59 protein-coding genes (1 of these 59 running past the window's edge) are annotated in these 55991 nt (G+C 70.6%); 45 read left to right on the forward strand and 14 right to left on the reverse strand.

The window, feature by feature from the left end:
- Positions 1–27: 27 nt before the first annotated feature.
- Positions 28–903 carry an iron-sulfur binding domain-containing protein gene (locus tag HKK74_RS26305; RefSeq protein WP_187246040.1) on the reverse strand — a complete coding sequence of 292 codons (876 nt, stop codon included), beginning with the start codon at positions 901–903 and terminating at the stop codon, positions 28–30.
- A 66-nt stretch (positions 904–969) separates the two neighbouring features.
- Here HKK74_RS26305 and HKK74_RS26310 point away from each other — a divergent pair, with 66 nt between their 5' ends.
- The gene (locus tag HKK74_RS26310) at positions 970–1641 is read left to right on the forward strand and encodes a hypothetical protein (RefSeq protein WP_246492004.1); all 672 of its coding nucleotides are present in this window, start codon (positions 970–972) and stop codon (positions 1639–1641) included.
- Positions 1642–1681: 40 nt separating this feature from the next.
- Here the strand turns inward: HKK74_RS26310 and disA are convergent, their stop codons facing one another.
- From disA to HKK74_RS26345, 7 genes are all read right to left on the reverse strand, one after another.
- Positions 1682–2764 carry a DNA integrity scanning diadenylate cyclase DisA gene (gene disA, locus HKK74_RS26315; protein ID WP_312881776.1) on the reverse strand — a complete coding sequence of 361 codons (1083 nt, stop codon included), beginning with the start codon at positions 2762–2764 and terminating at the stop codon, positions 1682–1684.
- Positions 2765–2878: 114 nt separating this feature from the next.
- Positions 2879–4354: a DNA repair protein RadA gene (radA, locus tag HKK74_RS26320; protein WP_187246041.1), complete on the reverse strand. Its 1476-nt coding sequence runs from the start codon at positions 4352–4354 to the stop codon at positions 2879–2881.
- A gap of 44 nt (positions 4355–4398) precedes the next feature.
- Complete coding sequence (locus HKK74_RS26325; RefSeq protein WP_187246042.1) at positions 4399–5295, reverse strand: LLM class flavin-dependent oxidoreductase; 897 nt, start codon at positions 5293–5295, stop codon at positions 4399–4401.
- A complete protein-coding gene (locus HKK74_RS26330; RefSeq protein WP_187246043.1) occupies positions 5295–6275 on the reverse strand; it encodes a zinc-binding dehydrogenase in 981 nt (326 codons plus the stop codon). Before HKK74_RS26330 ends, HKK74_RS26325 begins: the two co-directional genes overlap by 1 nt.
- 105 nt (positions 6276–6380) lie before the next feature.
- On the reverse strand, positions 6381–7547 hold the full coding sequence (locus HKK74_RS26335) for a L,D-transpeptidase (RefSeq protein WP_187246044.1): 1167 nt from the start codon (positions 7545–7547) through the stop codon (positions 6381–6383).
- A gap of 91 nt (positions 7548–7638) precedes the next feature.
- The gene (locus tag HKK74_RS26340; RefSeq protein WP_187246045.1) at positions 7639–8697 is read right to left on the reverse strand and encodes an alpha/beta fold hydrolase; all 1059 of its coding nucleotides are present in this window, start codon (positions 8695–8697) and stop codon (positions 7639–7641) included.
- 87 nt (positions 8698–8784) lie between these two features.
- On the reverse strand, positions 8785–9483 hold the full coding sequence (locus HKK74_RS26345; protein WP_187246046.1) for a class I SAM-dependent methyltransferase: 699 nt from the start codon (positions 9481–9483) through the stop codon (positions 8785–8787).
- A gap of 93 nt (positions 9484–9576) precedes the next feature.
- Here HKK74_RS26345 and HKK74_RS26350 point away from each other — a divergent pair, with 93 nt between their 5' ends.
- The 10 genes from HKK74_RS26350 (at position 9577) to HKK74_RS26395 (ending at position 18794) form a co-directional block, all read left to right on the forward strand.
- Entirely contained in the window at positions 9577–10536 is a 960-nt protein-coding gene (locus HKK74_RS26350) for a sugar phosphate isomerase/epimerase family protein (RefSeq protein ID WP_312881777.1), read from the forward strand.
- A complete protein-coding gene (locus HKK74_RS26355; protein ID WP_222722758.1) occupies positions 10536–11120 on the forward strand; it encodes a TetR/AcrR family transcriptional regulator in 585 nt (194 codons plus the stop codon). Before HKK74_RS26350 ends, HKK74_RS26355 begins: the two co-directional genes overlap by 1 nt.
- Before the next feature lie 109 nt (positions 11121–11229).
- Positions 11230–11955, forward strand: a complete 726-nt coding sequence (locus tag HKK74_RS26360) for an ABC transporter ATP-binding protein (protein ID WP_187246047.1) — start codon at positions 11230–11232, stop codon at positions 11953–11955.
- Entirely contained in the window at positions 11952–12686 is a 735-nt protein-coding gene (locus HKK74_RS26365) for an ABC transporter permease (RefSeq protein WP_187246048.1), read from the forward strand. The genes HKK74_RS26360 and HKK74_RS26365 overlap by 4 nt, the downstream gene beginning before the upstream one ends.
- Before the next feature lie 221 nt (positions 12687–12907).
- On the forward strand, positions 12908–13834 hold the full coding sequence (locus tag HKK74_RS26370; RefSeq protein WP_187246049.1) for a proline dehydrogenase family protein: 927 nt from the start codon (positions 12908–12910) through the stop codon (positions 13832–13834).
- Between the two features lie 77 nt (positions 13835–13911).
- Complete coding sequence (gene proC / locus HKK74_RS26375) at positions 13912–14706, forward strand: pyrroline-5-carboxylate reductase (protein WP_187246050.1); 795 nt, start codon at positions 13912–13914, stop codon at positions 14704–14706.
- A 72-nt stretch (positions 14707–14778) separates the two neighbouring features.
- Positions 14779–15204, forward strand: coding sequence for a hypothetical protein (locus tag HKK74_RS26380; protein WP_187246051.1), 426 nt, complete (start codon positions 14779–14781; stop codon positions 15202–15204).
- Between the two features lie 92 nt (positions 15205–15296).
- Complete coding sequence (locus tag HKK74_RS26385; protein ID WP_246492011.1) at positions 15297–16643, forward strand: efflux RND transporter periplasmic adaptor subunit; 1347 nt, start codon at positions 15297–15299, stop codon at positions 16641–16643.
- On the forward strand, positions 16643–17575 hold the full coding sequence (locus tag HKK74_RS26390; protein WP_246492005.1) for an ABC transporter ATP-binding protein: 933 nt from the start codon (positions 16643–16645) through the stop codon (positions 17573–17575). The genes HKK74_RS26385 and HKK74_RS26390 overlap by 1 nt, the downstream gene beginning before the upstream one ends.
- Before the next feature lie 28 nt (positions 17576–17603).
- Positions 17604–18794 (forward strand): ABC transporter permease, encoded by a 1191-nt coding sequence (locus HKK74_RS26395; RefSeq protein ID WP_187246053.1) that lies wholly within the window; start codon positions 17604–17606, stop codon positions 18792–18794.
- 53 nt (positions 18795–18847) lie between these two features.
- Here HKK74_RS26395 and HKK74_RS26400 read toward each other — a convergent pair whose 3' ends face one another.
- Positions 18848–19747, reverse strand: a complete 900-nt coding sequence (locus HKK74_RS26400) for an alpha/beta hydrolase (protein WP_312881779.1) — start codon at positions 19745–19747, stop codon at positions 18848–18850.
- Between the two features lie 263 nt (positions 19748–20010).
- Between HKK74_RS26400 and HKK74_RS26405 the strand changes: the two genes are divergently transcribed.
- The 6 genes from HKK74_RS26405 to HKK74_RS26430 all read left to right on the forward strand — a co-directional run bounded on the left by HKK74_RS26405 (position 20011) and on the right by HKK74_RS26430 (position 24798).
- Positions 20011–21204 (forward strand): acetoin utilization protein AcuC, encoded by a 1194-nt coding sequence (locus HKK74_RS26405; protein ID WP_222722759.1) that lies wholly within the window; start codon positions 20011–20013, stop codon positions 21202–21204.
- Between the two features lie 76 nt (positions 21205–21280).
- Positions 21281–22072 (forward strand): phosphatase, encoded by a 792-nt coding sequence (locus HKK74_RS26410; RefSeq protein WP_187246159.1) that lies wholly within the window; start codon positions 21281–21283, stop codon positions 22070–22072.
- Positions 22073–22180: 108 nt separating this feature from the next.
- On the forward strand, positions 22181–22384 hold the full coding sequence (locus HKK74_RS26415; protein WP_187233448.1) for a helix-turn-helix domain-containing protein: 204 nt from the start codon (positions 22181–22183) through the stop codon (positions 22382–22384).
- Positions 22385–22598: 214 nt separating this feature from the next.
- Positions 22599–22697: a 30S ribosomal protein bS22 gene (locus HKK74_RS26420; RefSeq protein ID WP_012854759.1), complete on the forward strand. Its 99-nt coding sequence runs from the start codon at positions 22599–22601 to the stop codon at positions 22695–22697.
- A gap of 110 nt (positions 22698–22807) precedes the next feature.
- Positions 22808–23797 (forward strand): NAD-dependent epimerase/dehydratase family protein, encoded by a 990-nt coding sequence (locus HKK74_RS26425; protein ID WP_312881782.1) that lies wholly within the window; start codon positions 22808–22810, stop codon positions 23795–23797.
- Between the two features lie 65 nt (positions 23798–23862).
- Entirely contained in the window at positions 23863–24798 is a 936-nt protein-coding gene (locus tag HKK74_RS26430; RefSeq protein ID WP_187246055.1) for a lysophospholipid acyltransferase family protein, read from the forward strand.
- A gap of 38 nt (positions 24799–24836) precedes the next feature.
- On the opposite strand, the gene HKK74_RS26435 is transcribed toward HKK74_RS26430, so the two are convergent.
- Positions 24837–25712 carry an HAD family hydrolase gene (locus HKK74_RS26435; RefSeq protein ID WP_187246161.1) on the reverse strand — a complete coding sequence of 292 codons (876 nt, stop codon included), beginning with the start codon at positions 25710–25712 and terminating at the stop codon, positions 24837–24839.
- 126 nt (positions 25713–25838) lie between these two features.
- A complete protein-coding gene (locus HKK74_RS26440) occupies positions 25839–26498 on the reverse strand; it encodes a sigma-70 family RNA polymerase sigma factor (protein WP_187246056.1) in 660 nt (219 codons plus the stop codon).
- 210 nt (positions 26499–26708) lie between these two features.
- Between HKK74_RS26440 and HKK74_RS26445 the strand changes: the two genes are divergently transcribed.
- The 9 genes from HKK74_RS26445 to HKK74_RS26485 all read left to right on the forward strand — a co-directional run bounded on the left by HKK74_RS26445 (position 26709) and on the right by HKK74_RS26485 (position 36141).
- Entirely contained in the window at positions 26709–27947 is a 1239-nt protein-coding gene (locus HKK74_RS26445) for a hypothetical protein (protein WP_187246057.1), read from the forward strand.
- A 13-nt stretch (positions 27948–27960) separates the two neighbouring features.
- Positions 27961–28200, forward strand: a complete 240-nt coding sequence (locus HKK74_RS26450) for a glutaredoxin family protein (protein ID WP_187246058.1) — start codon at positions 27961–27963, stop codon at positions 28198–28200.
- A gap of 257 nt (positions 28201–28457) precedes the next feature.
- Complete coding sequence (locus HKK74_RS26455; protein WP_312881784.1) at positions 28458–29213, forward strand: redox-sensing transcriptional repressor Rex; 756 nt, start codon at positions 28458–28460, stop codon at positions 29211–29213.
- Positions 29210–30586: a glutamyl-tRNA reductase gene (locus tag HKK74_RS26460; protein WP_187246060.1), complete on the forward strand. Its 1377-nt coding sequence runs from the start codon at positions 29210–29212 to the stop codon at positions 30584–30586. Before HKK74_RS26455 ends, HKK74_RS26460 begins: the two co-directional genes overlap by 4 nt.
- A complete protein-coding gene (gene hemC / locus HKK74_RS26465; RefSeq protein WP_187246061.1) occupies positions 30583–31521 on the forward strand; it encodes a hydroxymethylbilane synthase in 939 nt (312 codons plus the stop codon). The genes HKK74_RS26460 and hemC overlap by 4 nt, the downstream gene beginning before the upstream one ends.
- Positions 31518–33086, forward strand: a complete 1569-nt coding sequence (locus HKK74_RS26470) for a bifunctional uroporphyrinogen-III C-methyltransferase/uroporphyrinogen-III synthase (RefSeq protein ID WP_187246062.1) — start codon at positions 31518–31520, stop codon at positions 33084–33086. Before hemC ends, HKK74_RS26470 begins: the two co-directional genes overlap by 4 nt.
- Before the next feature lie 41 nt (positions 33087–33127).
- A complete protein-coding gene (gene hemB / locus HKK74_RS26475; protein ID WP_187246063.1) occupies positions 33128–34111 on the forward strand; it encodes a porphobilinogen synthase in 984 nt (327 codons plus the stop codon).
- A gap of 139 nt (positions 34112–34250) precedes the next feature.
- Positions 34251–35210, forward strand: coding sequence for a hypothetical protein (locus tag HKK74_RS26480; RefSeq protein WP_187246064.1), 960 nt, complete (start codon positions 34251–34253; stop codon positions 35208–35210).
- A gap of 289 nt (positions 35211–35499) precedes the next feature.
- Positions 35500–36141, forward strand: a complete 642-nt coding sequence (locus HKK74_RS26485) for a bifunctional DNA primase/polymerase (protein ID WP_187246162.1) — start codon at positions 35500–35502, stop codon at positions 36139–36141.
- A 7-nt stretch (positions 36142–36148) separates the two neighbouring features.
- Here the strand turns inward: HKK74_RS26485 and HKK74_RS26490 are convergent, their stop codons facing one another.
- Positions 36149–37861: a serine/threonine-protein kinase gene (locus HKK74_RS26490; protein WP_187246065.1), complete on the reverse strand. Its 1713-nt coding sequence runs from the start codon at positions 37859–37861 to the stop codon at positions 36149–36151.
- A 106-nt stretch (positions 37862–37967) separates the two neighbouring features.
- Here HKK74_RS26490 and hemL point away from each other — a divergent pair, with 106 nt between their 5' ends.
- The 7 genes from hemL (at position 37968) to ccsB (ending at position 45131) form a co-directional block, all read left to right on the forward strand.
- Complete coding sequence (hemL, locus tag HKK74_RS26495; protein ID WP_187246066.1) at positions 37968–39257, forward strand: glutamate-1-semialdehyde 2,1-aminomutase; 1290 nt, start codon at positions 37968–37970, stop codon at positions 39255–39257.
- 147 nt (positions 39258–39404) lie between these two features.
- Positions 39405–40328, forward strand: a complete 924-nt coding sequence (locus HKK74_RS26500) for a LysR family transcriptional regulator (protein WP_187246067.1) — start codon at positions 39405–39407, stop codon at positions 40326–40328.
- A gap of 93 nt (positions 40329–40421) precedes the next feature.
- A complete protein-coding gene (locus tag HKK74_RS26505; protein WP_187246068.1) occupies positions 40422–41060 on the forward strand; it encodes a histidine phosphatase family protein in 639 nt (212 codons plus the stop codon).
- Positions 41061–41110: 50 nt separating this feature from the next.
- Positions 41111–41698: a TlpA family protein disulfide reductase gene (locus HKK74_RS26510; RefSeq protein ID WP_187246069.1), complete on the forward strand. Its 588-nt coding sequence runs from the start codon at positions 41111–41113 to the stop codon at positions 41696–41698.
- 153 nt (positions 41699–41851) lie between these two features.
- Positions 41852–42604: a cytochrome c biogenesis CcdA family protein gene (locus HKK74_RS26515; RefSeq protein ID WP_187246070.1), complete on the forward strand. Its 753-nt coding sequence runs from the start codon at positions 41852–41854 to the stop codon at positions 42602–42604.
- Positions 42604–44166, forward strand: coding sequence for a cytochrome c biogenesis protein ResB (resB, locus tag HKK74_RS26520; RefSeq protein ID WP_187246071.1), 1563 nt, complete (start codon positions 42604–42606; stop codon positions 44164–44166). Before HKK74_RS26515 ends, resB begins: the two co-directional genes overlap by 1 nt.
- Before the next feature lie 5 nt (positions 44167–44171).
- Positions 44172–45131, forward strand: a complete 960-nt coding sequence (gene ccsB / locus HKK74_RS26525; RefSeq protein WP_187246072.1) for a c-type cytochrome biogenesis protein CcsB — start codon at positions 44172–44174, stop codon at positions 45129–45131.
- 219 nt (positions 45132–45350) lie between these two features.
- On the opposite strand, the gene HKK74_RS26530 is transcribed toward ccsB, so the two are convergent.
- Entirely contained in the window at positions 45351–45656 is a 306-nt protein-coding gene (locus tag HKK74_RS26530; RefSeq protein ID WP_187246073.1) for a PLD nuclease N-terminal domain-containing protein, read from the reverse strand.
- A gap of 91 nt (positions 45657–45747) precedes the next feature.
- Between HKK74_RS26530 and HKK74_RS26535 the strand changes: the two genes are divergently transcribed.
- Together HKK74_RS26535 and HKK74_RS26540 are read left to right on the forward strand one after the other, a co-directional pair.
- Positions 45748–46623, forward strand: coding sequence for a hypothetical protein (locus tag HKK74_RS26535; RefSeq protein ID WP_187246074.1), 876 nt, complete (start codon positions 45748–45750; stop codon positions 46621–46623).
- An 11-nt stretch (positions 46624–46634) separates the two neighbouring features.
- Positions 46635–46895 (forward strand): hypothetical protein, encoded by a 261-nt coding sequence (locus HKK74_RS26540; protein WP_187246075.1) that lies wholly within the window; start codon positions 46635–46637, stop codon positions 46893–46895.
- Positions 46896–46955: 60 nt separating this feature from the next.
- Here the strand turns inward: HKK74_RS26540 and HKK74_RS26545 are convergent, their stop codons facing one another.
- The gene (locus HKK74_RS26545; protein WP_187246076.1) at positions 46956–47159 is read right to left on the reverse strand and encodes a BldC family transcriptional regulator; all 204 of its coding nucleotides are present in this window, start codon (positions 47157–47159) and stop codon (positions 46956–46958) included.
- Positions 47160–47566: 407 nt separating this feature from the next.
- Between HKK74_RS26545 and HKK74_RS26550 the strand changes: the two genes are divergently transcribed.
- The 10 genes from HKK74_RS26550 to HKK74_RS26595 form a co-directional block, all read left to right on the forward strand.
- The gene (locus HKK74_RS26550; protein ID WP_187246077.1) at positions 47567–47812 is read left to right on the forward strand and encodes a DUF4229 domain-containing protein; all 246 of its coding nucleotides are present in this window, start codon (positions 47567–47569) and stop codon (positions 47810–47812) included.
- Positions 47813–47846: 34 nt separating this feature from the next.
- Entirely contained in the window at positions 47847–48560 is a 714-nt protein-coding gene (locus tag HKK74_RS26555) for a demethylmenaquinone methyltransferase (RefSeq protein WP_187246078.1), read from the forward strand.
- 139 nt (positions 48561–48699) lie between these two features.
- A complete protein-coding gene (locus HKK74_RS26560) occupies positions 48700–49971 on the forward strand; it encodes a geranylgeranyl reductase family protein (protein ID WP_187246079.1) in 1272 nt (423 codons plus the stop codon).
- Between the two features lie 151 nt (positions 49972–50122).
- Positions 50123–50482: an NADH-quinone oxidoreductase subunit A gene (locus HKK74_RS26565; RefSeq protein WP_187246080.1), complete on the forward strand. Its 360-nt coding sequence runs from the start codon at positions 50123–50125 to the stop codon at positions 50480–50482.
- 30 nt (positions 50483–50512) lie between these two features.
- On the forward strand, positions 50513–51070 hold the full coding sequence (locus HKK74_RS26570; RefSeq protein WP_187246081.1) for a NuoB/complex I 20 kDa subunit family protein: 558 nt from the start codon (positions 50513–50515) through the stop codon (positions 51068–51070).
- Complete coding sequence (locus HKK74_RS26575; RefSeq protein WP_187246082.1) at positions 51067–51804, forward strand: NADH-quinone oxidoreductase subunit C; 738 nt, start codon at positions 51067–51069, stop codon at positions 51802–51804. Before HKK74_RS26570 ends, HKK74_RS26575 begins: the two co-directional genes overlap by 4 nt.
- Positions 51801–53120, forward strand: coding sequence for an NADH-quinone oxidoreductase subunit D (locus HKK74_RS26580; RefSeq protein ID WP_187246083.1), 1320 nt, complete (start codon positions 51801–51803; stop codon positions 53118–53120). Before HKK74_RS26575 ends, HKK74_RS26580 begins: the two co-directional genes overlap by 4 nt.
- A complete protein-coding gene (nuoE, locus tag HKK74_RS26585) occupies positions 53117–53797 on the forward strand; it encodes an NADH-quinone oxidoreductase subunit NuoE (RefSeq protein WP_187246084.1) in 681 nt (226 codons plus the stop codon). The genes HKK74_RS26580 and nuoE overlap by 4 nt, the downstream gene beginning before the upstream one ends.
- A complete protein-coding gene (gene nuoF, locus HKK74_RS26590) occupies positions 53794–55095 on the forward strand; it encodes an NADH-quinone oxidoreductase subunit NuoF (RefSeq protein ID WP_187246085.1) in 1302 nt (433 codons plus the stop codon). The genes nuoE and nuoF overlap by 4 nt, the downstream gene beginning before the upstream one ends.
- A protein-coding gene (locus HKK74_RS26595) for an NADH-quinone oxidoreductase subunit G (RefSeq protein WP_187246086.1) crosses the window boundary here: on the forward strand, positions 55092–55991 show its 5' portion. It continues 1563 nt past the right edge of the window; 900 of the gene's 2463 nt are visible here — the first part of the coding sequence; it begins with the start codon at positions 55092–55094; its stop codon lies off the right edge, out of view. The genes nuoF and HKK74_RS26595 overlap by 4 nt, the downstream gene beginning before the upstream one ends.

The raw sequence follows: 55991 nt of genomic DNA on the forward strand, positions 1-55991 counted from the left end.
CATCCGGCGGCTCGGACGCGCCCGACGTCAGCTCGGTAGCGCGTAGCGCCCGTCGTCGAGCGGGTCGACGAGCCCGTCCGCGACCAGCCCGTCGAGAGCCCGTTCGCGTTGCACGGCGTCGGCCCAGACGACGTCGAGCAGGGGCTTCTCGACCGGGCCCTCGGAGTGCCGCAGCACAGCGAGCAGCCGGCCCCGGCACTGCCGGTCGGTGCCCGCGTACGCCTGGCCGCGTCTCGGCGGCCCGTCGTAGGCGGGACGCCCGGCCAGCCGCCAGGCGCAACCGGCCGACACGGGGCAGGCGCCGCAGCGCGGGGTTCGGGCGGTGCACACCAGCGCGCCGAGTTCCATGACCGCGACCGACCAGCGGGCCGCGACCGGAGGGTCGAGCGGCAGCAGCGACTGGGCGAGCCGTACCTCGGCCACCGTCTGCGTCTTGGGCGGGTACTCCTCGCCGCTGATCAGCCGGGCGAGCACCCGGCGCACGTTGGTGTCGAGCACGGCGTGCCGCTGCCCGTACGCGAAGCTCGCCACCGCCGCCGCGGTGTACGACCCGATGCCGGGCAGGGCGCGGAGCGCGTCATAGGAGTCCGGTACGCGGCCCTCGTGCTCGCTCACGATGGCCACAGCACTCGCGTGCAGCCGCAGGGCCCGACGGGGGTAGCCGAGCCGCCCCCACGCCCGTACGGCCTCGCCCGAGGGCTCTGCGGCCAGCCCGGCCGGCGTCGGCCAGCGCTCCAGCCACTCGGTCCACACGGGCAGGACCCGGCTCACGGGTGTCTGCTGCAGCATGATCTCGCTGACCAGGACGCCCCAGGGCGTGGCCTCGGCCCGGCGCCAGGGCAGATCGCGGGCGTTGTCGGTGTACCAGCCCAGGATCGGGCCGGTGTGATGGGACGAGCGCATAACAGGTCTGATACTTCCACGGCGGGTCGCCACCATAAGACAAGATCCGCGAAGCATACTGTCCGCATGGAATTGGGTACTGAACGTAGTTCCCATGAGGAATCCGCCGAAGCGTATTGGCGGCGGAGGGCCATCGCGCTCACCGGCGTCCTCGCGACCGTCGGGTTAGTGGCATGGGGATGCTCCGGTGGCGGTGACGCCGGGAAAGAGCGATCGATCCACAACGCCGCGGGGCTCAGCACTCCGAGCCCGGTGAGCACCATGTCGGTACCGGTGGCGACGCCGACGATCACGGTCACCGCCACCGCCAAGGTGACCATGCGGCCTTCGGTCCAGGCCCGGGCCGGTGACGCCTGTGCGCCCGAGGACGTGGTCATCAACCTCGACTCCAAGGCGGACGCCTATCGCGGCAAGGCGCGACCGCAGTTCCTCGTCAGCGTGGTCAACACGGGCAAGCGGCCCTGCACCTTCGGCGTGGGGCCGAAGGAGCTGGAACTGCGCGTCACCTCCGGACCCGACCGAATCTGGTCCTCGGCGCACTGCGCGCGGGGCGACGGCTCGTCGATCCGGCTGCTCAAGCGGGGCATCCCGTACGCCGCCACGGTCACCTGGGACCGCAAGCGGTCGACCAACGGTTGCGACGGCAGCCGGTCCCTCGCCCGGCCCGGCACGTATGTGGTCGCGGTCAAACCCGACCACCAGCGGCCCAGGCGCGAGGTCTTCCGCCTGAGCCCCTGACGCCACGTCCGGTCACGGCATCCGTGACCGGCGTTCGCGGCTAGACGTAGCGTTCCAGGATCGAGGATTCGGCGAGGCGCGACAGGCCCTCGCGGACGCTGCGGGCACGGGTCTCGCCGACCCCGCCTACGGCCTGGAGGTCGTCGATGCTGGCGGCGAGCAGCTTCTGCAGCCCGCCGAAGTGCTCGACCAGCCCTTCGACGACGAGCCCGGGCAGCCTCGGCACCTTGGCGAGCAGCCGGTAGCCCTTGGGGCTCACCGGCACGTCCAGCGCGTCGGTGCCGGGGAACCCGAGCACGTCGGCGACCGTGGAGAGATCGAGCAGCTCGGTCGCCGACAGCTCGTCGAGGGCGCGGAGCACCTCGGCGACACTGCCGTCGCGGACCTTGCCGGGGAAGTAGTCGCGGACGATCAGCGCACGATCGCCCTCGACGCCCGAGACGAGCTCGTCGAGCTGCAGGGACAGCAGCCGGCCGTCGGTGCCGAGCTCGACGACATAGCCCTCGATCTCGTCGGCGATGCGCCGCACCATCTCGAGCCGCTGCACGACTGCGCTGGAGTCGCGTACCGTCACGAGATCCTCGATCTCGAGAGCGGACAGCGTGCCGGACACCTCGTCGAGCCGCAGCTTGTAGCGCTCGAGCGTCGCGAGGGCCTGGTTGGCCTTGGACAGGATGGTCGCCGAGTCCTCGAGGACGTAGCGGGTGCCGCCGAGGTAGAGCGCGATGATCCGCATCGACTGGCTGACCGAGATCACCGGGTAGCCGGTCTGCTTGGCGACCCGCTCGGCCGTGCGGTGCCGGGTGCCGGACTCCTCGGTCGGAATGGCGGGATCGGGCACGAGGTGCACCGCCGCCCGTACGACGCGGGCGTGCCTGCCGTCGAGGACGATCGCGCCGTCCATCTTGGCGAGCTCGCGCAGCCTGGTGGCGGAGAACTCGACGTCGAGCTCGAACCCGCCGCTGCAGAGCTCCTCGACCGTCTTGTCGTAGCCCAAAACGATCAATCCGCCGGTGTGTCCCCGTAGGATGCGCTCAAGGCCGTCGCGGAGGGCAGTGCCCGGCGCCACCGCGGCCAGTGTGGCGCGGCGTCGCTCGTCTTGACCCTTTTCATGTATTGGCACGTGACCCCCGCAGGTCGCTGGACGGCGCTCAGTTTACCGACGAGGGCCGTTGGTCGGCTCCTCCGCAGGTCGCAAGAGCGAGTCGGGCAGGTTCATACCCTGGTGTGACTCGCGTCAGGACGCTGTAAAGGCGACGCGGAGGGCCTGCTCCAGGCTGTCGACCTCCATGACGGTCATGCCCTCGAAGCTGACCGCCGGAGCGCCGCCGCCGAGGCTCACCACCCGTCCCGGTTCGCCGCGTTCGGGCTGGGTCGCCTGTTTCAGCGGCGTCGTGGCGGCCAGCTCCAGTGATCCGCGGGGCACCACGGCGCACTTGAAGCCGAGCCGGCTCGCCTCGCCGAGCCGCCGCCGGACCCCTGGGACGGCCCGGACCTCACCGGCCAGCCCCACCTCGCCGAGTGCGATGACGCTGGGCGACAGCGTCTGCTCGGTCTTGGAGCCCGCGACGGCGAGGGCGACCGCCAGGTCGACCGATGTCTCGGTCAGCCGGACGCCGCCCACCGTGGACGCGTAGACGTCCTGCTCGTGCATGGCCATCTTGCACCGCCGCGCCAGCACGGCCAGGACCATGGCGACCCGCGCGGACTCGAGGCCGGACGTGGCCCGGCGCGGGGCGGGCAGGAAGGACTGGGCCACCAACGCCTGTACCTCGGCCACGAGCGGCCGGCGGCCTTCGAGCGTGACCGTCACGCACGTGCCCGGCACCGGCTCATCGCGCCGGGACAGGAAGAGCCCGCTGGGGTCGGCGAGCCCGACGATGCCCATCTCGGACAGGTCGAAGCAGCCGAGCTCGTCGGTGGGGCCGTACCGGTTCTTCACCGCGCGGATCATGCGCAGCCGGCTGTGCCGGTCGCCCTCGAAGTAGAGGACGACGTCGACGAGGTGCTCGAGCAGCCGGGGACCGGCGATCGCGCCGTCCTTGGTGACATGGCCCACCAGGACCGTCGTGATGCCCCGCTCCTTGGCCACCCGGATCAGGTTGGCGGTGACCTCGCGGATCTGGGTGACCCCGCCCGGCGCTCCGTCGACCTCGGCGGCTCCGATCGTCTGGATCGAGTCGACGATCAGGAGTTTGGGCTCCACCGCCTCGACCTGGCCCAGCACCGACGCCAGCTCGGTCTCGGCGGCGAGATAGAGCCGGTCGGTGACCGCACCGACCCGGTCGGCGCGCAGCCGGACCTGTTCGGCCGACTCTTCTCCGGTGATGTACAGCACCCGCTCGGGGCCGGCCGGGTCGCCCGTACGGGAGGAACTGAGCGCGGCGACCTCGAGCAGCAACGTGGACTTGCCGATGCCCGGCTCGCCGGCCAGGAGCACCACGGCGCCGGGGACCAGCCCCCCGCCGAGCACGCGGTCGAGCTCGTCCAGGCCGGTCGGCCGGGACTGCGCGGAGCCCACGTCGATCTCGCTGATCGGCCGGGCCGGCGCCGAGACGGCGGCCGCCGCTACCACTCTCGGCGGGGCCGCGGCCCCGGCCTCGCCCACCGTGCCCCACGCCTGGCACTCGCCGCAGCGGCCCACCCACTTGGAGGTCTGCCAGCCGCATTCGGAGCAGCGGTAGGTGGGCTTGGCCCTGGTCGTCTTCGCCATGCCGACGACACTAGGGCCCAGCACCGACATAACGGAGTACGGCGTCACCGCAGCAGGGATCGCGTTTCGGCGAGCAGATCGCACTGATGGCGCCAGTCGCCGCCGGAAATGCCCATGACGATGTGCCGTGCTCCTGCGTCGCGGTAGGCGGCCAGCCGTTCGGCCGCCTCGTGCGGATCTCCGGTGATCGGCAGGGACATGACCTCCTCGATCGGCCTGCCGTACGCCCCGCTGATGCCGGTGGCGATCTGCTCGCGGGTGGGCACGCCGGGCCGGGAACCGAGCGCTCCGGCGACCCCGGTCGCGATGACCGGGACGGGCCGCCCGTGTTCGGCGGCGAGCCCGGCGAGCCGTTCGGCCCCGGCGGCGATTTCGGCCGGCGGCACGAGTGACGGAAACCACGCGTCGCCCAGCCGGGCGGCTCGCCGGATCGCGACCGATGAGGCGTTGCCGACCCAGATCGGCGGCGGGGCCACCGCCGGCGCCAACTCGACCTCGGGCCGGCCCGGCTCGTCCGGAAGCCGCACCCGGTCGCCCGCCAGCAAGGCCGGCAGCAGCTCCAGCGCCGTCTCCGTGCGCGTGCCGCGCCGGTCGTACGGGACTCCCGCCGCCGCCCACTGCGCCGGCCCGCCGCCGGAGCCGACGCCGAGGATCAGCCTGCCGCCCGACACGTGCTGCAGGCTGGCGATCTGTTTGGCCGCCCAGACCAGGGGCCGGATCGCGGGGATGAACACACTGGCGCCGATACCGATCCGTTCGGTGGCCGCCGCCGCGGCGGCGAGCGCCACGGCACAGTCCAGCGACGGCGTCCCGGTGGCGAGGTGGTCACCGTGCCACACGCCGTCCAGGCCCGCGTCCTCGGCGTGCCGTGCGGCGGTCGGCAAGTCCAGTCCCTGTGCCCGCTGCATGCCGATGGAGGGCAGGATCACACCGATCTCCATCACGGCACCAGCACGACCTTTCCGACGGTGGCCCGGGTCTCCAGCGTCGTGTGCGCCGCCGCAGCGTCTTTCAAGGGGAAGGTCTGTACGGCGGGCACGAGGCGACCGGCCGCGGCTTCGGCCAGCGACCTCTCCTCCAGGCCGCGCAGCCCACCGGGGATCCTCAGGATCCGCGGGCCCAGGGCGACCGAGGCCGACAAACCGCGCTCGAACAGGTCGGCGGAGGTGAACCGGGTGGGTTCGCCCGCGGACCAGCCGAACAGGACGAGCCGGCCACCGGCGCCCAGCAGGTCGAACGTGGCCCGCCCCGGCTCGCCTCCGACGCCGTCCAGCGCCACCGTCACCTCACGCCCGTCCAGCGCCTCTCGGACGGCGCCGGTCCAGTCCGGCGCTGTGTAATCGACCGCGACCGTCGCGCCCACCGCCCGTACCCGCTCGGCCTTCGCCGCCCCGCCGGCCACGCCGACGACGGTCGCGCCGACGTTCCGCGCGGCCTGCACCAGCAGGGTGCCGATCCCGCCGGCCGCCGCGGTCACCAACACCACATCGTCGGCAGCCGGCCGTGCGACGTCGAGGATCCCCATCGTCATCCGGCCGGTCCCGATCATCGCGACCGCGACACCGTGGTCCAGATGCTCGGGGAGCGCATGCAGGGCCGTGACATCGGCCACCGCGAGCTCGGCATAGCCCCCACCGGCCATGCCGAGATGGGCCACCACCCGCCTGCCGAGCCAGGCCGGGTCGACGCCGTCGCCGAGCTCGTCGACCACGCCCGCCACCTCCCGGCCCGGCGTCATCGGCAGTTCCGGCCGTTGGAAGGGCCCGCTGACGACTCCGGCACGGAGCGCCGTGTCGGCCAGATGGACTCCGGAGGCCCGGACGGCGATCCGCACTTGACCCGCCGCCGGGCGCGGGTCCGGAACCTCCGTGAAGAGTAGGTTCTCGGCTGGACCGAACTCGTACTGCCGTACCGCGTGCACAGTCGCCCTCCTCGCTCGACGCGAATACTCTGCCGCCGAGCGTGCAACCTGAAGCAGGCTTGAGGTCAACTCGCGAGATGCGTCAGAGCCGGAGGGTCCGCGCGGTCAGCGCAGCGCGCTGCCCTTCTTCCACTGGGCGAACGAGAGCTGCCAGTAGCTCCAGCCGTTGTCCCACTCGACCTCACGGTCACTGCCGGTCAGATTGATCACATCTCCGCGCTGCATGATCGAGTAGAACCAGCGCGCGTTCGCCGGGCTGACGTTGAGGCAGCCGTGGCTCACGTTGGCCGATCCCTGGGAGCCGACCGACCAGGGGGCCGAGTGCACGTACTCGCCGCTGTTGGAGAACCGCACGGCGTGGTCCACCACCGTCTTGTAGTAGCCGGGATCGCCCTTCTTGCGGCCGGGCGAGATCATCGTGACGGGGTTGCCCTTCTCCATCAGCAGGTGGACACCGCTGGTGGTGGTGAACTCCCGCGTCTGTCCGTTGCCCGCGCTGAACGGGATGGTGCGCAGCTTCCTGCCGTCGCGGGTCACCGTCATCTGATGCCTGCCGATGCCGCCGGTGGTGATCTGAGCGGCGCCGATCTCGATGGTGTGCCGGGTGTCCTTCATCCCGTAGACCCCGTCGGCGCCCTGCAGGCCGGCCAACCGGGCGGTGAACCGGACGTTCTGATGGGCCGGCCAGTAGGTCTTGGTGCGGTAGACGACCTGGTCGGAGCCGATCCAGCGCCAAGCCCCCTCGACGGGCTTGTCGGCCTTCACGTCCAAGGCTCGCTCGACCGCGGCCTTCTTGGTGACCGGCCCGGTGAACCGCACCATGATCGGCATTCCGACGCCGACCGTCTCGCCCTTCAGCCCGGGGGTGATGTCGGCGATGCCGAACGTCCTGGCCGGCCTCAGCGTGGTGAAGGTGCTCGTCGCCGTCATGGCCTTGCCGTCGGCGTTCTTGACCTGTGCGGTGACCGTGTACGAGGTGCCGGGGGTCAAGGTGCGGCCGGAGTGCCACTGCGTGCCGCCCGCGCTCGTCTCACCGGTGATCGCGACACCGTCGCCGCGCACCGTGACGTTCTGCAGGGTGCCGCCTGACACTTTCACCTCGATCGGCGCGTCCGGCGCGGCCCGCCCGGCACCGTTCGCCGGCGTGATGGTGACGACCGCAGCCTTGCTGGCGCTCAGCACCCCAGCGCCCCCGCCGCAACCCGCGGTGAGCGCGGTCAGCGCCACGGCACCGCCGGTCGCCACGAGCCGAACCCGAACCTTTGCGCTCACAGTTCCTTCACATCCCCGAGATCACGAACGATCCAGTCGTCAATGGGAGACGGTCGAAACTACGAAAAAGTTCGAAGAATTACTGCGTGGGCTAGGTCCGGGCGTCGGACTCGAGCCTCTTGCGGGCCCGCTCGATCAGGTCGCCGAGAAGGTCGGACACGGCATCCGGCCGTTCGAGCATGACCATGTGCCCCGCGACGGGGATGATCTCGAGTCGGGCCGACGGGACGCGGCCGGCGATGGTGCGGCTGTGGTTCACCGGCGTCAGCAGGTCGTTCTCCCCGGCGATGACCAGCGTCTCGCTCTCGTTCAGGGCCTCGCAGGTGCCGATGGTCGCGGTGCCGGTCATGGCCAGGTACAGGTCGATCAACGCGTCCATCCGGGTGTCGGCCATCATCTGCTCGCTGAACGCGACCGCGCTGGGGCTCGCGTTCGGGCCGAAGGCGATGCGGTCCTCGATGACGAGCGCTCCGGCCCGGCCGAGGCGCCGGACCCGTTCGAGCGCCGTGGCCCCGGCTCCGGCGGCGCGCAGCACCCGCGGCATCATCACCCGGGACGTCCTCGCCAGCGCGGCGGGGAGCCCCAGGGTGATCTCGCCGAGCCCGCCCGATGAGGTGCACACGAGCCCGGTGCCGATGATCCGGTGGCCGAAGACCTCGGGATTCCGGTCGGCGTAGCGCATGATCGTCATGCCGCCCATGGAGTGCCCGATGAGCACGATGGGCATGTCGGCGGGCACGGTCTGCTCGATCACCGCCGCCAGGTCGGAGGCGAGCTGGTCGAGCCCGTTGCCGGCCCGGTGGCCGCCGCCGGAGCGTCCGTGGCCGCGCTGGTCCCAGAACACCAGCCGGCCGAGGCCGCTCAGGGCCCTGCGCTGGAAGTGCCAGGCGTCCTGGCTCAGCGTCCAGCCGTGGCTGAACACCACCGCGACGTCGCCGCCCTCGGCATCGTCGATCTCGGCGTGCAGCCGGGTGCCGTCCGTGGCCCGCACCGCCACCGGCCGGCCGCGCAGCGTGCCGAACGGCTCGCCCGCGTGCCGGTCCGGCCGGCTCTTGATGCGGCGTACGGCGCGGCGCTGGGCGGCGGCGCCGGCTCCGGCGGCACCCGTGCCGATCAGGGCGGTGGCGAGCATGCTGTGGCGTCGGCTCATGGCGACCTCCGGAGTGGGCGGCCGGCTCCGATGGCCGCTTTTGTACGGGGCGTCCAGTAAGGATCGGCACTCAGTATGACTTACCAGTCAGTAGTGTCGCCACCAGAGATTCACGGCGTAGTCGACCTCCACGCCGTCGTGCTCGGCGAGGAACTCCTCCACCAGCTCGGCGGGGAACTCGATGCGCAGCACCGCCGCGAGGTCCTCCCGCCGCTGGAACGCCCAGCGGATCGTCAGGGCCCTGCGGGAGAACCCCTGCCGGGCCCAGAACCGCTCCACCGCCTCCGGGTCGTACGACGGCAGCCAGCGGCGGAACCAGCCGCCGAACGTCGACCGGGTGGCGTCATTGTCGATCACGAACACGGTGCCGCCGCGGCGCGTGACCCGCGCGAGCTCGGCGAGGCCGGGCTCACAGCCCGGCCCGAAGAAGTACGCCCACCGCACGTGCGTGACGTCGATCGAGGAGTCGGGCAGCGGCAACGCCTGCGCGACCCCGGTCCGTACCGACACGTTCATGAGGTTCGCCACTCTGTGGCGGGCGGCCGCCGCCAGCCCGGCGTGCGGCTCGATACCGACGACCCGCGACGCCGTACGGGCGAAGCCGGCCAGGTGAAAGCCGGTGCCGCAGCCGAGGTCGAGCACGGTCGCCGCGTCCCAGGGCCGGATCTCCCGCATCGCCGCCTCGAGCACCCCGTCGGGGTCGGCGGCGCGGTTCTCCAGCTCATAGACCTGGGGAGAATTCCAGATGTTCGGGCTCGGAACTGCACCGGATACGATCGTGGCCACGGCGCAGAGCGTAGTCAGCCGCGTCGGCAATGGTGAGGATCACGCGCGCCGGGGGATCAGATCCCGGAAGATAGCGCATAGGCTTTCGGTTGCGTGGCGATGCGCAACGGGGCGAGCCCCGAGCGGAGCACGACCACCGACCGCCGAGCGAAAACCAGCGAGGGAGTCTTGGCACCGGAGCGCAATGGCACGATCCCGGCCGGGGTCAGGGTCCCGGATGCGCCGATCACGCTCTCGACCGCGTCAGTGTATCCAGAGAAGGCGCCCAGCGCGTTCGAGATCGCCGCGCTGCTCGGATACGACGGCGTCGAGATCATGGTCGCCACCGACCCCGTGTCACAGGACCTCAACGTCCTGCGCCGGCTGTCCGACTACCACGAGATGCCGATCCTCTCCATCCACGCGCCCTGCCTCCTGCTCACCCAGCGGGTGTGGGGCCGCGAACCCTGGGGCAAGCTGCAGCGGTCCAAGGAGGTCGCCGAGGAGGTCGGCGCCAAGGTCGTCGTCGTGCATCCGCCGTTCCGCTGGCAGCGGGAGTACGCCCGAGAGTTCGTCGAGGGCCTCGCCCGCATGCAGGAGGAGACCAACGTCGTCTTCGCCGTCGAGAACATGTTCCCCGTGCGGGCGCGCGGCACCGAGGTGGGGATGTACTCCCCGAACTGGAACCCCGTCGACCTGGACTTCCCGAGCGTCACGCTGGACCTCTCCCACACCGCGGTCTCGGGTTCCGACCCGCTCCAGATGGCGGCGGACCTCGGTGACCGGCTCCAGCACGTTCACCTCGCCGACGGCGTCGGCGTTCCCAACCGCGACGAGCATTTGGTGCCCGGCCGGGGCAACCAGCCGTGCGGCGCGATGCTGGAGAAGCTCGCCGACGACGGCTACGGCGGGCACATCGTGCTCGAGGTCAACACCCGCCGCGCCGCCGACCGGGCGGAACGCGTCGAGGACCTGGCCGAGGCGCTCGCCTTCGCCCGGCTCCACCTCGCCGCCGCGAGCCGTACCTGGGAGGTCACGCCCGGGGGCGAGGTGTCGCGTAGAGGCGGCGGCTGATGGTGGCCCAGTCCGGCCGAAAGCCTGGACGCCGGCCAGGGCCCAACGAGACCCGCGAGGCCATCCTGGCGGCCGCACGGGAGCTCTTCGCCGAGAAGGGCTATGACGGCGCCTCGATCCGCGCCATCGCCCGCGGCGCCGACGTCAACCCGGCCCTGGTGCACCACTTCTTCGGCACCAAGGAGAACGTGTTCATCGAGGCGATGCGGCTGCCGTTCAACCCCGCGGAACTGCTTCCCCTCATCCTCGAGACCCCGAACGACCGGCTCGGCGAGACGCTGATCCGGGTCTTCCTCGGCATCTGGAGCGATCCCGAACGCCGCGCGCCCCTGGTCGCGCTGCTGCGCTCGGCCATGACCAACGAGCAGGCCGCGACGATGATGCGGCAGTTCGTGTCGACGGCGCTGCTCGGCCGGGCCGCCGAACTGCGAGGCATCCCGCTGCTGAAGATCGACGCGGCCATCGGCCAGATGATCGGCGTGATGCTCCTGCGGTACGTGATCGAGGTGGAGCCGATCGCCTCCGCCTCCGAGGAGGAGCTGATCGAGCTCCTGGCCCCGACGCTGCAGCGCTACCTGTGCTGACCGGGCTCGATGACCGCGCCTCGGCGCGGCGGCTCGCGGGCGTTTGACGCGGCGCCTTCCCTCCTCGCTCCGTCTTGACGGGGGTCATGGCCGAGCTTAAATTAAACGAATGATTAGTTCAGCGGTTAAGACCGTGGACCTGCGCGTGGACCGGGGTGGGCGCGAGGTGCTGCACGGGCTCACGTTCGAGGTGCCCCGCGGCGAGATCGTGGGGCTGCTCGGGCCCAGCGGATGTGGCAAGACCACCCTGATCCGGGCCGTGGTCGGCGTGCAGATAGTGAAGAGCGGCGACGTCACCGTGCTCGGCCTGCCCGCGGGTGGCGCGGACCTGCGGCGGCTCGTCGGCTACGCCACGCAGACGCCGGCCGTGTACTCGGACCTGACCGTCCTGGAGAACCTCCGATACTTCGGCTCGGTTCTCGGCGCGCCCCGCGACGACGCCGATCGCGTCATCGAGGAGGTGGGCCTCGCGAAGGAGCGCGACCAGGTCGTGGCCACGCTCTCGGGCGGGCAGCTGTCCCGGGCCAGCCTGGCCGCCGCGCTCCTCGGCACACCGGAGCTGCTCGTGCTCGACGAGCCGACGGTGGGGCTCGACCCCGTGCTGCGGCAGGAACTGTGGGAACTGTTCCACGAGCTCGCCGACCGCGGCGTCACCTTGATGATCTCCAGCCACGTCATGGACGAGGCGGCCAGATGCGGGCGGCTGCTGCTCATGCGCGAGGGCGTGATCCTCGCCGACGACACCCCGGGTGCGCTGCGCGCCCACACCGGAACCGACGATCTCGAAGAGGCATTCCTGCGCCTCATCGCGGAGCGCGAGGAGGCACGCGCATGAAGCTCTCGATCACGCTGGCCACGAGCCGGCGAATCCTCGCCCAGCTGCGCCACGACCACCGCACGGTAGGGCTGCTCATCGGCGTCCCCACCCTGCTCATGATCCTTCTGCGTTACGTGATCGACAATCCGGACGCCTTCGACCGCTGGGCCCCGATGCTGCTCGGGGTGTTCCCGTTCATCGTGATGTTCATCGTCACCTCGGTGGGCACGCTGCGCGAGCGTACGGGCGGCACGCTCGAGCGGTTGATGACCACCCCGCTCGGCAAGCTGGACCTGCTGCTCGGCTACGCGCTCGCCTTCGGGCTGCTCGCGCTCGTGCAGGTCGGCGTGGTGACCGCTGTCTCGGTGACCTGGCTGGGTCTCGATCTGGCCGGGTCGATATGGAGCCTCGTGCTCGTCGCGGTGCTCGACGCCCTGCTCGGCATGGCCCTCGGCCTGTTCGCCAGCGCGTTCGCGCGCACGGAGTTCCAGGCGGTGCAGTTCATGCCCGCCTTCGTGCTGCCGCAGGCCCTGCTGTGCGGGCTGGTCGTGCCCCGCGAGCAGATGGCGAGCTGGCTGGAGTGGATCTCGGCCGTGCTGCCGTTGTCGTACGCGGTCGAGGCGATGCTGGAACTCAGCCGCGGCGACGAATTCACGAGCACCCTCGCGCGGGACCTGGCGGTCATCATCGGGTGTGTGATCGTCTCGCTCATGCTCGGCGCGGCCACGCTCCGCCGCCGCACCGCCTGACGGGTGCCGATCATGATGTCACCAGGATGATGCCCTGGACGCCCTGATCCCGGGCGGCTGGAGGCGGCCTGCCGGGAGCGTCTCGGCGGGCTGTACCGGAGTCGGACAAAGATCGGACAGACGGAGGTCTTACCCTCTAATCCGGCATGTACTGGGCAACCGCGTCGCGGATTAGCCTTGAGAGGCGCGAGACGACGTGGTCTCGCCGGAGAGGGGGAACGTTGCTCCGACAGGTGCTCTTGGCGGCGTCGCGCAGGGACGGCGTACGCAGGCTCGCCGAGACGGCTCCGTACACGAGGAGCGTCGTGCGGCGGTTCATCGCCGGAACGGCGGTCGACGACGCATTGCGTGTCACCGAGGAGCTCGCGGCAAGCGGGCTGCTCGTGACCCTGGATCACCTGGGGGAGGACACTCTCGATCCCGGCCAGGCCGAGAGGATCGTCACCGGCTACGTGACCCTGCTGGAGCGGCTCGGCTCGGCCGGCCTCGGGCAGAGGGCCGAGGTCTCGGTCAAGCTCACCGCTCTCGGCCAGGTGCTCGACGGCGGCGAGCGGCTCGCGCTGAAGAACGCGCAGCGGATCTGCCACGCCGCTCGCGCGGTCGGCACCACGGTGACGCTCGACATGGAGGACCACACGACCGTCGATTCGACGCTGCGGATCCTGGAGGACCTGCGGGCCGACTTCCCCGACACCGGCGCGGTGATCCAGTCGTACCTGCGCCGCGCGGAGGAGTACTGCGCCGATCTGGCCTACGAGGGGTCGCGGGTGCGGCTCTGCAAGGGGGCCTACAACGCCCCCGAGTCCGTGGCCTTCGCCGACCGGCGTGAGATCGACAAGTCGTACGTCCGCTGCATGAAGGTCCTGATGGCCGGCAGGGGACTCCCGATGCTGGCCACCCACGATCCGCGGCTCATCGAGATCGCGGGGGCGCTGGCCGTGCTCAACGAGCGGTCGCCGGAGGACTTCGAGTACCAGATGCTCTACGGCATCCGGACGCAGGAGCAGCAGCGGCTCGCCGGGCTGGGCGCCCAGGTACGGGTCTACGTGCCCTACGGCGACGAGTGGTACGGCTACATGATGCGCCGGCTGGCGGAACGGCCGGCCAACCTGATGTTCTTCCTGCGGTCCCTGGCCGGCGACTCGTAGGGCCGATGGGGCCGGGTGGGCCGGGTGCCGTCCCGGCGCTGGAAACGCCGTCCTGAAGCCTCGGTAGGCTTGCTCAGGTGATTGCGATTCTCGGCGCCGGCAAGATGGGCGAGGCACTGCTGTCCGGCGTTCTCCGAGCCGGCCGCCGCCCGGCCCAGCTCGCCGTGACCGTCCGCCGGGCGGACCGCGGCGCGCTGCTGCGTGAGCGGTACGGCGTCACGGTGCTGTCCAACGCCGAAGCGGCCAAGACCGCCGACACCCTCGTCATCGCGGTGAAGCCCCAGGACATGGCGTCACTCCTCGAGGAGCTGAACCCGCACGTCCCGGCCGGCCGGCTGGTGATCTCCATGGCGGCGGGCATCCCGACCGCCTTCATCGAGGCACGCCTGCCCGACGGCGTGCCGGTCGTGCGCGTCATGTCGAACACGCCGGTGCACGTCGACGAGGCGATGAGCGTGGTGTCGGCCGGTTCGCACGCCGACGAGGCGCATCTCGCGCTGACCGAGGAGCTCCTGTCGCCGGTCGGCAAGGTGCTGCGCATCCCAGAGTCGCTGCAGGACGGCGCGACGGCCCTGTCGGGCAGCGGCCCGGCCTACTTCTACTACCTCGTCGAGGCGATGGTCGACGCCGGCATCCTGCTCGGCATGCCGCGCGCCGCCGCCCTGGAGATGGTCGTCCAGTCCGCGGTCGGCGCCGCCGTGATGCTGCGCGACTCCGGCGAGCACCCCGTGCTGCTGCGGGAGGCGGTCACCTCACCTGGCGGCACCACCATCGCGGCGATCCGCGAGCTGGAGCGTCATGGCGTACGGGCCGCCGTGCTGGAGGCGATCGAAGCCGCCAGGAACCGGGGCCGGGAGCTCGCCGAAGGATGAGGTCTCCGGCATGCTCTTCGATTCGACCGGATTTGATTGAACCGAACACCGGTCCGTGACCGATTAACAAGTATGGGAATCCTCCTCCGCGTTCTCGTCGCCGCCGGTCTCGCGGTCGACGCCTACATCCACTGGGACTTCGCAGCCGACCTGCCCTCCGGCAAGGACGGCAACATCGGCGCGGACGTCCTGTTCCAAACGCAGGCCGTGGTCGCGATCGCCGCGGGCCTGCTGGTCCTGTTCTGGGCGCGCCGCTGGACGTACGCCGTCGCCTTCCTCGTCGCCGCGAGCGCCGTCGGCGCCCTGCTGCTCTACTACACCGTCGACGTCGGGTCGATCGGCCCGCTGCCGGAGATGTACGAGCCGGTCTGGTACGGGGAGAAGACCATCAGCGTCGTCGGTGAGGGCATCGCGGCGGTCGCCGCGCTGGTGGGCTTCTTCACCGTCTCTCGCCGGTCCGAGGGACGGCGCGTGGAGGAAGTCCCCGCCCGCTGGTAGCACGGCGTCGTCTCCCCACGCCGCCGCCGTCCTCCCACGCCGCCGTTTCGCCACGCTCGGACGGGGCGCGTGTTTAGCATGGCCGCGTGAGTATGCGGCGCTTCACCCCATTGGCGGTGGTCGGTGTGCTTATCGCCGGCCTGATCAGTGCGTGCTCGGGTGACGACGAGACCGCCGGAATCCGCCTTGCCGCTGTGAGTCGCGCCGACGTGGCCGAGGTGGTCGAGGCTCCGGCGACGGTCACCGCGCGGGCGACCGCCACGCTCCGGTCCCCGGCCGAGGGCACGGTCCGGCGGCTGCGGGTCGCCGACGGTGACGAGGTGCGCAAGGGCGAGGTGCTGGCCCGCATCGCGTCCCCGGCCGCCGAGGAGCAGTTGCGGCAGGCGCGCGAAGCGGATCGCGGTGTGTCCGGTGGCGGTGCCGTCCCGGCCGGGGTCGAACTGGGGTCCTTCCAGCGGCGGACCGACCGTACGGCCAGGAGCGGCTTCACCGCCGCGCGGCGCGTCGCGATGAAGATCCCGGACACCCGGCAGCGGGCCCTCGTGCTCGCCCAGATCACCAAGGCCCAGGCCGACTACGCGACGGCCGCCGCCGCCGCGCACAACGCGCTCGTACAGCTCGATTCGGGGCTCGGCAGCGTGCGGCAGGCCATGGCGTCGATCGCGGCGGCACAACAGGTGCAGACGCGCGCGGCGGTGCGGGCGGCGGAGCGCGTCGCCGCCGGTCTCACCATCAAGGCGCCCTTCGCCGGGGTGGCGAGCCTCGGCGGACCGGCGGGAGGCGCCGGTGACCTGTCCGGGCTGCTGGGCGGGCTGCCGCCGCAGGCGCAGGCCCAGGCCGGGGGAGCGGTGCCCTCCCTGACGGGCGGCGGCGGCGCGGCCAAGGATGCCGCCTCGGTCGCGGAAGGGGCCCCGATCGCCTCGGGCGACGCGGTCGTCACCGTCACCGACGTGTCCAGGCTCGGCCTGTCCGCCGAGGTCGACGAGACCGACGTGCTCGACGTCAAGCGGGGAACGCCTGCGACCGTCGAGTTCGACGCCGTGCAGGGCGCCACCTACCGGGCCGAGGTCACCGGCGTCGGCGTCACGCCGAAGGAGTCCACCGGCGGCGGCGTGACGTACCGGGTCACGCTCTCGCTGCGGCGGGGCACGACGGCCGACGGCACCGCCGCGCCCTGGCCGAAACCGGGGATGAGCGCCGTGGTCGACCTGCGGGTGCGCGAGGTCGGCTCGGCGGTCTCGGTGCCGTCGTCCGCGATCGTGACCAGCGGCCGGGACTCCACCGTGTGGGTGGTCTCCGGCGGCCGGGCGCAGCGGCGCGTCGTCCGGCTCGGGGCGCAGGGCGACACGACGGTGCAGGTGGTCTCGGGCGTGACCGAGGGCGAGCGCGTCGTCGTACGCGGCGTCAACGCCGTCAAGCAGGGCCAGGAACTCCACTGATGGCCGGCACCACTCCGGCCCCCGACCCCGCGCGCCCCGAGCCGCAGAGCCGCCGAGCGGGGCAGAGCGAGCCGCCGAGCGGAGCGAGGCAGATCGACCGCGAGCGGGCCGATGGTGGCTGGACTGAGGAGCGCGCGGAGCGAGGAACGAGCGAGCACGCGACGAGGGAAGCCGCCATCTTCGAGGCCCGCGAGCCGCCGAGCGGAGCGAGGCAGACCAACACAGCAATAGACGCAGAGGACGTCACGCGCACGTACCGGATGGACGGGGTGGCGGTCTCGGCGCTGCGCGGCGTGAGCCTCCGGATCGGGCGGGGCGAGTTCGCTGCGATCCTCGGGCCCTCGGGCTCGGGGAAGTCCACGCTCATGCACCTGCTCGGCTGTCTCGACCGCCCGACGACGGGCGTGCTGCGGGTCGGTGGCCGGGAGGTGTCGAAGCTGTCCGACACCGAGCTCGCCGAGCTGCGCAACAACACGATCGGGTTCGTGTTCCAGTCGTTCCATCTGCTGGCGCGTACGAGCGCACGCGAGAACGTGGGCCTGCCGCTGGTCTACCAGGGCGTGCCGCGCAAGGAGCGGCGGGCGAGGGCCACCGAGGCACTGGCGGCGGTGGGGCTGTCGCACCGGCTGGACCATCGGCCCAGCCAGCTGTCCGGCGGTGAGCAGCAGCGGGTGGCCATCGCCCGCGCGCTGGTCGGCGAACCGCAGGTCGTGCTCGCCGACGAGCCCACCGGCAACCTCGACACCAGGACGGGCAACGAGGTGATGGAACTGCTGGAACGGCTGAACGCCGAACACGGGGTGGCCGTGGTCCTCGTCACCCATGAGCCGGACATCGCCGACCGGGCGGCCCGGCAGATCCATATTCGCGACGGCCTCATCGAACGCGACACCGGAGCGCTCACGGGACGTGACACCGGAGAGGGCACGTGAGGGCCGCCGAGGGGGAGTCGGCGCGACGATGAGATATCGCGAGGCGCTGCGGGTGGCGCTCGAGGCACTGCGGGTCAACCGGCTCCGCAGCGCCCTGACGATGTTCGGCGTGGTGGTCGGGGTGGCCGCCGTCGTGGTGCTCGTGGCGATCGGCTCAGGCGCGCGCAACCTGGTCGAGCAGGAGATCGAGGGTCTCGGGTCCAACATCGTCTTCGTCGTGCCCGGACAGTTCTCGTTCGGCGCGGCCCCCACGGTCAGCCGGATGACGCTGGAGGACATCGGCTACCTGGGCCGCGTGGTCGGCGATGAGCGCAACATCGCGGTCACGCTCAACTCCGGTGAGACGGTGCGGGCCGGGAAGTCGCAGATGTTCGCGTCGGTCGTCGGTGCGAACGAGAACGTCAGGAACGTCTTCGACCGGCCGCTGCGCGCGGGCGGGCGCTATCTGACCCGTACGGACGTCGAGACCCGGCGCCGGGTCGTGGTGCTCGGCTCCGAGGTGGCACAGAAGATCTTCGGCGACGTCGACCCGGTCGGCCGGCAGGTGGCGATCGCGGGCGGCGCGCGGTTCCGCGTCGTCGGGGTCTTCGAGGAGATCGGACAGACCTTCGGCCAGGCCCGGGACTCCGAACTGCACATCCCGGTGACGACCGCTCAGCGGCTGTTCGGCGTGAACCACGTCGACTTTCTCGCGCTGCGGGCGTCGTCGGCCGACGACATCCCCCGGCTGCAGACGCAGGTCGTGGACGCGCTCCAGCGGAAGTACCCGGGGGAGCAGTTCTCCGCGGTGACCCAGACGCAGTTGCTCGGGACGATCGGCACCGTCCTGGGCGCGCTGACCGGGGTACTCGCCGCCATCGCCGCGATCTCACTGCTGGTCGGCGGCGTCGGCGTCTCCAACATCATGCTGGTCAGCGTGCGGGAGCGTACGCGCGAGATCGGGCTGCGCAAGGCGCTCGGAGCCAGGCAGCGGGACGTGGTGTCGCAGTTCCTGATCGAGGCGGTGTTGCTGACCACGCTCGGCGGGGTCATCGGCATCGGCTTGGGCGTCGGCGCCGCCGTGGCGATCGCCGCGGTCTCGCCGGTACCCGCCGCCATCGTCTGGTGGTCCCCGGCCCTGGCCTTCACGGTGTCGGTGGCCGTGGGGGTGTTCTTCGGGGTCGTCCCGGCCCGCAGGGCCGGCCGTCTCGACCCGGTCATCGCGCTCCGCAGCGAATGAGCGCGGAATGAACGGCGCGGAACGAGTGCCGCGGAGGGGTAGGAGCGGCGGGGTCAGGCGGCGCCGCCCACGGCGGATGCCGCGATGGCCGCGCGGACGAAACGGGCGGTCTCGAGCATCGCGGCACGGGCTTCGGGGAGCACGTGGTTGAGGATCTGGAAGACGTGCATCTGCCCCTCCCAGACCTGCAGTTCACAGGAGGCTCCGGCGGCGCTGAGCACCTCGGCCAGCCGCTCCGCCTCGGCTCGCAGCAGCTCACCCCCTCCGACCTGGACGAAGAACGGGGGCGCGGCCGTCCACGGGCAGGTCAGCAGGGACAGCCGCGGATCTTCGAAGTCGCCCTTCCCGACGTACATCTGCCCGGCGAGCCGGGCGGCGGCCACGCTGACGTAGGGATCCCGGCACTGCCGATCGCGTTCGCCGGCCAGCTCGCAGGTGAGATCGACCCACGGCGAGTAGAGCACCACCCCGGCGGGAGCGGGCAGATCGGTCCGGCAGATCTCGCCGACCGTCGAGGCCGCGAGGTGACCGCCCGCGGAGTCGCCCGCGACCACGATGCGCGAACCGGGGATGCCCCGGCCCAGCAGGAACCGGTAGGCGTCCACGGCGTCGAGCAGCGCGGCCGGGAACGGGTGCTCCGGCGCGAGCCGGTACCGGGGCACGAGCACCGGTAAGTCGCAGTCGACCGCGAGGCGGGCCGTGATGGGCCGGTGGGTGCGCGGTGAGCAGGCGACATAGCCGCCCCCGTGCAGGTAAAGGATCGCGCTGTCCTCCGCGGTCGGCTCGATGGGCGTCACCCACTCGCCGACCACCGGCCGGCTCGTGGTGTCGGTGTGCGGATCGATCAGCTGTTGCACTCGTACCCGAGGGCCGGAACGGATCAGGCGCGCGGCGGCGTCGGCCGCCGTACGGGCCGTGCGCAGGGACACGGGGTTGCCGGGCAGCCTGCTCACGAAGGGTCTGACGCCGAGCCGAAGCGCTCGCGAGATTGCGCGACTCTGCATGCTCGGCCGGCGGTCGTACGGCGAGGGGTCCGGGTTCATCGACGCCCCCCTTACTCGTTGGCACGTTACCAATATGTTAATAGATGCCCGGAATACGGCAGATCTCACATCACTGACCTGGGTGAACAGCGACCGGTGTGACGGAGGGCGCCCGGCGGGGTGTGACTGGCGCCACGCCGAGGAAAGGGGCGCGGTGACGCTAGCGTGAGGCCATGAGCCGTTCGCTTCGGATCCTTTGGGACGACAAGCTCACCTCCTATGACTTCGGCCCCACCCACCCCCTGAATCCCGTACGCGTCGAACTGACCATGGCGCTGGCCCGTGATCACGGAGTGCTGGACCACCCGAACGTCGAGGTCGCCGGGTTCGCGGCGGCCGGTGACGATCTGATCGGGCTGGTGCACGACCCGGGTTACATCGCCGCGGTCAAGCGCGCAGGCGGGACCGGCTCTCCCGAACTCGCCCATGGCCTCGGCAGCCCCGACAACCCGGTCTTCCCCGGCATGCACGAGGCGGCCGCGCTGGTGACCGGCGCGTCCGTCGCCGCCGCAGAGGCGGTCTGGTCGGGCGAGGCCGAGCACGCCGCCAATGTGGCGGGCGGCCTGCATCACGCCATGCGCGACAGCGCCTCGGGATTCTGCGTCTACAACGACCCCGCGATCGCGATCGCCTGGCTGCTGGAGAACGGGGCCCGGCGGGTGGCGTACGTGGACGTCGACGTCCACCACGGCGACGGTGTGCAGGCGGCCTTCTTCGATGATCCGCGGGTTCTGACGATCAGCCTGCACGAGGGGCCGCACACGCTCTTCCCCGGCACCGGCCATTCCCACGAGACCGATACCGCCGGTACCGCCGTCAACGTGGCCCTCCCACCGGGAACCGGCGACGCAGCCTGGCTGAGGGCCTTCCACGCCGTCGTGCCGCCGCTGCTGCGCGCGTTCGATCCCGAGATCCTCGTCACCCAGCACGGTTGTGACAGCCACGCGCTCGACCCGCTCGCCCACCTGTCCCTGACCGTCGACGGCCAGCGCGCGGCCTACGAGGCGCTGCACGGCCTGGCGCACGAGATCACCGGCGGGCGCTGGGTGCTGACCGGCGGCGGCGGGTACGAACTCGTCCACGTCGTCCCGAGGGCGTGGACCCACCTGCTGGCCGAGGCCGCCGGCCGGCCGATCGACCCGGCCACGCCCACTCCGGACTCCTGGCGCGAATTCGTACGGCGGCGCACCGGCCAGAACGCGCCCCAGCGGATGACCGACCGGGCCGCCGGCCAGGAGCCGCCGACCACCGACGTCAAGAGCTGGGCGGACGGCTACGACCCGGCCAGCCGGCTGGACCAGGCCGTCCTGGCGACCCGCCGCGCCGTCTTCCCCGAACACGGCCTCGACCCCCTGACCGAAACATGATCCCTAAGGTCGTACAACCTGTGTCCTCCCGTGATGTCCCTGCCGCCGTGCCGGAGGCGCGGCCGTGAGCACCGCCATGAACCGAGCCGAACTGAGAGCCCACCTGGTCCGCACCATGATCGCGGGCGACGTGGCGACCCCCCGGCAGAACAACCTGTCGCACTACCGCAAGATGAGCGATCGCAAGCCGTACTACCTGTTCGGGCTGGAGCTCCAGAAGCCGTGGAGCTTCGAGGACGTGCTCGCGATGATGGTCGAGAAGTGCGGCGTCGACCCCGACCCCGGGCATTTCTACGGCGACGACACCATCGATCCGGACCTGACGATCGACGCACTCGACGCGATGGCGGACCGGCTCCGGCTGGCCGCCGAGCGCCGGGAGCGGGTCGTGCTGGCCACCGGCCATCCGTCCGGCATACTGCCGATCCATCTCGCCGTCGGTCGCGCGCTGAGGGCCCGTGGCTGCCGGATCCTCACGCCCGCCGCCGGGTGGTCCTACGAGGTCGGGACGTCCGACGGCCCGCGATGGCGGGAGATCCGGTACGTCGAGGGCGTGGCGATGCTGAACACCGGGGGATCGCTGTTCCACACCCACGACGCCGCGCCGATGGAGGCGATGCTGGCCGAGCTCGCAGCGGAATCGAGCGATTGGCCGGATCTGGCCATCGCCGATCATGGCTGGGCCGGGGCGGCCGGACAGGCCGGGATCGATACCGTGGGATTCGCCGACTGCAACGATCCGGCCCTGTTCGCGGGGGAGGCGGAAGGGAAAATCGCCGTCGTTGTGCCGCTGGACGACAACGTATCGCCCCAGCACTACAGCGAGGTTGCGGCTTACCTTCTGGCCCGCTCTGAACTGATTGCCTGAACTCCCCTCTTGCGACTCCCGGTACACGATTTACGCTGGAGGAAGTACACGTGCGTGATCAAAGTCACCCAAGAGCAGGTGTGCAGCACGTGTGGAAGAGGGCGTCCGATGAGCTCAGGCGAGCGACCTCTCAGTGAGGTCAGGTTCCTGACTGTGGCCGAAGTGGCGGCGGTGATGCGGGTGTCCAAGATGACCGTTTACCGCCTGGTTCACTCAGGTGAGCTGCCCGCCATCCGTGTGGGCCGCTCTTTCCGGGTCCCCGAACAGGCTGTCCACGATTATCTGCGCGACGCGTACATCGAGGCCGGATAGCCGGGGAGCCGCAGAGACCGCCGTGGCCGGTTCAACCACGGGCGGTCGATGACGGACTCGCGTACCGGCCGTGCGGCCGGCGGCGGGGGTACTGACGCGACCGGCGGCCTGTGGGCCGTCGGTGCAGCGGTACCCTTGGCCTTTAGGCTGCCCACCCGTAGCGGTGAGGTCGGCCGTTCCGGTACTTATCACCCCGTACGTCGAGTGAGGTTTCGTGGGTTCCGTCATCAAGAAGCGTCGTAAGCGGATGGCCAAGAAGAAGCACCGTAAGCTGCTGAAGAAGACGCGCGTGCAGCGTCGTAACAAGAAGTGAACGGATCGGCCAAGCAGCCGTAAGGGGTGGGGCGCACGATCTCTGCCAGGGACGACTCCGGAGCGGAGTCGGGGCGAAACGCCTCCGGCTCGACGGCGCACGTCGTTCTGGTGACCGGTGTTTCCCGGTTTCTGGGAGCCCGGGTCGCCACCGCGCTTGAGGCCGATCCCCGCATCGAGCGGGTGATCGGTGTCGACACGGTCCCACCCGGCACGCCTCTTGGCCGTACCGAGTTCGTACGCGTCGACATCCGCACGCCGAGCATCGCGAAGGTCATCGCTTCGGCCGACGTCGACACCGTCGTACATCTCAATCTGGTGACGGCGCCGGCGGGCCCGCGGCCGAAGATGAAGGAACTCAACGTCATCGGCACCATGCAACTGCTGGCCGCGTGCCAGCGGTCGCCGGACATGCGCAAGCTCGTGGTGCGTTCGTCGGCGGCGGTCTACGGCGCGTCCCCACGGGACCACGCGGTCTTCAGCGAGATGGACGAGCCGGTCGAGGCGCCGTCCTCCGGGTATGCCAAGGACGCCGTCGAGATCGAGGGATACGTGCGCGGGCTGAAACGGCGCCGATCCGATCTGAAGGTGTCGGTGCTGCGTTTCGCGAGCTTCCTCGGGCCGGGGGTCGACTCGCCGCTGACCCGGTACTTCCGCATGCCGGTCGTGCCGACGGTGCTGGGGTTCGATCCGCGGCTGCAGTTCGTCCATGAGGACGACGGCATCGAAGTGCTGCGCCGGATGATCGTCGAAGACCATCCGGGCACCTACAACGTCGCCGGCGACGGCGTGCTGCTGCTCTCCCAGGCGCTCCGCCGGGCCGGCCGGCCGAGTGTCCCGATGCCCGCCGCCACGCTTTCCGCGCTCGGTGACGCGGGCAGGCGCCTCCCGTCCATGTCCGCGTTCTCGCCCGAGCTGCTCCGGTGGCTCACCTACGGCCGGGTCGTCGACACGGCCCGGTTGGTGAAGGAACTCGCCTGGCGGCCGAAGTACGGTTCAGAGGCGGCGTTCGGCGAGTTCGTGCAGGCCCAGGGGCTTTCCCGGCGGATTCCCGTCGAGCTGTTCGACCGGCTGACCGGGGGGCTCGGGAACTCGGGGTGAGTGACCGGGACATCGGCCCCGGCGGTCGCCGAACCCGCCGAGGAACGGCACACACGGGAGGCACGATGGACGCGCACGGCTCGTTCGCTTCCGCCGGCACCGGCAAGGACGCGGACGTCATCCCGATCAACGTGGGCAGGCACGCCGCCACGCCGGAGCCCGAGCCGAGCGACCTGGAGCGCAGGATCGCCTCGGGGCTGGCCTTCCTGCGCCGCCGGCTGACCGGGGAGTACGAGGTCGACGAGTTCGGGTTCGACCCCGAGTTCAACAGCACTCTGGTGCTGCCGATCGCCCGGGCGCTGTACGAGCACTGGTTCCGGGTCGAGGTGCACGGTCTGAAGAACCTGCCGGCCGACGGGGGCGCGCTGATCGTCGCCAACCACTCGGGCACGCTTCCCCTCGACGGGCTCATGCTCCAGGTGGGCGTGCACGACAACGCCGGCCGCGACCTGCGGCTGCTGGGCGCCGACCTCATCTACCAGGTACCGATGCTCGGCCACCTGTCCCGCAAGAGCGGCCACACGCTCGCCTGCCAGGCCGACGCCGCCCGGCTGCTGGACAAGGGCGAGCTCGTCGGGGTCTTCCCCGAGGGCTTCAAGGGCGTCGGCAAGCCCTTCCACGATCGCTACAAGCTCCAGCGGTTCGGTCGCGGCGGCTTCGTCGGCACCGCGCTGAGGGCACAGACCCCCGTCATCCCGTGCGCCATCGTGGGGGCCGAGGAGATCTACCCCAAGATCGCCGACCTGCGCCCGCTGGCCCGGCTGTTCGGCTTCCCCTACTTCCCGATCACGCCGACCTTCCCGCTGTTCGGCCTGTTCGGGCTCATCCCGCTTCCGTCGAAGTGGGTGATCCAGTTCGGTGAGCCGGTCCCGATGGGCGATTACGACGCGGCCGCCGCCGACGACCCGATCACGCTCTTCAACCTCACCGACCACGTGCGCGAGATCATCCAGCAGATGCTGTACGACACGCTGCTCAAACGGGGCCCCGCGTTCTTCTAGCCGCTCTGGCTTCCAACCGCCCCTGGCCGGTTCCGTCCCTAGCCGCGGTAGTGCTTGCGCAGGGCGATGCCGGCGGCGACACCGCCGGCGAGGGCGCCCGCGCCCGCGGCGGCCGGCAGTGCGACCATGGTGAACTTGCGTCCGGTGCGGAAGTCGTGGATCGGCCAGCCCTGCGCCTTCGCGTGGTCGCGCAGGTCCGAGTCCGGGTTGACCGCGTGCGGCTCGCCGACCGCCGACAGCATCGGCAGGTCATTGACGGAGTCGCTGTAGGCGGCGCAGCGCGCCAGGTCGAGCCCCTCACGCTGGGCCAGCGCACGGACCGCCGCGGCCTTGGCAGGGCCGTGCAGCAGATTCCCGACGAGGCGGCCGGTGTAGACGCCGTCCTCGGTCTCGGCCACTGTGCCGAGGGCCCCGGTGAGGCCGAGCCGGTGGGCGATGACCCGGGCGAGCTCGACCGGCGTGGCGGTGACGAGCCAGACCTGCCGGCCGGCGTCGAGGTGCTGCAGCGCGAGTGAGCGCGTGCCGTGCCAGACCCGGTCGGCGAGCATCTCGTCGTAGATCTCTTCGCAGAGGCGGGTGAGGTCGGTGACCTTCTGCCCCGCGACGAACGCCAGCGCGGCCTCGCGCGCGGTGCTGATGTGCTCGGCGTTCTCGGAGCCGCGGATGCGGAAGGCGGCCTGGCCCCACGCGAACATGGCGAGATCCCGCACAGTGAACAGCTTGCGGGCCGCGAGGCCCCGGGCGAAGTAGTAGATCGACGCGCCGCGCATCATCGTGTTGTCGACATCGAAGAACGCGGCGGCGGCGGGATCGTCCGCGGGCCGGATCTGGTCGTGCTCCGCCGCGGCCGCGGCGGCGGCACCCGCCCGCAGGGGGTCGTCTCCGTCGTCGCGCCATCGCCAGAATCGCCGCATGGTCATGGGCATGGACAGAGCCTAATCACCCTCCGCCCCCGATCCGTCATCGCCTTGGGAATGTGACGGTCGCCGGCCGGGCGGTGCTCGGCCAAGGGATGGTCGGGCACTGGGCCGGTCCGAGGGCTAACCACGCAGGTCCTGGGGGAGCATCCGGGCGAGCGACCGCACCGCGCGGTGCTGCAGCGCCTTCACCGCCCCGGACTTCTTCCGCATGATGTCGGCCGTCTCGGCGACCGAGAGGCCGTACAGGAACCGCAGGACGACGCACTCGCGCTGTTCCGTGCCGAGCCGGCGGATCGCCGCCAGCAGCGTGCGGCTGGTCATCTGGTCGAGCATGGCCCGTTCGGGGCTCTCCTCGTGCCGGCCGGTGTCGGGAAGCTCGGCGGTGCAGATCTCGAGGCGGTGGCGGCTGGACTTGAAGTGGTCGGCGATCAGATTGCGGGCGATCGTCACGAGCCACGCGCCGAAGTCCCGGCCCTGCCAGTTGAAGTCGCCGATCCGGCGAAGCGCCCGCAGGAAGGTGTCGCTGGTGAGGTCCTCGGCGAGCGTGTGGACGCCCACCCTGCCGTAGACGTAGCGGTAGACCGCCCCGAAATAGTGGTCGTACAGCGCTCCGAACGCCTCAGCCTCGCCTTCGCGGGCGCGCAGCACCAGGTTCTTGATCTCGTCGGCGGCACGGCGCGGGCCGGGTGTGCGAGCGCTCCACGGCCGCCTGAACGTGCCGACCCGGGGACCCCGCCTTGTGATCACGGCGACCGGGGGTTCGAGGGCCGGGCTGCCCATGCGCTCCTCCTCGGGTCTCCTCGGGACCGACCACTACGAGGGACGGGCGCGACCTCTGGCGTGCTACGTCATGCTAGATACCGGTGAGTAGTGTGGCAATGGTCTCGTCTCGGGAAATCTTCGTACGTACGCTGACGAGTCAGAAGTCGTGGCCTCAATACCGGGGCACGGTTACACGTACCCGGCATCTTTCGGGCACCATGGGGCGCGATGGTCAACGGTATCTTCGCGCTCCTGGCAACCGTCGCCGCATTAATAGGCAACGGGTTGCTGGTCTCGCGCACCTACACGCAGCGGCTGCCGTACCTGGTGGCCTGGTCCTTGACCCTGTTCGGGCTCTGTATCGCGCTCGGCGCGATGACGATCGGCTTCTTCGCGGGCTTCGGGCCGATGCTCCTGCGGGCGATCGAGTTGGGCGGCGCACTCATCGCGCCGGTGTGGCTGGTCCTCGGCGTCGTCGAGCTGATCGCCTACCACGTGCAGGTGCGCTTCGCCGCGTGGCTGTTCACGGTGTCGTACTCCATCGTGGCCTCGGTGATCGTGCTGTTCGACCCCATCGAGGGGAAGTTCGGCAAGGCGTTGCCGAAGCCCGACGACTTCTACGCCTGGCTGCCGCTCACGCTGATCAGCGTGGCGCACGTGGTGGTGGTCATCGCGCTCGTCGCGTGCGCCATGGTCACCGCCCTGCGGGCGAGCCGCAAGGCCGATCCCGAGGCGTACGCCGTGCTGGTGCCGGTCGCGCTCGTCACGCTGGCGGGCGTGCTGGTCGTCAGCGGCACCCGGGGGCTGCTGCCCGGCTTCCTGGCGGTCGTCGCGCTCGGCGGCGCGGCGGGGCTGATCTGGTTCGGGGCGGTCCGCACCCTCCCCGTGGCCGACAACGAGGAGGAGTACGTGGACGAAATGCACACCGGTTACCCGCCGGAGCCGCAGCGCCGCTCGGGGCACCGCCTCGACGGGGCCGCCGAGCGCCGGTTCGACGGGGGCGAGCGGCCGGTCATGCCCGCCCCCACCATGGCGGCGGCGCCGGAGCCCATGAACATGCCGATGGCGGCGCCCACCGGCATGGGTTATCGCGCCGAGCCCGCGCCCGCGCAGCCACCACAGCCGCCGCCGGCGATGTACGGGCAGATCACCGTTTACACGCTCCTCGACGGCCGCGAGGAGGCGTTCGACCGGCTGGCCGCCGACGCCGTGCGCGCGGCACGTGACGCGGAGCCGGACACGCTCATGTACATCTGCCACGAGGTGGTCAACTCGCCGACCCAGCGGATCTTCTATCAGCTGTTCCGCGACCGTACGGCCTGCCAGGAGAACCAGCACCTGCCGCAGGTGAAGCGGTTCGCGGCCGAGAGCCGTACGCACGTGCTGGCGACGAACGTGGTCGAGCTCAAGCTCAACGGTGCCAAGGTGCTTCCCCTGCCGTCGCTGACCACCCCGGACCCGTTCTGATGGACGGCGTCCGATGAGCCACTTGATCACGTTGCTCGGCAGGCCGGGGTGTCATCTGTGCGATGAGGCCCGGGAGGTGATCGCCCGGGTGGCCGCGGACGTCGGGGTGGCGTGGGAGGAACGCGACATCACCCGGTCCGAGGAGGACACCCGGCTCTACCGGGACCAGATTCCGGTGACGTTCATCGACGGTGTGCAGCACGACTTCTGGCGGGTTGACGAGCGACGTCTGCGGGCCGCGCTCGAGGGCTGAACTCGAGGGCTGAAGATGTATGGTGCGTCACATCTGGGTGATCGGGCTTGCGCCTCCTCGCCGGTGCCCCTATCAGCGATATCCCCGATGGCCTGGGCGATCTCGGGCCCGCCGTCGAGTCTTGACGTGCACCGGCCACTCTGGGCGACTTTGTGCGTGTGTTCACAAAGGCTTAACCTGGGGGAAAGTCCAAGGGCGGCCGGTCCGGCGGGCTACCGATGTTCCGGTCCGCGTCGAGCCCCCCGAAGAAGCAGGCCGTGACCCCACGACAGATCCGTACCCGTGAACGTGCCGACCGCGGCATCCCGGAGGCCACAGTGGCCCGGCTGCCGGTCTATCTGCGTGCTCTGCACAGCCTGCAGGACCGAGGCATCGCCACCGTGTCGTCGGAGGAGCTGGCCACCGCCGCCGGTGTGAACTCCGCCAAGCTCCGCAAGGACCTGTCGCACCTGGGCTCGTACGGCACCCGGGGGGTCGGCTACGAGGTGGAGTATCTCGTCTACCAGATCTCCCGTGAGCTCGGCCTCACCCAGGACTGGGTCGTCGCGATCATCGGAGTCGGTAACCTGGGCCGCGCGCTGGCCGGTTACGGCGGCTTCGCCTCCCGGGGGTTCCGGGTGGCCGGGCTGCTCGACGCCGACGCGGGCATCGTCGGTGCCCACATCTGCGGGCTCACCGTCGAGCACATCGACGAACTGGAGACAGTGATCAAGGATCGTGGCGTGTCGATCGCCGTGATCGCCACCCCGGCCGGCGCGGCGCAGGTGGTGTGCGACCGCGTGGTCGCTGCGGGGGTGACGAGTGTCCTGAACTTCGCCCCTGTCGTGCTGACGGTGCCAGAGGGCGTTGATGTGCGTAAGGTCGACTTGTCCATTGAACTCCAGATTCTTGCGTTCCATGAGCAGCGGAAGGCCGGCGGGCCGATGGGTGATCAGGCCGAACCCGAGTACGAAGTGCTCGAGGGAGACGGACCGTCCGACGGCGCGCAGTACATCGAGGCGGTAGACGCATGAGCGTGTTGGTGGTCGGGCTCAGTCACCGGAGTGCTCCGTTGGCCGTACTCGAACGCGCCGCCGTGACCGGTGACGATCTGGTCAAGCTGCTGCACGAGGTGCACGAGTCCGCGAACGTGGCCGAGGCCATGATCGTGTCGAGCTGCAACCGCGTGGAGGTCTACGCCGAGGTCGACAAGTTCCACGGCGGCGTCTCCGCGGTCTCCGAGCTTCTGGCCCGCTGCTCGGGGGTGCCGCTGGACGACCTGTCCCGGCATCTCTACGTGCACTACGAGGACCGGGCCGTCCAGCACATGTTCTCCGTGGCGTGCGGGCTCGAGTCGATGGTCATCGGCGAGGGACAGATCCTCGGCCAGATCCGGCAGGCGTTCCGGCTCGCCCAGACCGAGGACACCGTCGGGCGCGGCCTCCACGAGGTGGTCCAGCACGCCCTGCGGGTCGGCAAGCGGGCGCACGCGCAGACCGGCATCGACAAGGCCGGGGCGTCGCTCGTGAGCGTGGGCCTCGACGACGCCGCCGAGCACCTCGGGCCGCTGGCCGGCAAGCGGGCGCTGGTCGTCGGCGCCGGTTCCATGAGCGCGCTCGCCGTCGCCACCCTCGGCCGCGCGGGCGTCGGCGAGATCGTGGTCGCCAACCGCACGCCCAAGCGCGCCGCGCGGCTGGCCGGGGCCGCCGAGGTGCCCGCCCGCCCGATCGGGCTGGACGACCTGGCCGGCGCGCTGGCCGACGCCGAGCTGATCGTCTCGTGCACGGGCGCCACCGGCCTCGTCATCACCGCCGACCTGCTCAGGGGACGGCCGGCCGCGGACCGCCGGTTCTTCCTCGACCTGGCGCTGCCGCACGACGTCGACCCGGGCGTGCGCGAGCTGCCCGGCGTCGCCCTCGCGGGCTTGGACGAGTTGCGCCGATCGTCGGAGGCCCGCGGCGCGATCGGCCCCGAGGCGATCGAGGCGGTGCGCCGGATCGTGGCCGACGAGGTCGCCGCCTTCCTCGGCGCCGCCCGGGCCGCAGCGGTCGCACCCACCGTGGTCGCCCTGCGCAGCAAGGCCGCCCAGGTCGTCGAGGCCGAGATGGCCCGGCTGATCGGCCGGCTGCCCGAGCTCGACGACAAGGTCCACGGCGAGATCGCCCAGACCGTCCGCCGCGTGGTGGACAAGCTCCTGCACGCGCCGACCGTACGGGTCAAGGAGTTCGCGGCCTCGGCCGGCGGCGACGCCTACGCCACCGCGCTGCGGGAGCTCTTCGACCTCGACCCGAAGGCGCCCGAGGCGGTGACCCGCCCGGATCTCGAGACGGCCGATCTCACCGCGTCCGATCTTCCGGCGACTGGTCTCACGGCGCCCGCCGACCGGAGTGAGCTGAGCAAGCCATGAGCTCCGTGGGCGCACAGACTCCGCTGCGGCTCGGAACGCGCAAGAGCCTCATGGCGATGAAACAGTCCCAGCAGGTCGCGGACATGTTGACCCGCCGTACGGGGTATGCGGTCGAGCTGGTCGGGGTAACGACCGAAGGTGACGTCTCCAGGGCGCTGCTCGCGCAGATCGGCGGCACCGGGGTCTTCGTCAGCGGCCTGCGCGACCGCCTCCTGTCCGGCGAGGTGGACTTCGTGGTGCACTCGCTGAAGGATCTTCCTACGGCCCCGCCCGAGGGCATCGCGCTCGCCGCGGTGCCGCCGCGCGACGACCCGCGAGACTGCCTCTGCGGAGTGCCCGACCTCACCGCCAAGCTCGCGGATCTGCCGAGGGCCGCCCGGATCGGCACGGGTTCCCCGCGCCGGATGGCCCAGCTCCGGGCGCTCCGCGGCGATCTCGACGTGGTGGCGATCCGCGGCAACGCCGACACCCGGCTGCGCAAGGTAGAGGACGGCGAGCTCGACGCCGTGGTGCTGGCCTACGCGGGCCTCGGCCGGATCGGCCGGATCGCTTCCGTGGCCGAGGTCCTCGACCCCGACCGGATGCTGCCAGCCCCCGGCCAGGGCGCGCTGGCCATCGAGTGCCGGGCCGACCGGCCGGATCTCGTCGCCCTGCTCGGAACACTCGATGATCGCGAGACCAGGGCAGCCGTCACGGCCGAGCGCGCGGTGCTGGCCGCTCTCGAGGCGGGTTGCTCGGCGCCTGTAGGCGCATACGCTGCAGAAACAGATGAAAAGCTCTATCTGACCGCCGCCGTCATCGGTTTCGATGGCAGCCGCCAGATAAGGCTGTCCGCTAGCGGTCACCCGTCCGAGGCCGAGCGCCTGGGCCGCGATCTCGCGGCTCGCATGTTCGCCGAGGGGGCCGACCAGTTGATGGGGGAGCACGCACATTGAGCCCCGCTCGCAAGAATCCCGCTGGGACCGTCGCCTTCGTCGGCACCGGGCCGGGTGACCCCGGTCTGCTGACCCTGCGGGCCGCAACGCTGCTCGGCCGTGCCGACACGGTCGTCGCGAACCTGACCGGCCTGGACGAGGAGTTCCTCTCGCACTGCCGGGCCGACGCCGAGATCCTCGACGCCGCGGACGCCGACCCGATCAAGCTCGTGGTCAAGGCCGCGACGGCGGGCCGCAACGTCGTGCGGCTGTTCCGGGGGGATCCGGGCACCGCCTGCAACCTCGCCAAGGAGGGCGCCTCGTGCGCCGGGGCGGGGATCGCCTTCGAGGTCGTGCCGGGCATCTCGGCGGTCACCGCGGTTCCCGGATACGCCGGGATCCCGCTGACCGACAACAAGGTCCGTGAGATCCGCGTCATCGACGCCGCCGGTGGCGGCGTGGACTGGGAGTCGTTCGCGGCGCCCGACGCGACCCTGGTGATCCTCGGTGCCGAGGGGGCGGTCGGCGACGTCGCCAAGGGCCTGATCGCCGCGGGCCGTCCCGAGACCACGCCGGTCGCCATGACGAGCCTGGGCACCACGACCGAGCAGGAGACCGTCGTGTCGACCCTGCAGAGGCTCGTGCCCGACACCAAGGGCATGGAGTCGCCCTCGCTCATCATCGTCGGCGATGTCGTGGGCTGGCGGGACAAGCTGTCCTGGTTCGAGACCAAGGCGCTGTTCGGCTGGCGGGTCCTGGTGCCGCGCACCAAGGAACAGGCCGCGAGCCTGTCCGACCAGCTGCGGTCCTACGGCGCCGTCCCCGAGGAGGTCCCGACCATCTCGGTCGAGCCGCCGCGCACCCCGCAACAGCTCGACCGGGCGGTGAAGGGCCTGGTCACCGGCCGGTACGAGTGGGTGGTGTTCACCTCCACCAACGCGGTCCGCGCCGTCCGTGAGAAGTTCATCGAGTACGGCCTCGACGCGCGCGCCTTCGCCGGGCTCAAGGTCGCGGCGGTCGGCGAGCAGACCGCGGCGGCGCTCGTGGAGTTCGGCGTCCATCCGGACCTGGTGCCCGCCGAGCAGCAGTCCGGCGACGGCCTGCTGGAGGTGTGGCCGCCGTACGACCCGGACCTCGACCCGATCAACCGGGTGCTGCTGCCGCGCGCCGACATCGCCACCGACGCGCTCATCGCCGGGCTCACCGAGCTGGGCTGGGAGTGCGACGACGTGACCGCCTACCGCACCGTGCGCGCCGCCCCGCCGCCCGCGCCGATCCGTGAGGCGATCAAGGGTGGTGGCTTCGACGCGGTGCTCTTCACCTCGAGCTCGACGGTCCGCAACCTCATCGGTATCGCGGGCAAGCCGCACAACGTCACCGTCATCGCCGTGATCGGGCCACAGACGGCCAAGACGGCGGAGGAGTACGGTCTGCGGGTCGACGTGATGGCCGACAAACCGTCCGTACCGGCCCTCGCCGAGGCACTGGCGGAGTACGGTGCCAAGCGGCGGGCCGCCCAGGTCGAGGCCGGTGAGCCGCTCCGCAAGCCCAGCCAGATGCGCCGCGGCGCCCGCCGGCGCAAGTAGCCCGTCAAGTAGCCCGTCCACGTCGAGAAGGGTCAAGCACGATGTCTGCGCAGTTCCCCGTTGCGCGGCCGCGACGGCTGCGCCGTACGCCCGCCCTGCGCCGCCTGGTCGCCGAGACGCGGCTCAGCCCGGCCGATCTGGTTCTCCCCATGTTCGTCAAGGAGGGCATCACCGAGCCGCAGCCGATCACGTCGATGCCGGGCGTGGTGCAGCACTCCCGCGACAGCCTGCGCAAGGCGGCGCACGACGCGGTCGAGGCCGGGGTCGGCGGGCTCATACTGTTCGGCATCCCGGCGGTGAAGGACGGCCGGGGCTCCGGTGCCGACGACCCGGCGGGCGTGGTGCAGAAGGCGCTGCGCGACCTGTCCGCCGACCTCGGCGACGGCGCCGTGATCATGGCGGACCTCTGTCTGGACGAGTTCACCGACCACGGGCACTGCGGGATCCTGACCCCCTCGGGCGACGTGGACAACGATGCCACGCTGGAGCGCTACGCCTCCATCGCGGTCGCGCAGGCCGCCGCGGGAGCCGGCGTGGTGGCACCCAGCGGCATGATGGACGGCCAGGTGCGGGCGATCCGCACCGCGCTCGACGAGGCCGGGTACGGCGAGGTGGCGATCCTGGCGTACTCCGCCAAGTACGCCTCGGCCTTCTACGGCCCGTTCCGTGAGGCCGCCGAGTGCGCCCCGCAGTTCGGGGACCGCTCCGCCTACCAGCAGGACCCCCCGAACGCCGACGAGTCGCTGCGCGAGGTGTTCCTCGATCTCGACGAGGGCGCCGACATGGTGATGATCAAGCCGGCGCTGCCCTATCTCGACGTCGTGCGCCGGGTCCGCGACGCCGTCGACGTTCCGGTCGCGGCCTACCACGTGAGCGGTGAGTACGCCATGGTCGAGGCGGCCGCCGCCAACGGCTGGCTCGACCGCGAGCGCACCATCATGGAGACGCTGACCGGCATCCGGCGGGCCGGCGCGGACATCGTGCTGACCTACTGGGCCGCGGAGGTCGCCGCCCGCCTCGCCTGACGCCCGGATGTGATCAAGCACGGTCAGGGTTTCGTCCGGACTTGGTCATGGCCCCGGTGTCGCTGCGTTCACGCATGGCTCGGCACTACCGAGAATCGGAGTGCCGGCATGTGCGTGGGGCGATACGGGAGGACCCGCTGTGAGGCTCAGGTCGTATTTCGGCGCCATCGGCGCGCTGGCCGTGGTGGCCGGCTGCTCATCGCACAGCGCACCGCCCGACGGCCGGCCGGTGATCTCCAGCACGCCGACCCCGACGGCCTACGGCATGGTCACATCGCCGCTCGAGCCGTACATGCTGACCAACGAGCAGGAGCAGAAGCTGCTCAAGGCCCAGGACGTGCTCGCCCGCGAGTGCCTGAGCCGGTACGGCGTCGCGGCCACCCGGCCGGTGCTGCCCCTCGTGGGCGTGAACAAGACCCTTCGTGAGCGCAACCGCCGCACGTTCGTGGAGCTCGAGGACGCCCGGCGGTACGGCTACCACCGGTCCGCGGCCTTCCCGCACGACGGCGGGCCGCCGGAGGAGACGGCGCGCAAGCCCGAGCTCCCGGCCGGCGCCGAGGTGCTGCTCAACGGCTGGCGTCAGCAGAACGGCGCCACGGGACAGACCTACCAGGGCCGGCAGGTACCGGAGCACGGCTGCCGGGGCGAGGCGAAGGCCAAGCTCACCCGGGGCCTGTCGGTGCCGGAAAAGGTGAAGAATTCCGACTATGCGGGTGTACGGGGATCGCAGAGCTTCGTCGCCGGCCTGCGCAGGCAGGCGATCGACCAGCTGCTGGGCGATGACCGCTACCACGAGGTCATCAAGCGCTGGAGCGCCTGCATGAAGAAGTCCGGCCGGGACTACTCCAACCCCGGTGCCGCGATGCGCGACAGGCGGTGGAAGACCGCGCAGCCGAGCAGGCAGGAGATCGACACCGCGGTCGCCGACACCACGTGCCGGCTGAAGCTGAACTATCTCGGCATCATCGGGGCGCTGCGGTCCGCCTACGAGCAACGGCAGGTGGATCGCAACCTGCCGGTGCTGCGGGCCGTCCGCACCTATCTCGACGGGGCCGTCGGCCACGCCGACGAGGTCCTGAACGGGCGGTCGCCCGGCTGACGCCGGGGCGGGTCTCGCCGCTGTCCGGAGGCCGTCCGGAAGGTTGCCCGGGAGGCTGTCCGGGAGATTGCCCGGAAGGTGATTTTCTCACCGGACACCACCTGTGCCTAGTCACTTAGAACCGTATACGGGGGTTGGTGCGTCTCGCTCTGATGCCGCAGGTCATTATCGGTAAGAGGTGGCAGATGATGGTCGGGTGCCGCCTGACCGGTCGCTCCGGCGCGTACGGCCAGACGGCCGCGAACGCACGGTGATCTTGGTCACGGGCACCCGCCGATGGGGGGCGATGATGCTGGCAGTCTCGGGAGGCAGGCGGCAGCGGGCCCGTAACCGCATGGTGGCGGCCGCGCGCGACTACGCCGCGTTCGGCTGGGCCTGTGCGCCGGGAGCGCATCCACTGACGGGCGGCGATCGGGCATGCTCCTGTGACCGGGTGGGCTGCCCGGCTCCCGGCGCACATCCGGTGTCGACCATGTGGGGCCGGCAGGCCGGGGTCGACCCCGCCGTGCACGCCCGCTGGTGGAGCGAACACCCCGAGGCCAACCTCATCCTGCCGACCGGCCGGGTCTTCGACGTCTTCGACATCCCCGCCGCCGCGGGCGACATCGCGCTCGAGCGGATCGACCGCGAGAACGTGCCGGTCGGCCCGGTGGCCGACTCCGGCGGCCAGCGCCACCTGTTCTTCGTCGCCACCCGTGGCGCGCCCGACGACGAGCGCGAGTGGTGGTCCTGTCAGCTCGACTGCTCTCCAGAGAACGTGGCCGAGACCCCGGGCATGCGGTGGCACTGCCGCGACAGCTACGTGGTGGCACCCCCGTCGGCGCTGCCGTACGGCCGGGAGGTGAGCTGGCTGCGCCCGCCAGACGGCTCCCCGCTGCCCGATCCCCTGCGGTTGCTGGAAGTGCTCGCCGACAGCTGCGAGCAGGTCTGAGCGCCTGTCACGGCGCCTTGATCGAGACGCTGCGGCCCCAGCCGGAGTAGTTCGTGCGGAAGACCTGCCGGGCCCTGGCGCCGCTGCGCGGGGTCACCGTCACCTGCAGGCTGCGGGGCAGCAGGTCGGCCCCGACCCGGACCGAGAAGGCGACCCGGGCGCCCGCCCCGAACGGCGCGTACAGACGCCCGACCGTGCCATCGCGGACCAGGTCGGCCAGTGCGGCGGTGCCGGTGTAGGTCGAGCCCGACCGCCTGATCTCCGGGGACGACCGGACCAGCGCCAGGATGTTGTGCACTGACGCGCCCCAGCGGGCCTGCGCGGCCATGGAGGCGTAGACGCGCGTGGCGTCGGCCCGGCCCGCCCGCGGCACCGCGGGTACCTCCCGCCAGCCGCGGAAGGCGACGTAGGTGGTCTCGTCGATCAGCACGGCGCGGACCCTGCGGGCGTACGGATCGCGCCGGACCGGCGACCACACGGTCATGTCCGAGGCCATGGGCCCGGCGAGGGTGAACGAGAAGACGCCGCGGGCGGCGGTGGCGTTGCCGCAACAGGCGTCGCGGCGGTGGGCGAAGTTGGCGGCCCCCCTGCCCGCCGCAGCGTTGCCGATCGCGTCGGCCAGCGCGGCGGGCGTCTGGGGGAGCCCCGTGGCCGTGGGCGTCGGCGTCGCGGTCGGCGCGGGGGTGCCGTTCGCGGCCGGTGCCGCCGTGTCGTCGGAACGTGCCCGCAGGCCCACGAAGGCCGCGATGGCGAGGATCACCGCGAGGGCCAGCGCGACGGTGGCGAGCAGCGGTCCGCGGCGGCGGCGGCGCCCGGCGCGGGGGCTAGCCACCGGGCCGTTGTCCCGCGGCGGGGGCTTGGGTGCGTACGGCGTGGCGGCGGTGGCGGCGGCCAGTTCGGCCAGCCGGTGGCGGCCCTGCGCCTCCCAGGTGGCGCCGTACGCCGCCGTGGCCGCCTCGTCCAGCGCGGTGAGAAGGCTCGCCGCCGACGATGGGCGGTCGCCGGGATGCTTGGCCAGCCCGGCCGAGACGAGCGCGCGCAGCGGCTCTGGCAGTGCCTGCACGGGTACCTGTTCGTTCCGGTGCGCCTTCGCCAGCGACGAGAGGTTCTTCGTGGCGAACGGCGGCAGGCCGGTAAGGCACTCCACGAACACGGCGGTCGCGGCGTAGAGGTCGGCGGCCGGCCCGGGCAGAGCGCCGTCCCACAGCTCGGGAGCCCGGTAGGAGGCTCCGCGGGCGTCGGACCCGTCGCCCGTGGTGACCGCGACGTCGGCGAGCTTGCCGGTGCCGGAGCCGTCGATGAGGACGTTGGCGGGGCTGTACGCGCCGTGCGCGACCCTCGCCTCGTGCAGCGCCTCGAGCGCCATCAGCGACCCGCCGAAGATCACCAGCGCGGCCAGTGGCCCGGTCGGCCCCTGGGTGTCGAGGAGCCGGGCGAGGCTGACGCCCTCGACGAACTCCGTGATCACCGCAGCGCCCTGTGGCGACTCCACGTACTCGTAGAACTGGACTAGCCCTGGATCCTCCAGGCGCGCGAGCACCCGGGCGTCCGCGCGGAAGCGGTCCTGGAACCGCTCGTCCCGCCACAGCCGTTCGTCGAGGTATTTCACCACTACCGGTGTCCGGGTGAGGTCGTCCATCGCCTGGACGACTCGGCCCGAGTGGCCGGCGCCCAGCTCCCGCACATGCGTGAAGCCCGGTACCGCCCAGATGTCCGTCACGTTGTACCCCTCCGAGTCAATAGCCCCTTTGGTGGGATATCGGCTGCTGGTGGGAGCGGTCAAGGGGCTTGACCGGATCGGAATCGAGGGCTGAGAGACTGGCGCCGTGACTTCGAGCGACCGATCTCAGCAACTCTTCGAACGGGCCACCTCCATCGTGCCAGGCGGCGTCAATTCGCCTGTGCGCGCCTTCGGCGCGGTCGGTGGCACGCCACCCTTCATGATCTCGGGAAACGGCCCCTTTCTGACCGACGCCGACGGCAACGAGTACGTCGATCTGATCTGCTCGTGGGGGCCGATGATCCTCGGTCATGCCCACCCCGCCGTCGTCTCCGCGGTACGGGAGGCGGCCGGGCGCGGCACGTCGTACGGCGCGCCCACACCGGGCGAGGTGGAACTGGCCGAGGAGATCGTGGCACGGACCCCGGTCGACAAGGTGCGGCTGGTGAACTCGGGCACCGAGGCCACCATGTCGGCGATCCGGCTGGCCCGCGGATTCACCGGCCGGTCCAAGATCGTGAAGTTCGCCGGGTGCTACCACGGCCACGTCGACTCGTTGCTGGCGGCCGCGGGCAGCGGCGTCGCGACGCTCGCGCTGCCCGACACTCCGGGGGTGACCGGGGCCACCACCGCCGACACGATCGTGCTGCCGTACAACAGCGCGGCCGCCGCCGAGGCGGCGTTCGCCGAGTTCGGCCGCGAGATCGCCTGTGTCGTCACGGAGGCGTGCCCGGCGAACATGGGGGTCGTGCCCCCGGCCGAGGGCTTCAACGCGCTGCTGAAGTCGCTGTGCGAGCGCGAGGGCGCGCTGCTGATCCTGGACGAGGTGCTCACCGGATTCCGGGTCACGGCCTCTGGGTGGTACGGCAGGGAGGGGATCGCCGGCGACCTGATGACCTTCGGCAAGGTGATGGGCGGTGGCCTGCCCGCCGCGGCGTTCGGCGGCCGGGCCGAGGTCATGGACCTGCTCGCCCCCTCGGGCCCGGTCTACCAGGCCGGCACGCTGTCGGGGAATCCCCTCGCCACGGCCGCGGGCCTGGCCACGCTCCGCAACGCCACCGACGACGTCTATGCCCGGCTGGACCGGGCGGCGTCGCTCGTGGCGGGATGGGCCACCGAGGCGCTGGCGAAGGAGGGCGTGCCGCATCGCCTGCAGACCGCGGGCAACCTCTTCTCGATCTTCTTCGGTCCCGGCGAGGTGCGCGACTTCGACGCCGCGCGGAGGCAGAGCACCGAGGCCTACGCCGCCTTCTTCCACGCGGCGCTCGAGCGAGGGGTGTATCTGCCGCCCTCGTCGTTCGAGGCGTGGTTCCTGTCCGCGGCCCACGACGACGCCGCGCTGGACCGCATCGCCGAAGCGCTCCCGTACGCAGCCCGCGCCGCGGCGGAGGTCTGAGCCACGTTGAGTCGTGGCGTGTCGGGGCAGACGAGGGCGTCCAGGCACCGACACGCCACGACTCAACGAAAGGGTCAGGCCCTCGATCACTGACCCATGATTTAGGACTAGGTAGTAATTTTCCATATGTCGATTTAGTATCGCTTCATGCTCGACCTCGACCGGCTCCGCGCCCTTCACGCGATCGCCTCGTACGGCTCGGTGAGCGCCGCCGCCGACGTACTGCACGTCACCACCTCGGCCGTCTCGCAACAGGTCGCGAAACTGGAACGTGAGACCGGGCAGAAGCTGCTCGAGCGCAACGGCCGAGGCGTGCGGCTGACCGACGCCGCCGAACTGCTCGTCGGGCACGCCGAACGCATCCTGTCGCTCGTCGAGATCGCGCAGGCCGATCTCGAGGCGCACCGCGGCGCGGTCGTGGGCGAGCTGGACCTCGGCGCCTTCCCCACCTCCGCGCGCGGGCTCGTGCCGCAGGCCATCCTCAGACTGCGGTCCGAGCATCCCCAGCTGCGCGTGCTGCTGCACGAGTACGACCCGCTGGAGAGCCTGTCCATGGTCGCCCGCGGCGATCTCGATCTGGCGGTCCTGCAGGACTGGAACAACCAGCCGCTCGTCATACCCGAGGGAATGCGCAAGGGCACGATCTGCGACGACATCGCCGACGTGGCGCTGCCCGCGGATCACCCGCTGGCCGACCGCGAGTCGATCGAGCTGAAAGAGCTCGCCGGTGACCCGTGGATCAGTTCGACGGAGGGCACGGTCTGCTTGGGCTGGCTGACCCACACGCTCCGGGCCATCGACAGCGAACCGCGCATCGAGCACAAGGCCTACGAGTACGCCACCCAGCTCGCCCTCGTCGGAGCCGGGCTGGGCGCCTCGATGCTGCCCCGGATGGGGCGCTGCGACCTACCGCCCGGCGTGCGGGTCGTGGCACTGCGCCCTCTGCTCACCCGCCGCGTCTACGCGATCTGGCGGGAAGAGGCGGCCCGCCGCCCCGGCATCCGGGCCGTCGTTGAGGCGCTGCGGGCCGTCGCCCCGCCCGCGCCGCCGGAGCTGACCGCCGACGCCTGACGACCTGCTGATGACCTGGTGACGAGCGGCGCCATGCCGGGTCCGCAGGGCAGCGGCCTCGCCGGGCGGGGGCGCGGGTAGTCTTGTCGCGCCATGAGTGAGAAGACCATCGTCCACCTGCTGCGTCACGGCGAGGTGCACAATCCCGAGGGCATCCTCTACGGTCGCCTGCCGGGCTACCACCTCAGCGAGGACGGCGTTCTCATGGCGAAGGCCGCGGCCAAGTGGTTCGCCGGTCGCGACGTGGCGGCCCTGTTCTCCTCGCCGATGGAGCGGGCTCGCGAGACCAGCGAGCCGCTCTCCGAGACCTTCGGCCTGCCGGTGACCGTCGAGGACCGGCTGACCGAGGCGGCCAACCGGTTCGAGGGCATGACCTTCGGAGTCGGTAAGGGATCCTTGCGCCGCCCGGCCAACTGGCCGTCCCTGTACAACCCCTTCCGCCCGTCGTGGGGCGAGTCGTACGAGGAGATCGCGTCGCGCATGCTCGAGGCCGCGGCCGGCGCCCGCGACGCGGCCAGGGGGCACGAGGCCATCTGCGTGAGCCACCAGCTGCCGATCTGGATCGCCCGGCGGCGGGCCGAGCAGCGCAAGCTGTGGCACCACCCGACCCGGCGCCAGTGCCAGCTCGCCAGCGTCACCAGTTTCGTGTACGAGGGGACCCGCCTGGTGGCGGTCTCGTACGCCGAACCGGCCGCCGCGCTGATTCGCCGACCCAGTGTGCCGGGTGCCTGACGTAGCCTGCACAATAGAGCCGATTACTACGTCTTGTAGTGGAGAGTGCGTTGAACGCCCGACCCCTGCCCGCTCGAGCCCTGGCCGGTGCCCTCGCGGCCACCGTGCTGCTCTCCGGCTGCGCCGGCACCCAGGCGTCGTCCGGTCCGGCGGGCAGCGACTCCCGCTACGTGGCCGGCGACGGCGCCGCGCAAGTGATCAGGCCCGCCGACCGCAGGGCGGGGCCGAGGGCCGAGGGCACCACGCTCGACGATCAGCCGTTCCGGCTCGCCGACCTCCAGGGCAAGGTCGTGGTGCTCAACTTCTGGGCCTCGTGGTGCGCCCCGTGCCGGGCCGAGGCGCCCGCGCTCGAGAAGATCTACGCCGACCAGAAGGCCGCCGGAGTCGAGTTCGTGGGCGTCGACATCAAGGATGGCAAGACGCCGGCGAAGGCGTTCATCCGGAGCTTCAAGGTCGGCTATCCGAGCGTCTTCGACCCGGACGGCCGGTTCACGCTGGCCTTCCGCGACGTCCCGCCCAACGCCGTCCCGAGCACGCTCGTGCTCGACCGTAAGGGCCGGGTGGCGGTGCGGATCGTCGGTCCCACGACCTATTCGAGACTGACCCCACTGGTGACCCAGGTCGCCGCGGAGAAGTAGTGCTGATGCTGCCGAGCGGAGCGAGGCCATGAGCGCGAGGGGCGCGGCGGTGGCTGGACTGAGGAGGGGACGAGTGCGAGGGACGAGCGCTCGTGCCCGACGAGGGAAGCCGCAGCCTCCAAGGCGCCCCGAGCCGCCGAGCGGAGCGAGGCCATGAGCGCGGCCACGGGGGTCACCGACACCGTCACCAGCGGATCGCTCCTGGTGGCGGTGCCGATCGCCGCACTCGCCGGGCTCGTCTCGTTCCTCTCGCCGTGCGTGCTGCCGCTGGTCCCCGGCTACCTCTCGTACGTCACCGGCCTGTCCGGCGCCGACCTGGCCCGGCAGCGGCGCGGCCGGCTGCTCGCCGGATCGGTCCTGTTCATCGCCGGCTTCACCGTGGTGTTCGTGAGCGCCGGGCTGGCGTTCGGCGGGCTGGGCCGATGGCTGCTGGAGTACGCCGACCCGATCACCCGGGTGCTCGGCCTGATCACCATCGTCTTCGGGCTCGCGTTCATGGGCCTGCTCCCCGGCCTCCAGCGGACGGTGACGTCCAGCCGGCTGCCCACCGCAGGCCTGCTCGGCGCGCCCCTTCTCGGCGTGCTGTTCGGCCTCGGCTGGACGCCCTGCATCGGGCCCACGCTGGCCGCGGTGCAGTCGCTGGCGTTCACCGAGGCGAGCGCTGAGCGCGGCGCGGTGCTATCGCTGGCCTACTCGCTCGGGCTCGGGCTGCCGTTCGTCGGCACGGCGGTCGCCTACCGCAGGGCACTGGGCGCCTTCGGCGTGATCAAGCGGAACTACCGGGTCGTCATGCGCGTCGGCGGCGGCATGCTCGTCGCGATCGGCGTTCTCCTGGTGACCGGCCTCTGGGGCGAGGTGATGATCTCGCTCAAGGGCTGGATCGGCGGATTCGAGACGGTGATCTGATGGGACCCCTCGGCTGGCTGCGCTGGGGCTGGCGCCAGCTCACCTCCATGCGCACCGCGCTCATCCTGTTGTTCCTGGTGGCGGTGGCGTCCATTCCGGGGTCGATCCTGCCGCAGCGGGGCATACAGCCGGAGAAGGTCGCCCAGTACTACCAGGACAACGCGACCCGCGCGCGCTGGCTCGACCGGTTCTCGCTCTTCGACGTCTTCGCCGCGCCCTGGTTCGCCGCGATCTACATCCTGCTGTTCATCTCGCTCGCCGGGTGCGTGATCCCGCGGCTGTGGAAGCACTACCGGGCCATGCGGGCCCGCCCGCCGGCGGCGCCGCGCCACCTCACCCGGCTTCCGCAGTCGGCGACGTACGAGACCGACGCCACCCCGCAGGAGGCGCTCGACCGGGCCCGCGAGCTGCTGCGCGGGCGGCGGTTCCGAGTCGATGCCGGCGAGGGGTCGGTCGCCGCGGAGAAGGGCCACCTCGGTGAGACCGGCAACCTGATCTTCCATCTGGCCCTGCTGGTGCTGCTGTTCGCGGTCGGGGTCGGCGCGGCCTTCGGTTATCGGGGCAATGTCCTGCTCACCGAGGGCACCGGCTTCTCGAACACGCTCACGAGCTACGACGCGTTCAAGCCCGGCCGGGAGTTCACCCCGGGCCGGCTGGCGCCGTTCTCCATGACACTCGACGACTTCCAGGCCACCTACGTCACTCAGGGGCCCCAGCGCGGCCAGCCCGTTGAGTTCCTGGGCAAGGTGCGCTACCGCACCACGCCGTCGTCGCCGGAGCGGCCCTACGACCTGCGCGTCAACCACCCGCTGGAGGTCGGCGGCGCCAAGGTCTACCTGCTGGGGCGCGGCTACGCGCCGACCTTCACCGTGCGCGACGGCAAGGGACAGATCGCCTTCGAGGGGGCGGTGCCGTTCCTGCCGATGGAGCAGCGGACGTTCACCTCCGAGGGCGTCATCAAGGTGCCGGACGCGCAGCCGAAGCAGCTCGGCTTCATCGGGGTCTTCTGGCCGACCGCGGTGGCCGACGCGCAGGGTAAGGCGATGTCGGCCTTCCCGGGCGCGGCCAACCCGATGGTCGCCCTCCAGGCCTTCGCCGGAGACCTCGGCCTCGACTCGGGCACGCCCCAGTCGGTCTACAAGCTGGAGGGCATCCCCGACCGGCTCAAGCCGATGAAGAACGAGGTCAAGCCGCTCAGGGTGGGCGAGACGCTGACCCTGCCCGACGGCGCGGGCTCGATCACCTTCACCGGCCACAAGGAATGGATCAGCCTCGCCGTCAACGACGACCCGGGCCGGCTGCCCGCGCTCGCCGCGGCGGTGATCGCGATCCTCGGTATCGCCACCTCCTTCCTGGTGCGCCGCCGCCGCGTATGGGTCCGTGCGCGGGCCGTGGAGGGTGGGCATACGGTGGTCGAGGTCGGTGGCCTGACACTCGGGAACCCGACGGCCGAGTTCGACGAGATCGTTGAGCGGCTCCGCGAAGACGCGGCCGCCCGGTCGCGATCATCGGGCGGCGAGGCCGTCCCCGCCGGCACGGCCCCAGAGAAGACGAAGGAGTGACGAGCATGGTCGACACTGAGCTCGCTAACCTGAGCAACCAGCTCATGCTGGGCGCCGTGCTCATGTACGTCGTCGCAATGTTCGGTTATGCGGCCGACCTCGCCTTCGGGCACCGGCGAAGAGCGGCCGCCGAACAGGCACCGGCCAAGGCGAAGGTCCTCGTCGGCGCGGGCGGATCCGAGCCGGAAGCCGTGACCCCCGGCGGTGCGGCGGACACCGGTGACGACGAAGCCTCCCTCAGGCGCGAGGTCGACTGGCGCCGGTTCGGCGTCCTGCTCAGCGTCCTCGGCTGGGGCCTGCACCTCGGTGCGCTCGTCACCCGCGGCGTGGCGGCGGAGCGCTGGCCCTGGGGCAACATGTACGAGTTCATGGTCGCCATCACGTTCGCCGCCGTGACCGCCTACCTCGTGCTGCTCTTCCGCCAGCGGATCGAGTTCCTCGGCGCCTTCGTCATGCTCTTCGCCGTGGTCTCGCTCGGCATCGCCACGCTCTGGCTCTACACCGACGTCGGCCCGCTGGTGCCCGCGCTGAAGTCGTACTGGATCGCCATCCACGTGACCGCCGCGATCATCGCGACCGGTGCCTTCACGGTCGCTGGGCTCTCGACCATCCTCTATCTCGTGACCTCGCGCGGCGTGACCGGAAACGGCCGGTTGCCCGCGCCCGAGACGCTCGACCGCCTCGCCCACCGCGTGACCATGTTCTCGTTCCCGATCTGGACGTTCGCCATCATCGCGGGTGCGATCTGGGCCGACGAGGCATGGGGTCGCTACTGGAACTGGGACCCCAAGGAGATCTGGTCGTTCGTCACCTGGGTCGTCTACGCGGGCTACCTGCACGCACGCGCCACTGCGGGCTGGAAGGGCCGCAAGGCCGCGATCGTCTCACTCGTCGCCTACGGCTGCCTGCTGTTCAACTTCTTCGGCGTCAACTACATGTTCTCGGGCCTGCACAGCTACGCGTGACATTTGCCGCGCCTCCGGCGCGCCCGCTCGCGCCCGCTCGCGGGCGCTTCAGCAGGTCTGATAAATGGGGCCCGTAGGTGCCAGGGCTCTGAAGAGGCCGCGAGGGGCGCCGCGCTGTCTGGACTGAGGAGCGAGCGAGTGCGAGGAACGAGCGCTCGGGAGCGACGAGGGAAGACAGCGCGTCAAGAGCGCCCCGAGCCGCCGAGCGGAGCGAGGCAGTTAAACACCGTCGTCGCCGTGGATGTGACGGTCGAGGTTGCGGAGGAAGTCGGGGTCGTCGTCCGGGCCGCGGGGGAGGTCGTGCTGATCGGGGCTCGGGGGGGAGCCGGCCCAGGCCTCGGTGACCTGCTTGGGGCGGCCGAAGAGCGTCCAGAGGAGGGCGCCGATCCAGAACCCGAGTAGAACGATCAAGAACCAGCCGAACTTGGGCAGGAGCCGCACGGCCGCCTCATCCGTGGTCAGCACGTCGAACAGGCAGAAGAGCCAGACACCGAGTGCGATCAGGGCGAGGAGGACATAGAACATGCCCGCAGCGTAACCCCTTCTTGATGAGGATGACGTCAAGTCAGGTTCGGCCTTACCCTGCCAGAAGCGACAGCGTGGACAGGGGAGTGCGATGCGATATTGGGGCACACACCGCAAGTCCCGAGATGCACGAGACGCGGCGTTCGCCGCGTCTCCCACCGAGCACAAATCGGATCACAAACCCGAGCACAGGGCCACGAGGCCACGGCGCACCCAGCCCCGCGACGCGCTCGGCCGCTTCCGCAAGGCCGGCCGCGATGACAGGTACGCGGTCGAGACGGTGGAGCGCCGCCCGACCTGGCGCGACTTCGAACTACGCGACGAGCCGGCCCGCACCCGCCCACACCCGCCGGACGCCCCGGTACGGCCGGACGGCCGCCGGCACTGTGGCTCGCTGGAGAGCATCATCTACCGGCAGTGGGACGCTCGTGAGGACATGCCGTCACCCGACGTGGTCCGGGCCATCGACAGCCTGGCGTCGCTGCCGGAGCCGCTGAAGGAGAAGCTGGTCGAGGGGGTCGACGGCATCTACGTCGGACCCGGCGGGGTACCCGACCTTGACGACATGGCCCACCTCAAGGGGCGTCCGCTGCCGTCGGGCCGGGCCACCTGGGACATCTGCGCCGGCGCGTACGGCGACCGCAAGATCATCGTTGGTGATCAGCCGTCGCCCACCCCGGACGTCATGATGCACGAGGTCGGGCACGCCTTGGACGATATCGACGGGGGCGAGACAGGCTGGCAGTCCGACAGCGCCGAGTTCCGAGCGCTGTACGCCGAGTGCCTTCCGCACCTGGCCAGCGATTTCCATCTGCAGCCGAACGACCTGGGGCGCCGGGAGTTCTTCGCGGACGCGTTCGCGGCGATCGGCGCGCAGCAGCGCCCGGCTCTGGTGGACATGCTGGGCGGCAACATCCGGACGGCGCTCAACGTGATGCTCTTCTTCAACCGCCGGTACGGAATGTAGGTGACCCCAGCATGTATGTGATAAGGCTCCCCAACGGGAACCTGCGGGTGCCCCATAGCGCCGTTCTGGAACGGGGGGCGGGTGACGAGGCCGGGCAGGTCATCGGCCAGGCGTATGTGGAAATCGGTCCCGATGACCCGGACTACGAGCGGCTCGCCGGGCAGGCGCTCACCGTGGAAGAACTGGAGCACAGGCGGCGTCAGTGGCGGGATGGCGACGAGGCGCTGCTCCAACAGTTCGAGGAGTGGAAGGCCCAGCGGAATGACGACTGATGTCGTCTGGTCCGCAAGTGCTGCGCGAGGGGGGTTCTGCGCGAGGCGGACCCAGACGACTCAGCGACTCAGGTGCTCCGCGACCGGCTCTTCGCCGCGCAGTAGTGCGTGCACTTCGGACTCCCGGAAACGCCGGTGCCCGCCCGGAGTGCGTATGCTGCTGATCCGGCCGGCTGCGGCCCATCGGGTCACGGTCTTAGGGTCGACCCGGAAGAGCGCAGCCACCTCTCCGGGGGTCAGCAGGCGCTCGCTCGTGCTTTCCACGTTTCTCTCCCCCTTTGTCCCGCTCTCGGTGCGGGTGGACTGTTTCTAAGTGTGCCGGGTCAAGACCGATTTCTCCCTTGTTTTCGGAAAACATCACGGTGTGTAGTTGCGTGACCAGGAGAAATAACTCGAAGTAAATATGGTATATCGCTCAGAGGACACGATGATCTCCGTGTACCCGCCGTGTAACCGTTGGGACAACCAGTTACCGGCGAGTTGTGGACGACCGCTTAGGCTTCGGTGTCTGAGCAAGTGACCGTAGCGGAGATTGCGGACGCACCATGCCGATTGGGCGTTGTCGCTGTGGAAGCGTCGTCGAGTCGTCCGGTCGGTTCGCCTCGCAGGCACTCGTCGATTCCCGGGGCGGGTGCCGTTCCATCCCGCGCCCGGCATAACCTGAAGGTGTCATGCGATCCGTACTCGCCTATTCCGCCGCTCGGGCGGTCCTCTTCCTCGTGACCGCGGGGGTCCTCTACCTCCTCGGGGCGCGCGGCCTGCTCCTGCTCGCACTGGCCGTGCTGGTCAGCGGGCTGGTCAGCTTCGTCCTGCTGGCACGCCGGCGCGACGCCATGTCGGCCGTGGTGTCGGAGAACATCCGTGACAAGCGCCGCAGATTCGAAGAGGCGAGATCCCGCGAGGACGGGCCTGAGTGATCCCGGCGGACGGCCGCCCGCCTAGGCTGGCGGCATGACCCGCGCTTCCCTCGACAAGCAGCCCTCCGACGTCGCGGCGATGTTCGACCGCACCGCAGAGCGCTACGACCTGCTCAACAGCCTGATGACGGCCGGGCAGGACCGTCGGTGGCGGGGACTCGTCCGCAAGGCCGTCGACGCTCGCCCCGGCGAGCTGATCCTCGACCTGGCCGGCGGTACCGGCACCTCGTCGGTGCCCTTCGTGGCCGCCGGCGCCCGCTGCGTCACGTGCGACTTCTCGCTCGGCATGCTGCGCGTCGGCGCCCGCAGGAACAGCGCCGTCCGGTCCACCGGGCGGCTCGGCTTCGTCGCCGGCGACGCGCTGCGCCTGCCGTTCGCCGATGACTCCTTCGACGCCGTGACGATCTCTTTCGGTCTGCGCAACGTCGCCGACACAGGTCAGGCCCTGCGCGAGATGCTGCGGGTCACCCGGCCGGGTGGACGGCTGGTGGTCTGCGAGGTCAGCCGTCCGCCGAACGCGCTGCTCGCATTCGGCCACCGGCTGCACCTGAAGTACGGCCTGCCGCTGCTGGCGAAGGCCAGTTCCAACCCCGACTCCTACACCTATCTGGCCGAGTCGACGCTGGCCTGGCCGAACCAGGCCGCGCTGGCGGGGCGGCTGCGCGAGGAGGGCTGGGACGCGGTGCGCTGGCGCAATCTGTCCCTCGGCGTCGTGGCCCTTCACCATGGCCGCAAACCGGCTCAGTGATCACACGTAGCTCGGTGATTCACAGCGTGATCGCGTAGTAAGGACTCGCGTACGCGTCACGGCGCAGGCAGGAGTAGGCTCCATAACAAAGTATTTGTGAAGCCCTTCACAAGCGAACGAGCGGAACAAGAGGACGAAAGTGACGGACTCCGCCCGAGAAGCCGACGTCATCGTCGTGGGGGCCGGCCCTGCAGGGTCGACGACGGCCTACTACCTCGCCCAAGCGGGCCTGGACGTGCTGCTGCTGGAGAAGACCGCGTTCCCGCGGGAGAAGGTCTGCGGCGACGGCCTGACGCCGCGTGCCGTCAAGTCCCTCATCGGCATGGGCGTCGACATCGACGCCCCCGGATGGATCCGGAACAAGGGGCTGCGCATCTACGGCGGCGGGGTGCGCCTCGAACTGCCGTGGCCGGAGCTCGCGAACTACCCCGACTTCGGGCTCGTGCGCACTCGCATCGACTTCGACGAGATCCTCGCCGACCGCGCGGTCAAGGCCGGGGCCCGCCTGCACCAGCGCACCAACGTCACCGAGCCGGTCGTCGACGAGCGCACCGGCCGGATCAAGGGCGTGATCGCCAAGCAGAACGGCGAAGAGGTCACCTTCTCGGCGCCGCTCGTGGTCGCCGCCGACGGCAACTCCTCACGCCTCTCGCTCGCCATGGGCCTGCGCAAGCGCGAGGATCGGCCGATCGGCGTCGCGGTGCGCCGTTACTACGAGAGCCCGCGGCACGACGACGACTATCTCGAGTCGTGGCTGGAGCTGTGGGATAGGGACGACAAGGGCGACGCCCGGCTCCTGCCCGGCTACGGCTGGGTCTTCGGGGTCGGCGACGGTACCTCCAACATCGGCCTGGGCCTTCTGAACACCAGCAAGGGCTTCGGTAACACCGACTACCGGGCGATGCTGAAGAGCTGGGTGGCCGGCATGCCCGAGGAGTGGGGCTTCGCCGAGGAGAACGCCACCGGGCCGATCCGCGGGGCGGCGCTGCCGATGGGCTTCAACCGGCAGCCGCACTACACGCGGGGCCTGCTGCTGGTGGGCGACTCCGGCGGCATGATCAACCCGTTCAACGGCGAGGGCATCGCCTATGCCATGGAGTCCGGCGAGTACGCCGCCGATGTGATCGTCCAGGCGCTGGCGCGGCCCACCCCCGCGCAGCGGGAGCGTGCCCTGTACGACTATCCGAGGGTGCTCAAGGAGGCGTACGGCGGTTACTACACGGTGGGCCGGTTGTTCGTGAAGGCGATCGGCGACCCGCGGGTCATGAAGTTCGCGACCACGCACGGCCTGCCGCACCCGACGCTGATGCGGTTCACCCTGAAGCTGCTCGCCAACCTGACGGACCCGCGGGGCGGCGACGCGATGGACCGGATCATCAACGCCATGTCCAAGCTCGCTCCGGCGGCATGACCCCCCGAGGAACGAAGGAATGATCAGCCTGCCTAGGATGGGAATCCCGGCTGTGACCTCGGCCTTGTCCTGGGCCGTGACTTCGGCCGGGGTCGGTCGCCCATGCGTCGTTTCCAGGGCCGTGCTCACCGAGAAGGGGGTGTAGGAACCCGTGGATCTCTATGTGCCGATCGTCGTGCTCGGCGTGCTCGCGTTCGGCTTCGCCGCCGTCTCGGTGGTCATGGGCTCGTTCACCGGTCCGAAGCGCTGGAACCGGGCCAAGCTCGACGCCTACGAATGCGGCATCGAGCCGACGCCGCAGCCGACCGGCGGCGGCCGGTTCCCGGTGAAGTACTACCTCACGGCGATGCTGTTCATCGTCTTCGACATCGAGATCATCTTTCTCTACCCGTGGGCCGTGGCCTTCAACAGCCTGGGGTTGTTCGGTCTCGTGGAAATGGTGATGTTCATCGCCACCGTCCTGGTCGCGTACGCCTATGTCTGGCGGCGTGGCGGTCTGGAGTGGGACTGAGATGGGTCACTGCGTGGAGGGAGGCCCGCGATGGGCCTAGAAGAGAAGCTCCCCAGCGGTTTTCTGCTGAGCACGGTCGAGCAGGTCGTCGGGTGGGCGCGTAAGAGCTCGGTCTGGCCGGCGACCTTCGGGCTCGCCTGTTGCGCCATCGAGATGATGGCCACCGGCGACCCGCGGCACGACTTCTCCCGATGGGGAATGGAACGTGCCTCCGGATCGCCCCGGCAGGCCGACCTGATGATCGTCGCGGGGCGGGTCAGCCAGAAGATGGCGCCGGTGCTCCGGCAGATCTACGACCAGATGGCCGAGCCCAAGTGGGTCATCGCGATGGGCGTCTGCGCGTCCAGCGGCGGCATGTTCAACAACTACGCGATCGTGCAGGGCGTCGACCACATCGTGCCCGTCGACATCTACCTGCCCGGCTGTCCGCCGCGGCCGGAGATGCTGCTCGACGCGATCCTCAAGCTGCACGACAAGATCCAGAACACCAAGCTCGGCGCGCATCGCCGCGAGGAGATCAAGGTGCTGGAGGAGTCGCGGCTCAAGGCGCTTCCGCTGCTCGGCCAGTCGGGAGTGGGGGCGGTATGAGCGACGAGAAGAAGCCGCAGCAGCCCCCGGCACAGACGGCCGACCAGGCCGCCGACCGGCTGCCCGCGCACAAGGCGGCCGACCGCCGTGAGCAGCCGATCGCGCGCACCGGGATGTTCGGGGCCGGCACCACCGGTGACACCTCCGGGTACGGCGGGCTGGTCATCCGGCAGAGCCCGAAGGTCTCCAGCCCGCGGCCGTTCGGCGGCTACTTCGACGAGGTGTCCGATCACCTGGAGCGCCAGTTCCCGGAGTTCGCGGACGCGATCGAGCGCATCGTGGTCGACCGCGGCGAGATGACGCTGTACGTCTCGCGCCGGCACCTGCTCGAGGTCGCCCGTACCCTGCGCGACAGCCCGGAGCTGCGCTTCGAGCTGTGCACCGGCGTGTCGGGCGTGCACTACCCGAAGGACACCGGCGCCGAGCTGCACGCGGTCTACCACCTGCTGTCGATGACGCACAACCGGCGGATCCGGCTCGAGGTCACCTGCCCGGACGAGGACCCGCACATCCCCTCGGTCGTCTCGGTCTACCCGACCAACGACTGGCATGAGCGCGAGACCTACGACTTCTTCGGGATCGTCTTCGACGGGCACCCGGCGCTCACCCGGATCGAGATGCCCGACGACTGGGTGGGCCATCCGCAGCGCAAGGACTACCCGCTCGGCGGCATCCCGGTGGAGTACCGCGGAGCCGAGATCCCTCCCCCCGATGAGCGGAGGTCGTACGTATGACCACTACGGGACAAGAGACGGCGGAAGGCAAGGTCTTCAACGTCGCCGGTCAGGACTGGGACGAGGTCGTCCAGGGTGTGGGCGACGGCGACGACGAGCGCCTCGTCGTCAACATGGGCCCGCAGCACCCGTCGACGCACGGCGTGCTCCGGCTGGTGCTGACTCTCGACGGTGAGACGGTGACCGAGGCCCGGGTGGGCATCGGCTACCTGCACACCGGCATCGAGAAGAACATGGAGTTCCGGACGTGGACGCAGGGCACCACGTTCTGCACCCGCATGGACTACCTCGCGCCGATCTTCAACGAGACGGCCTACTGCCTCGGGGTCGAGAGGCTGCTCGGCATCACCGACCAGGTGCCCGAGCGGGCTCAGATCATCCGGGTCATGATGATGGAGCTCAACCGGATCTCCTCGCACCTGGTGGCCATCGCCACCTTCGGCCTGGAGCTGGGCGCGACCACCGTCATGCTGAACGGCTTCATCGAGCGTGAGTACACCCTCGACATCTTCGAGCTGGTGACCGGGCTCCGCATGAACATGGCGTACGTCCGGCCGGGCGGCGTCGCGCAGGACCTGCCGCCGGGTGCGCTCGAGAAGATCCGGGAGTACCTGGAGCGGATGCCCAAGCGCATCAAGCAGATGCGCAAGCTCCTCGACGCCAACCCCGTCTATCTCGCCCGCACCAAGGACATCGCCTACCTGGACCTCACCGGGTGCATGGCGCTGGGCATCACGGGACCGGTGCTGCGCGCCTCGGGCCTGCCGTGGGACCTGCGCAAGTCGCAGCCCTACTGCGGCTACGAGACCTACGAGTTCGACGTCCCCACGCAGGACACCTGCGACGTGTACGGCCGCTATCTCGTGCGCATGCAGGAGATGGAGGAGTCGCTGAAGATCATCGAGCAGTGCGTCGATCGGCTCGGCTCGGTCCGGGGCCCCGTGATGGTCGAGGACAAGAAGGTCGGCTGGCCCGCCCAGCTGGCCATCGGCGCCGACGGCATGGGAAACTCGCCCGCCCATATCGCCCATATCATGGGCACCTCGATGGAGGCCCTGATCCACCACTTCAAACTGGTGACCGAGGGCTTCAGGGTGCCGGCCGGACAGGCCTACGCCGCGGTCGAGTCGCCGCGTGGAGAGCTGGGCGTCCATGTGGTGAGCGATGGCGGCACCCGGCCCTACCGCGCGCACTTCCGCGACCCGTCCTTCACCAATCTGCAGGCGACCGCCGCGATGAGCGAAGGCGGCATGGTGGCGGACGTCATCGCGGCCGTGGCCAGCCTCGACCCGGTGATGGGGGGAGTGGACAGGTGACTCAGGAATCCACCGGCTGGGAGCCGGAAGCACGCGAGGCGCTCGAGCGCGACGCCAAGGAGATCATGGCGCGCTACCCGAAGCCCCGCTCGGCTCTGCTGCCGATGCTGCACCTCGTGCAGTCCGTGGACGGCTACGTCTCCGACACCGGCATCGAGTTCTGCGCCGAGATGCTGGGAATCACGCCCGCCGAGGTCACCGGCGTCGCGACGTTCTACACGCAGTACCGGCGGGAACCCGCCGGCGAGTACCACGTCGGCGTGTGCATCAACACGCTGTGCGCGGTGATGGGCGGCGACGAGATCTGGCGCTCGGTGAGCGACCATGTCGGAGTCGGCCATGATCAGGCCACCGAGGACGGCATGATCAGCATTGAGCGGATCGAGTGCAACGCCGCCTGCGACTTCGCCCCCGTGGTGATGGTCAACTGGGAGTTCTTCGACAACATGACCCCTGAGAAGTCCAAGGGGCTCGTCGACGACCTCCGGGCCGGCAAGGAGGTCGCGCCGACCCGCGGCGCCACCAGCGTGTGCGGCTTCAAGCAGATGTCGCGGGTGCTCGCGGGCTTCCCGGACGGGCGCGGTCGCGAGGGCGTGCAGGCCGGGCCCGAGTCGCTGCGCGGCCTGGAGCTCGCCAAGGAGAAGGGCTGGAAGGCCGCCGAGGGGGAGGCACCGTGACGACCACGCTGACACCGGTTCTGACCAGGGGCTGGGACGAGGCCGACTCGTTCACCCTGGCCGGATACCAGCGGGGCGGCGGCTACCGGGCGCTGCGCAAGGCGCTCGCCATTCCGCCGGACGACCTCGTGCAGATGGGCAAGGACTCGGGGCTGCGCGGCCGCGGCGGCGCCGGCTTCCCGGCCGGGATGAAGTGGGCCTTCATCCCGCAGGGCGACGGCAAGCCGCACTATCTCGTGGTCAACGCCGACGAGTCCGAGCCGGGCACGTGCAAGGACGTCCCGCTGATGATGGCCAACCCGCACGTGCTCATCGAGGGCATCGTCATCAGCTCGTACGCCATCCGCGCCAACCACGCGTTCATCTACGTGCGCGGTGAGGTGCTGCACGTGGTCCGGCGCCTGCAGGAGGCGGTGCGCGAGGCGTACGAAGCCGGTTTCCTCGGCACGAACATCCTCGGCTCGGGCTTCGACATGGAGCTGACCGTGCACACGGGCGCGGGCGCGTACATCTGCGGTGAGGAGACCGCGCTGCTCGACTCGCTGGAGGGGTATCGGGGCCAACCTCGGCTCAAGCCTCCCTTCCCGGCCGTCGCGGGCCTTTACGCCTGCCCCACTGTGGTGAACAACGTCGAGACGATCGCCTCGGTTCCCGGGATCATCGAGCGGGGGGCCGACTGGTTCGCCGATATGGGCACCGAGAAGTCCAAGGGCCACGGGATCTTCTCGCTGTCCGGGCACGTCACGCGGCCCGGCCAGTACGAGGCGCCGCTCGGCATCACGCTGCGGGAGCTGCTCGAGATGGCCGGCGGCGTGCGCGCCGGGCACCGGCTGAAGTTCTGGACGCCGGGCGGCTCGTCCACGCCGATCCTCACCGACGAGCACCTCGACGTGCCGCTCGACTACGAGAGCGTGGGCGCGGCCGGGTCGATGCTCGGCACCAGAGCACTCCAGATCTTCGACGAGACGACCTGCGTCGTACGGGCGGTGCTGCGCTGGAGCGAGTTCTACGCCCACGAGTCCTGCGGCAAGTGCACGCCGTGCCGCGAGGGCACGTTCTGGCTGAAGCAGATCGTCGCGCGGCTGGAGAAGGGCGAGGGCACCGAGGAGGACATCGAGCGGATCGTCGAGATCTCCAAGAACATGTTCGGCCGCTCGTTCTGCGCTCTCGGCGACTCGCTGATCAGTCCGATCGGCTCGTCGGTCAAGTACTTCCGTGACGAGTACATCCAGCACTTCGAACACGGCGGCTGTCCGTTCGATCCCGCCGCGTCCACCGTTTGGGCAGGTCAAGAGTGAGCATCGTCGCTGACAACGCCGAGGTCGAGCAGCAGGAGAAGCTGGTCACCGTCACCATCGACGGCTTCGAGATCTCGGTTCCCGAAGGCACCCTGATCATCCGGGCGGCCGAGCTGCTCGGCATCCAGATCCCGCGCTTCTGCGACCATCCGCTGCTCGACCCGGTCGGCGCCTGCCGCCAGTGCCTGGTCGAGGTGCCGGACATGGGCAACGGCCGGGGCATGCCGAAGCCGCAGGCGTCCTGCACCACGACCGTGATGCCCGGCATGGTGATCAAGACGCAGCTCACCTCGCCGGTGGCCGACCAGGCCCAGCAGGGCATCATGGAGTTCCTGCTGATCAACCACCCGCTGGACTGCCCGATCTGCGACAAGGGCGGCGAGTGCCCGCTGCAGAACCAGGCGATGTCCAACGGCCAGGGCGAGACCAGGTTCCTCGAGCGCAAGCGGACCTTCCCCAAGCCGGTCGCGCTGTCCTCACAGGTCCTGCTCGACCGGGAGCGGTGCATCCAGTGCGCCCGCTGCACGCGGTTCTCGGCGCAGATCGCCGGTGACGCCTTCATCGACCTGTTCGAGCGGGGCGCCAAGGAGCAGGTCGGCATCGCCGACGGCAAACCGTTCCAGTCGTACTTCTCCGGCAACACCGTGCAGATCTGCCCGGTGGGCGCGCTGACCGGTGCGGCCTACCGGTTCCGGTCCCGCCCGTTCGACCTGGTCTCCAAGCCGAGCGTCTGCGAGCACTGCTCGGCCGGGTGCGCGCAGCGGACCGACTACCGCAGGGGCAAGGTCACCCGCCGCCTCGCCGGTGACGACCCGCAGGTCAACGAGGAGTGGAACTGCGACAAGGGCCGGTGGGCGTTCACTTACGCCACCGAGCCCGACCGGCTGACCACGCCT

The sequence above is a fragment of the Actinomadura alba genome (genome assembly GCF_014323705.1).
Taxonomy (GTDB): domain Bacteria; phylum Actinomycetota; class Actinomycetes; order Streptosporangiales; family Streptosporangiaceae; genus Actinomadura_C; species Actinomadura_C alba.

What these genes read in the sequence shown, in the direction of transcription:
- HKK74_RS26305 (WP_187246040.1), bottom strand. Translation starts at nt 903, where the DNA reads ATGCGCTCGTCCCATCACACCGGCCCGATCCTGGGCTGGTACACCGAC.
- HKK74_RS26310 (WP_246492004.1), top strand. Translation starts at nt 970, where the DNA reads ATGGAATTGGGTACTGAACGTAGTTCCCATGAGGAATCCGCCGAAGCG.
- radA (WP_187246041.1), bottom strand. Translation starts at nt 4,354, where the DNA reads ATGGCGAAGACGACCAGGGCCAAGCCCACCTACCGCTGCTCCGAATGC.
- HKK74_RS26325 (WP_187246042.1), bottom strand. Translation starts at nt 5,295, where the DNA reads ATGGAGATCGGTGTGATCCTGCCCTCCATCGGCATGCAGCGGGCACAG.
- HKK74_RS26340 (WP_187246045.1), bottom strand. Translation starts at nt 8,697, where the DNA reads ATGAGCCGACGCCACAGCATGCTCGCCACCGCCCTGATCGGCACGGGT.
- HKK74_RS26355 (WP_222722758.1), top strand. Translation starts at nt 10,536, where the DNA reads ATGGTGGCCCAGTCCGGCCGAAAGCCTGGACGCCGGCCAGGGCCCAAC.
- HKK74_RS26360 (WP_187246047.1), top strand. Translation starts at nt 11,230, where the DNA reads ATGATTAGTTCAGCGGTTAAGACCGTGGACCTGCGCGTGGACCGGGGT.
- HKK74_RS26365 (WP_187246048.1), top strand. Translation starts at nt 11,952, where the DNA reads ATGAAGCTCTCGATCACGCTGGCCACGAGCCGGCGAATCCTCGCCCAG.
- HKK74_RS26380 (WP_187246051.1), top strand. Translation starts at nt 14,779, where the DNA reads ATGGGAATCCTCCTCCGCGTTCTCGTCGCCGCCGGTCTCGCGGTCGAC.
- HKK74_RS26385 (WP_246492011.1), top strand. Translation starts at nt 15,297, where the DNA reads ATGCGGCGCTTCACCCCATTGGCGGTGGTCGGTGTGCTTATCGCCGGC.
- HKK74_RS26390 (WP_246492005.1), top strand. Translation starts at nt 16,643, where the DNA reads ATGGCCGGCACCACTCCGGCCCCCGACCCCGCGCGCCCCGAGCCGCAG.
- HKK74_RS26395 (WP_187246053.1), top strand. Translation starts at nt 17,604, where the DNA reads ATGAGATATCGCGAGGCGCTGCGGGTGGCGCTCGAGGCACTGCGGGTC.
- HKK74_RS26405 (WP_222722759.1), top strand. Translation starts at nt 20,011, where the DNA reads ATGAGCCGTTCGCTTCGGATCCTTTGGGACGACAAGCTCACCTCCTAT.
- HKK74_RS26410 (WP_187246159.1), top strand. Translation starts at nt 21,281, where the DNA reads ATGAACCGAGCCGAACTGAGAGCCCACCTGGTCCGCACCATGATCGCG.
- HKK74_RS26415 (WP_187233448.1), top strand. Translation starts at nt 22,181, where the DNA reads ATGAGCTCAGGCGAGCGACCTCTCAGTGAGGTCAGGTTCCTGACTGTG.
- HKK74_RS26430 (WP_187246055.1), top strand. Translation starts at nt 23,863, where the DNA reads ATGGACGCGCACGGCTCGTTCGCTTCCGCCGGCACCGGCAAGGACGCG.
- HKK74_RS26435 (WP_187246161.1), bottom strand. Translation starts at nt 25,712, where the DNA reads ATGCGGCGATTCTGGCGATGGCGCGACGACGGAGACGACCCCCTGCGG.
- HKK74_RS26440 (WP_187246056.1), bottom strand. Translation starts at nt 26,498, where the DNA reads ATGGGCAGCCCGGCCCTCGAACCCCCGGTCGCCGTGATCACAAGGCGG.
- HKK74_RS26445 (WP_187246057.1), top strand. Translation starts at nt 26,709, where the DNA reads ATGGTCAACGGTATCTTCGCGCTCCTGGCAACCGTCGCCGCATTAATA.
- HKK74_RS26450 (WP_187246058.1), top strand. Translation starts at nt 27,961, where the DNA reads ATGAGCCACTTGATCACGTTGCTCGGCAGGCCGGGGTGTCATCTGTGC.
- HKK74_RS26460 (WP_187246060.1), top strand. Translation starts at nt 29,210, where the DNA reads ATGAGCGTGTTGGTGGTCGGGCTCAGTCACCGGAGTGCTCCGTTGGCC.
- hemC (WP_187246061.1), top strand. Translation starts at nt 30,583, where the DNA reads ATGAGCTCCGTGGGCGCACAGACTCCGCTGCGGCTCGGAACGCGCAAG.
- hemB (WP_187246063.1), top strand. Translation starts at nt 33,128, where the DNA reads ATGTCTGCGCAGTTCCCCGTTGCGCGGCCGCGACGGCTGCGCCGTACG.
- HKK74_RS26485 (WP_187246162.1), top strand. Translation starts at nt 35,500, where the DNA reads ATGCTGGCAGTCTCGGGAGGCAGGCGGCAGCGGGCCCGTAACCGCATG.
- HKK74_RS26500 (WP_187246067.1), top strand. Translation starts at nt 39,405, where the DNA reads ATGCTCGACCTCGACCGGCTCCGCGCCCTTCACGCGATCGCCTCGTAC.
- HKK74_RS26505 (WP_187246068.1), top strand. Translation starts at nt 40,422, where the DNA reads ATGAGTGAGAAGACCATCGTCCACCTGCTGCGTCACGGCGAGGTGCAC.
- HKK74_RS26515 (WP_187246070.1), top strand. Translation starts at nt 41,852, where the DNA reads ATGAGCGCGGCCACGGGGGTCACCGACACCGTCACCAGCGGATCGCTC.
- resB (WP_187246071.1), top strand. Translation starts at nt 42,604, where the DNA reads ATGGGACCCCTCGGCTGGCTGCGCTGGGGCTGGCGCCAGCTCACCTCC.
- ccsB (WP_187246072.1), top strand. Translation starts at nt 44,172, where the DNA reads ATGGTCGACACTGAGCTCGCTAACCTGAGCAACCAGCTCATGCTGGGC.
- HKK74_RS26530 (WP_187246073.1), bottom strand. Translation starts at nt 45,656, where the DNA reads ATGTTCTATGTCCTCCTCGCCCTGATCGCACTCGGTGTCTGGCTCTTC.
- HKK74_RS26535 (WP_187246074.1), top strand. Translation starts at nt 45,748, where the DNA reads ATGCGATATTGGGGCACACACCGCAAGTCCCGAGATGCACGAGACGCG.
- HKK74_RS26540 (WP_187246075.1), top strand. Translation starts at nt 46,635, where the DNA reads ATGTATGTGATAAGGCTCCCCAACGGGAACCTGCGGGTGCCCCATAGC.
- HKK74_RS26550 (WP_187246077.1), top strand. Translation starts at nt 47,567, where the DNA reads ATGCGATCCGTACTCGCCTATTCCGCCGCTCGGGCGGTCCTCTTCCTC.
- HKK74_RS26555 (WP_187246078.1), top strand. Translation starts at nt 47,847, where the DNA reads ATGACCCGCGCTTCCCTCGACAAGCAGCCCTCCGACGTCGCGGCGATG.
- HKK74_RS26570 (WP_187246081.1), top strand. Translation starts at nt 50,513, where the DNA reads ATGGGCCTAGAAGAGAAGCTCCCCAGCGGTTTTCTGCTGAGCACGGTC.
- HKK74_RS26575 (WP_187246082.1), top strand. Translation starts at nt 51,067, where the DNA reads ATGAGCGACGAGAAGAAGCCGCAGCAGCCCCCGGCACAGACGGCCGAC.
- HKK74_RS26580 (WP_187246083.1), top strand. Translation starts at nt 51,801, where the DNA reads ATGACCACTACGGGACAAGAGACGGCGGAAGGCAAGGTCTTCAACGTC.